Here is a 47,879-nt window from a genome sequence, read left to right as displayed (position 1 = left end):
ATAACTGAAACAAGAAATTATTCATCAAACTATAATGATATATCATATGATATCTATTTGAATGGAAGATATTCTCATAACATTGGAGATAATCTATTCTTAGAACCATATGGAACATTGTCATATACATATATCAAACAAGATGGAGCAGAAGAGGGAAATAAAACTCTGGCAATAGAAACAGATTCAAAATCATTTGACTATACATCAGCAAAAGTGGGAATAGACCTTAAAAAAGTAATACCACATGAAAAAGGAAAGAGTACACTGACAGCAGGAGTGAGCTTAGTATAGGACTGAATGCAAAATATACCCTTGAACTTGAAAGTGGAATGCTCTTTGATCTAAAGGGAACTTATGCAGTGGAAAGAGATTCACATAATGGAACAGATAAAAACAAAACAAAAGGTGAATGGATAGTAGGAGCAGGATTGGGATATAAGTTCTAAAGATTAAAAAGTGAAAGGCTGGCTGATGAATAAGAGGGAATTGGCAAAAATACACAGTAAAATTCAGAATATCTAAAAATATCTGGAATAAATAAAAATAATAAAATAATAGTACTCTCTTCATAAAAAAGCAGATAAATTACTTTTTATAAAGAGAGTATTTTCTATAATTGAAGAAAATATAAAAATTTAAATTGTTAAAATTTTGGGTATATTTTTTATGGGAAATAAATAATTTATTTATAAATATTAAAAAGAGAAGCTTTGGCAATTAAGAAGTGACAAAAAGCAAGAGTTCATTTCTTGTATGCAACTGGGAAGTATGCTAATATTTTCTTACAGAAATAAATATAGCTAGGAGGGATATAGAATGGCAGAGCTTACAAAAGAATGGCTTAAAAAGAAACTGAAACTAATATTAAAGGGGATTGATGAATCAGAACAAGATGATTATAATTGGTATTTAGATATCTTATGGGAAGATTTTGAAAATGAAGATGAAGACGATTCAATAGGAGTCATAGAAGAATATTTTGCAAAAGAAGCTGTGAAATATGAAGAATTACATCCATTTATGCGTAAAATAGTGAAAAAAATAACAGATTTAAATGAGCCAGAAGATGAAGTTTCATTGGATGGAGAATCTGCTGGAGGTTCATTTTTTGCAACAGAATTGGCTTTGGCAAATGAGGAGGATGTACTTCTTTATGCAGAACTTTTTCAAAGTACAGACCCAGATCATGAGGAACCAAGTTATTTTGAGGAGAGTTTTGCTCGCATAGTAGAAAAATATGGCTGGAATAAAGCAATATATCCATTGTTATTTGCACATAGTTTTGTACATGGACAACATAATCTTGAGATAATTACAATAGAAGATGCAGAAAAATTATCTGAATTTTTGAAAAAAGATGATAATTTAAATGAATTTTTAAAAGGATTGGCAGAATGGACAAATAAATATAAATATTATGATTATCAGCTTGAAAATGTATTTAGAATTTTATTAGATGAAGCATTAAACTTAGAAAATGATGAAGAAATAGAAAATGCAGTTGAAAAATTTACAGCTATAACAGCAGAAGGAAATATTCCAAAAGAGAGTGATTTAAGAAATAAATAAAAAATTATAAAATACTTTATAAAAAAGTCAAAAACCTTCTAAATTAATATTATTTAATCTAGAAGGTTTTATTATTTAAACTATTTAAATCTGGGTTTTATTCCAAGCTTTCTTAAAAGTTTTTCATCAATTTTTCCAGTTTGAGGCATATCATTATCTCTCTGGAATTCATAGATTGCCCTTTCTCCTCTATATCCTTTCCAAATAAGATTTGTGTAAACCTCATCTTCAGAATATATAAGCTTTTTAGGTTTAGAAGAGATAACCTCATTTATTTTTATATTTTCATTTTTTATTGTTTCTATTGGTTTTGGTTCTTCTTTTTTAGTAGTAGGAAGAACTGGAGTAACAGGAATAATTTCTTTAGGTATAGAAATTTCATTTTTTACTGTTTCTATTGGTTGTTTTTCCTCTTTTTCAGTAGTAGGAAGAGCTGGAATAACAGGAATAATTTCTTTAGGTATAGAAATTTCTGTTTTTATCATTTCTTCATCTTCTCTATTCTCATCTTGATCTATAAGAGCAACAGGAATACTTTCTTGTGAATTAACTTTTTCAATAACATCTTCAACAACATCTTCAACAACTTCTAATTTAGGTTCTGATAATTTAAAAAATATAGAAAGAAAAATTAAAAAAATAATAATAACAGAACAAATTATAAGTTGAAATCTTTTTTTACTAAGTTTCCTGTCTTTCTCTTCATTTTCTTCTTTGAGTTTTGATATAGAATTATTTTTTTCATTGATATCAAGTTTTAAGTTTTTGATATTCTTTTCATGAAGTGAAATAATTTTATTTTTCTCATCTATTTCTTTTTTATATTTTTGACTTATACTCTCATTAGATATATTTTCCATATAAGTATCTCCTCCCATATAATCAATCAGTTTCAGGATAATTATATCATAAAAATATGTTTCATTTGAAAGAATATTAAAGTAAAAATATAAATAACAGTAATAAATTTAAAAGATATCTAGTATAATAAACATAATAATAGTAAAAATATGAGGAGAAAGAGATGTTAAAAAAAGGAAAAATATATTTTTTTCATTATTTGAATACAGGTATAAAATTAATTATCAGTGAAAATTCTATATATTCGTATCCTTTGCATAATCATGTATCTGTTTTTATTGTTGGAATGATATTAAAAGGAGAAATAAAACTTAAAATATCAGAGAAGTCCTATAATTATAAATTAAAACAAATATTCATAATACCACCATATATTTCTCATGAAATAGAAGCATTAAGTCCATATTCTCTTTTAAGTATATGTATAAATAAAAACTTATTAAGGGAAGAAGGGATTACAGGAGTTCAGAAGATAATACAACCTATACTAGAAAATATATTAGAGAGTAAAAAAATAGATAAGGAAGAGATTGAGTTACTTTTAAAGGGATTAAAAGTTTTAGAAAAGTACAGGAATATTAATGAAAAAAGAGATAAACATTTAGAAAAGATAAAAGAATATTTAGAGATATCCCCAGAAAGTATTTTGAGTATAGATAAAATGGCAGAAATTGCATTTTCAAGTAAATTTAATTTTATAAGGAGATTTAAAAAGAGCATAGGGCTTACTCCACATCAATTTCAAATACAAAATCGTATAAGAAAAGCTCAGAAACTTTTGGAAAAATCTTTTTTGACATCTGAAGTGGCTTTGGCTACAGGTTTTTATGATCAAAGCCACTTTATAAAAAATTTTAAAAAAATAGTAAAAATGACTCCTTTAGAATATCAATTTTCTGTTAATAAAATTCATTTTTTTAAAGAAGAGCTGGAATAAATTTTGCAAATAGATATAACCCATCTTTATCTGCAATTATCTCATGAGGAATTTTCATTGGAAAAATAGATATAGTTCCTGACTTATATATAAATTTTTTTTCTGAATTTATACAAATACCACTTCCCGCTATTACTTCATGCGTTTCTAGTTGTATTTCATGAATATGAGTTCCAATTTTCTTATTTGGAGCTATTTTTACTAAATGGTAACTGAACTCTCCAACTGTTTCTTTTGATGTGAGTAAATGTTTTAACTCTACTCCTTCAAAGACAGGATGTTTAGACCATGGAATATCTTTGAAAGAGATTATTTTTTCTGGCAGTAAAAGTTTTCCATTAGTGTTGAAATTTTCAAATAAGTTTATAAAATCCATTAAAAGCCTCCTTCATTTAGGTTTTCTTTAAGTATTTTAATATTATCATAAATTGAAAAAGGAGTATTGTATAAAATTGCTAGATATTGATTTAGAAAAAAATAAATAAAAAGGGGAAAAATAATGAAACTAAAATCAAAAATACTTATATTTTTACTGCTGATAGTGATATGTGGAATGATTATACCTCAAAAATTTTCTATGCCTGTAGAGAATGGAACTAAAAGAGATTATAATCAAAAAAGTTTCTGGTATTATCCTTGGGGAAAATCTATAACTCATAAAGGAGTAGATATTTTTGCTAAATCTGGAACAAATGTACTAAGCTCTACAATAGGACTTGTCATATATGAGGGAAATTTAAAATCAGGAGGAAATGTCGTATTAGTCCTTGGACCTAAATGGAGATTACATTACTATGCCCATTTAAAAACCATAGATACAAAAAGATTTTCTTTTGTAAGAAGAGGAGAGAAGATAGGAAGTGTGGGAGATACTGGAAATGCAGCAGGAAAACCTCATCATCTTCACTATTCAATAGTGACATTGATTCCATATCCATGGCTGAAAGATGATTCAAGACAGGGGTGGAGGAAGATGCTGTATCTCAATCCAATAGAATATTTAAATAATGCAGAAAATATTTAATAAAAAAATATCCTCAGGAGTTATAAAACTTCTGAGGATACTTTTATATTTCAGTTGAGTATAAGCAAATTAGTTGTTTGAGTTATAGTGTTCAATAAGTTTTTTTACTATATCTTCAGCTTTTTTCACAGCATCTGCTATTTTAACTCTTACTATTTTTTTTCCTTTAAATCTTTCTTCATTTTTAATAGCAACTTCTTTAGTTAAAACTACATAATCTGTATTTGCTAAATCAGTTTCTGTAATAACATTTTCAATACCAATACCACCTTGAGTTTCTACTTTTATTTCCACCCCTAATTTTTCTCCAGCTTTTTTAAGAGCTTCAGCAGCCATATATGTATGAGCTACCCCTGATGGACAAGCTGTAACAGCAACTATTTTCATTATAATTCCCCCTTATCAAAAATTATTTACAAATTATTTATTTTCTATGATTTTAATTTACCCCATATAACCCTATTTATATTCTAATCAAAATCCAATTCTAATTCAAGTTCCTCTTCTTCTTTTTCAGCTTCAATAGCTTCTTTTAATTCAGATACAGGTTTTTTCATAGTATTTACCATAATAGCTGTGACAGCAGCTCCTGCAATAGTACCAATAATGTAACCTATTTTTCCTTCAACTACTGGAAGTACAATCCATCCACCCCAAGGAGCGTGGTTGATAACATTCATAATAAATCCAATGATATTTCCAACCATTCCACCAACAACAATAGATGGAAGAACTCTTAATGGATCTGATACAGCAAATGGAATAGCTCCTTCAGAAATTCCAATCATTCCCATAAGGATAGCAGCTTTACCAGCTTCTTTTTCATCCTGTGTATATTTTTTAGGTGCTAGGAATGTAGCAACTCCCATTCCGATAGGTGGTGTACAGATAGCTATACCAACTCCTCCCATAAGCCAAGGATGTTCTCCAACTTGAGTTTGGGCAAATAGAGTAGCAACTTTGTTAATAGGTCCTCCCATATCAAATGCAGTCATTCCTCCAAGGATAGCTCCAAGAACAGCTTTACTAGCATCCTGCATTCCAGTCAGCCACCCATTTAATCCAGCCATCATCAATGCGATAGGAGTTCCTATTACCCACATAACTATACCACAAGTTATTAAAGTCCCAAACAGTGGACAGATAAAAATTGTAGATACAGATTTCATACTTGCTGGAAGTTTAATTTTTTTCAGCTGGTTTACAATAAATCCAGCAAGGAATCCAACTATGATAGCTCCTAGGAATCCAGTACTGTATTGTTGAACAGCAATCCAAGAACCAATCATACCAGGAGCAAGTCCAGGTCTGTCAGCTATTGAGTAAGCAATATATCCACCAAGAACAGCAGGGAATATAGTAAGGCCAGCAATACCCATATCAGATATATTTTTTAGTAGTCCAGAATCAGGGACAGCTCCCTTTCCACCCATCATAACAGCTAGTGATAAAAGCACCCCTCCTGCTACGATAAATGGAAGCATGTGGCTAGTTCCAAATAAAAGATGTTTTCTAAGTTCAAGTAAAGTTTTTTTCATTGTTTGTTTCCTCCCCATATTTTTATTTAAATTAATTATTTATTGCATTCATTATTTCTTCTACATCATTAGATTTAGATAAAAGTTCTCTGAAATCATCATCCAGTATTTTTTTAGAAAGATTTACAAGAATATTAATATGTTCATTTCCAGCAGCAGCTGAAGGAATAGCAAGCATAAATATAAATTTTGCAGTTTCCTGTTCCTCTTCACTCCACATAATATTGTTGCTTAATCTAGCAAATGCTACAGCAGGATATTTTACAGCTGGACTTTTTCCATGAGGAAGCCCCACTTCATAACCTACAGCAGTTTCAGCAATAGCTTCTCTATCCATCAAAGATTTAAGATATTCATCATAATTGTCTACAATTCCATCTTCAACAAATAATTTTGCCATTTCCTTAATTGCTTCATTTTTGTTTTTCATACTTTTGTTTAATAAAATACGATTTGCATTTATTAATGCCATTTTGTTTCCCCCTAATTAAATAAATTTTTAAATGTTATGTAAATTTCACTAATAGTTTGGCAATTTTCTAAGGTATTCAGAAGATTTATTTCTCTCAATATATTAATAAATTCCATTAATCCGTTGAGATGTTCTCTCTTATCTTTACTGGCAAGAGTGATGAGAAGTTTTACTTTTTCATTTTCAGGAAATTCTACAGGTTCATCTAATAGAAGAATACTTATTCCTGTTTTAGATACATTTTCATTTCCTCTGGCATGAGAAAGGATTATTCCTTCTTGTATCACCATATAGCTCCCAAATTTATTGATAAGATCTATTATTTCATCAAGATAACTTTCTGATACAATGTTTTCCCCAATGAGTTTTATTCCACTCATTTTAATTGCATCTTCCCAGCTATTTGCTTTTTTTCTTTTTTCTATTCTAGACATACTGATCATGTCAGTAAATTTTAAGAAACTTGATTTTGAAATATCATCTAATATCTCATTTTTGAAGTGTCTTTTCATATCTTTTATAAAATTTTCTTCATTGTGTATAATACCATTTCTCTTTGCAAGTTCTAAAAGTTTGGATAATTTTATTTTATTTTTAGATTGCGAAAGATGAAGTGATTCCAATCTCCTTATATCTTCTTTGCTTAATATTGGAGATACTGTTACTACTGGAAGAAGAGTACTTTCCAGATTAGTAATAGTAGTTATAATTAAATCTATATTTTCAACATTTTTATAAGTATCCAGCAAATTATATGGAATAGTATCCACAATATTTACTGAAAATTTTTCTTGAATACTTTCTGCTAAAAATTTTGATGTGCTGTACCCTGAACCGCAAACTATGAGAATATCTTTGAATACTCTTTTTTTTACTCTTTTAATAGCAAGTTGAAAATGCATTGCTATATATGCAATTTCTTCATTTGACATATTTAAACCTTGAAAATCACATTTTTTCCACGCTTCCTCTACCTGAGTCAGTATCAGAGGATAACTTTCTTTGAAATCATTGTATATTTCTGAGCTCAGCTGTATTCCAGTTTTAGCTCTGTAAATAGCAGGCTTTATATGGTTGATAAGTCCTTCAAGAAGAGTTTCATCTTTATCCAGACCAGAATATCCAAATTTACTTACTTCTTTAATCAGCTGCATTATAAAAGTTTCTATCTGCACCCAGTTTCCATAAAATGAATGATCAAAATTGAAAGTGTTGCTTCCAAGAAAATATTCAGTCAGTGTTAAAAGTTCTCCTTCTGAAAATTCAGATTCAGTAAGAGATTTTTTTACTGCCAGATATTCAGGTGTATTTGAAAGAAAGTTCATATTTTTAATTGTAATTATTTCATGGTTTGGATATCTATTAAGCAGTATAAGAATATAGAAAAATAAAACCTTAAAAGCTTCATCACTTATATTTTTATTATTTTCTTTGAGTATATTTTTTAAAAGTTTATATGCTTTATTAGTAATAATTTTATCAAAAAAGTTATCCATCTCTTTCCAAGGAATAAAAAATCCATGGTAATATGTTTTTGTTATAATTATTTCATCATTTTTGAATGTGATATCATAATTCTTTAAAAGAATATCCAATAAAAGTTTTCGAATATTTCTCTCATCTCCTGTAATAGTGAGGCATTTATTATTTTCATTAGAAAGACTTAACATAAATGTCTTTAAATATTTTTTTATACGTTTGATATCATTTTTTAAAGTTACAGAACTAACTCCTAGAAATATGCTTATATCTTCTATAGTAGTAGGTTCATTTTTGAAAAGATAAAAGTTAATAATTATTTTTTCTCTTTCATCTTGTGAAAAGCTGTAAAGATATATATTTTCATTTATTTTCTCTACTACTGTATCCAGTGTAGAAGAAAAAGTTATTATACCTTTTTTGATATTTAATTCTGGAAGTTTCAGTATATTTAAATGATAATTGCAATCATCTATTTTATATCTGAGACTTCTTTCACTGAGATCCATAATTTTAGAATTTTCTTCCAATGTGTTGATTTTGTTCTGAGTTATGTTTTTTATGAGATTTAAAATATCTCTAGTCATGGCCATATAACTTCAACCTCCCTCAATATATTCTAAGTATACTTTTCTTTCATAAGATATTCAAGTAAAATGGTTTTCACTTTTTTTGTGAAAAGAAATATATTAATGAGAATATTTTGAATTTTTAAAAAACTATATGTATGTTTTTAGTATGAATAAAGTTAAAGAAAAGATAGAAAAATTATTTGAAAGAAACTATTAAAACAGCAAATCAATCAGTCAAGATGAGAGAATGTTGACTTTTTAAAGGAAAATATGTATAATTAAGTTGAAATATAGAAAAAATGGAGGTGAAAGAATGAAGAAAATTTCTTGCTAATATTTTAAATGGTGTATCAAAAAAATGACAAACGGTATCGCCGTTGATTTTGATGTGCCTTAGCAGGAAAGTAATTCATTTTTTCTCTCATTATATAAAGGCAGAAATCTTTTTTATCAGAGTTTTTTTCTGTGATTTTATAATATGAGCTGCAAGAATTAACTTTCTTGCGGCTTTTATTAATTTCACAGGAGGGATGTGTATGTCACTTATAAATATATCTAACTTAACATTTGCTTATGATGGGAGTATAGATAACATTTTTGAAAATGTGTCTTTTCAAATAGATACAGATTGGAAATTAGGATTTACAGGAAGAAATGGAAGAGGTAAAACTACTTTTTTAAATCTTTTATTAGGAAAATATGAATATAAAGGGAATATTTCAGGTGGAGTTATATTTGAATATTTTCCATTTGAAATAAAGGATAAAACTTTAAAAACAATAGATATAGTAAATAATCTAAATCATGATTATCAGATGTGGGAGCTTGAAAGAGAGATATCACTTTTAGATGTTTCAGAAGATGTATTGTATAGAGAATTTAATACTCTATCTAATGGTGAACAGACTAAAATACTTCTTGCAGTTCTCTTTTTGAGAGAGGATAGATTTCTCCTTATAGATGAACCTACAAATCATTTGGATGCAGAAGGAAGAGAAATAGTTGCTGAATACCTCAAATCTAAGAAAGGATTTATTCTGATTTCTCATGACAGAAGGTTTTTAGATAATTGTATAGATCATATTTTATCAATAAATAAGACAAATATAGAGATACAAAAAGGGAATTTTTCATCATGGCAGGTTAATAAGGAGATGCAGGATAATTTTGAAATTGTCAGAAATTATAAGTTAAAGAAGGATATTAAAAGATTGGAACAGGCAGCTAAACGAACTTCAGAATGGTCAGATAAAAAAGAAGAAAAGAAAAGTAAGAAAAGTTATGGTGGAAGAGCCCCAGCAATGATAGATAAAGGATTTGTAGGGACTAAGGCTGCTAAAATGATGAAAAAATCAAAAAATCTTGAAGCAAGGCAAAATTCTGCCTTAGAAGAAAAGACAAAACTTCTTAAAAATATAGAACTTTCAGAGTCTTTAAAAATAAAACCTGAAGAATACCATTCAAAGAGAATGATAACTTTAGATAAAGTTTCTATTTTTTATGGAGAAAAAGAAGTATGTAAAGATGTGAGTTTTACTATAGAAAAAGGTGACAGGATTGCTTTGAGAGGAAAAAATGGTTCAGGAAAATCAACTATATTAAAATTGATACTGGGAGAAGAAGTGACTTATACTGGGAATTTTTTTAAAGGAAGCAGAATAAAAATGTCTTATGTTTCACAGGAAACAAATTTTCTTAAAGGAAAACTTTCAGATTTTGCTAAAAATAGTGGTATAGATGAGAGTTTATTCAGAGCAATATTGAGAAAAATGGATTTTTCAAGGGAGCAGTTTGACAAAGATTTAAGTTCATACAGCGGCGGGCAGAAAAAGAAAGTTCTTATAGCAAAAAGTTTATGTGAGAGAGCACATCTCTATGTATGGGATGAACCATTAAACTTTATAGATGTTCTCTCAAGAATACAGATAGAGGAACTTATTTTAGAATTTCAGCCTACTATAATTTTTGTAGAACATGATATGGTATTTTCTGAAACTATTGCAAATAAAATAGTAAATTTATAATAAAGATAGAAAATTTCAATTTTTTTTGAAAAAAAATATACATAGAAAAAATTTAAAATAAATTGTACACTTATAATTGAAAAAATATAAGGCAGGAGGAATACAAATGTATCCATTAAAGTTTAAAAAGAATCTTGTAAAAAAAGTATGGGGTGGAAGAAAGTTTAAAGAGGTTTTAAATATGGAACTTCCAGATAATGATTTATATGGTGAATCTTGGGAAGTAAGTTCTCATAAGGGAGGACTTTCATATGTTGATAATGGAGAGTTTCAAGGAAAATCTTTGATAGAGCTTATAGAAAAATATGGAAAAGATATATTAGGAGAAGAGATAATGGAAAAATTTAAAGGTAAATTTCCTCTTCTTATAAAATATCTGGACATTAATGACAGACTTTCAGTTCAGGTGCATCCAAGTGATGAGTATGCTTTAAGAGTAGAGGGTGAATTTGGGAAAAGCGAAAGCTGGTATATTATGGAAGCAAGTGACAATGCTACTCTTATACTTGGAATCAAAGATGGAATTACAAAAGAGATATTTAAAGAAAAAGTAGAATCAAAGGAATTTGATGGACTTTTCAATACAGTAAAAGTAAAAAAAGGGGACTTTATAAACTTATCTCCAGGAGTTGTTCATGCAACTATGGAGGGATCTATACTGATATGTGAAATACAGCAGAATTCAGATACTACTTACAGAATATATGATTTTGATAGATTAGTAGATGGAAAACTTAGAGAGCTTCACATAGATAAGGCTCTTGATGTAATAGATTTTGAGGGAGATGTAGAAATAACTACTGATAAAAACAGAAAAAGGATATTTTTAGCAGGAGCAGAAAAAGAGGAACTAATAAGAGGAAAATATTTCAATATAGATAAATATCTTATTAATGGGGAATTTAAAGATGAAATAAATAAAAATTTTAAAGCTTACTCTATATTAGATGGTAAAGGCAAAATTATATGCGAAGGAAAGGAATATTACGTTGAAAAAGGAGATACATATTTTATTCCAGCAGGATTAGAATTAAAAATAACAGGCAAAGTGGAAATTCTTAAATCTTTTATATAAATTTAAGAACTAAGGATGATTCAATTATTTTATAAAATAATTGAATCATCCTTTTATTTTGAAGGAAATTTTAAAAGTGTATGGTATACAATTTCGTTATTAATATTTTACTAAAAATATATTGAATAAAAGTCTGCTTATGTTTATAATATAAGAAAAGTACAACAAGGAGTTACCTATGAAAACAACAAAATATATTATTGGCTTGGTAATAGTGGCAGCTTTAGGTGGATGTACTACTGTTGGAGTTTCTCCTGGAATAGGGATAGGCTGGGGAAGTGGAGGAAGAGTAGGAGCAGGGATATCTTTGAATACTTGGATGAAACCTGATGGAGATTGGGGTTCTGACAGTAAATATAGAGATTTTTATATTAAAAATTATAAATATCTTGTAAAAAGATATGATAAACTTAGCGCCCAAGAAAATCCAAATATTGAAGAAGTCAAGGAATTGAAAATAAAAATGTTGGCTTTAAGGCAGCAAGTGAACACACAATGGAATGAAATCGAGAAAAGAAAAGATTTTATCAGAAACTTTAATCAAGATATAGATTTTTATATTGATAGTGTAGAAAGCTATGAAATAAGAAAAATATGGTAATAATATTAAATGTAAAATAGAAAATTAAATTTGGGGTGAAGCAATGTTTGGTTTAATGGAAGGAATGGATTTATCAGGATTTATTTTTTTAGGAGTAGCTTGTTTTTTTGCAGCTTTCATTGATGCAATAGCAGGTGGAGGAGGACTTATAAGTCTGCCAGCCTTTCTGGCATCTGGGCTTCCAGCTCATGTGGCACTTGGGACAAATAAGGTTGCAGCATGCTGTTCTACAATAGCCAGCAGTGCTAAATTTGCTCAATCAGGAAAAATTAACTGGGAGCTGATGAAAAAATTAGCAGCATTTTCATTTATTGGGGCAGTACTTGGAGTAAAAACAGTAGTAATGATAGATTCAAAATATCTCTATCCAATAGCTATAGTTCTTCTTATTATGGTTTTGATATACACACTTCGTAATAAAAATCTTGGAGAAGAAAACAGATTTGAGGGATTAAATGGAGAAAATATTAAGTGGGGAATAATCATGGCTTTTGCTTTGGGATTCTATGATGGTTTTTTTGGACCAGGAACTGGATCTTTTCTTATATTTGCTATGATTAGAATATTTAAGATAGATTTTACCAATGCCAGTGGAAATGCAAAAATATTAAATCTGTCCAGTAATGTAGCAAGTGTTATAATGTTTGTATCTATGGGAAAAGTTGCATATATCTATTCTTTTTCTATGGCAGCTATAATGGTAGTTGGAGCAATAATTGGGGCTAAAATGGCAGTAACAAAGGGAACAAAATTTATAAAACCAATGTTTCTCATAGTAACAACAGTGGTACTTTCAAAAATGATTGCTGAATCTATATTTGGAATAGATGTAGGAGCAGGGATAAAAAATATAATGACAATGTTTATAAAATAGTTAGATAAATTAAAACATGGATTTACTTGCTTTTCAAGCAAATCCATGTTTTTTTATTAAAATATATATCCTATACTGAATTGAGAGATAACATCTCCTTTTTTATTATCTTTAGATATTGAAAAATCAATAGGTCCAAACAAAGTTTCATAAGTTAAAGAGAGAGCAAAACCTTGGTGATAATCTTCCCAAAGAAGAGTTTTATTTTTATCCATAGCATCACTTTTTTCTTTAGCTTCTCTGTAGGTACCAATATTCCAATTAGTACCTAAATAGAGATTTGGAGATATTTCATAGTCTAATCCCAGTTTTCCTATAAGAAACTGATCAACAAGTTTTTGATGCACTTCGTAACCATAAAATGCGAATTCCTTATTTTGGATATTATTTTTAGTACCACCAAGTTTTATATACTGATCAAGTAGGATATTATCTCCAGAAATAACCCCACCATATAATCCATAAGAAAAGTTAAATTTTTTATTTATTGGAACATAGCCATCAAATTGATAAAGAGGTCCATAAAAATTTGATTTAGAAGATCCAAATGTTCCGCCCCATACATAGTTTAATTCACCTTTTACTCCAGAAGTAGGACGTCTTCTTCCATCAAGCCTATCCAAAGACAGTTTAAAAAAGGCTTCACTGTAATTTTTAGAATATTCAAACTGCTCTGTCCAATTGAATCCAGTTTCCTGTTCAAGTTTTGAGTAATTTATAGCTATACCATAAGAAGCTAGAAGTTGATTATCATACTGGGTAAGGACTCCAGTTTCAAATCTTAAAGCTTTGTTGGTATAATCTGCTATTTTTTTGGTACCATCATATAAATAAAGTGGGGATTCTTTATAACTTGCATTAGCAAAAATTCCAATTTTATTGGAAACTCCATAATAGAAGAAATTGTGAGTTGATAATCCAAGATAATCTCCAAATTGTGCATCTATTGTACTGCTGCTTCCAAGTTTTTTTGCATTTGACAGTTCAGTTCCAATATTAAAAGTAGTTCCATAACCAGTAGCATAACTTGCACCTATTCCAAAAACATTTGCAGGATTTATATCAGCATCAAGAACTAAAGTTGTTCCTTCAAACTCATAATAAATTTTATTAATGAAATCTACACCATATAATTTTAACATTATATCTTCCATTTCTTCAGCAGTCAGTGGTTTATTTTTATATTTTTCTAAAAGATTATTTACTATCTCCTGCTTATCATATGAAAATTTATTTGAATAGAGAATGTTTTCAATAATGATATTATTAACAGCAGGAGGGTCTTTAACAATTTTTTCTTTTTTAGGAAGCTTTTTCAAATCTTCTATTTTTTCTTGTGCAGCCTTAAGTCCAAGACTTATAAATTCCTTTCCCCTCTTCATATCAGTAGCATTATATGATTGAATATCAGGTGAAATAAGAATAGTTGCCATTTCTCTCTGCTGCTGAGTAGAAGAGGCACTTTGAATTGTTACCAGCTGATTCATAACACTAAGAATATTATAGTCTTTATTGTCTTTTACTTCATTTCCAACATCACTGGCAATAACTATATCAGCTCCCATGGCAATAACATCTTCTACAGGAAGATTTCTTGTAATCAAACCATCTACATAAAGATTACCATCTATTTCTACAGGATCAAGAATAGTTGGAATAGCAACACTTGCAGTTATTGCTCTAGCTAAATCACCACGAGAAAGAGCTACAGCTTTACCAGAATTTAAATCAGTTGCTACAATTCTTAGAGGAATAGGTAATTTATCAAAATTATTTATATCCTCTACATTGGCAAGTAATCTTTTTAATCTTAAATATATCATTTCTGTACTTCCAAAACCTTTTGGAAGAGAAAGATTAAATTCCTTATCATATCTTACAGAAGCAGCATATTTATGACTGTTTAATTTTTTTTCAAGAGGAACTTTTTTACTGTCAAGTTCTCCATTTATATATCCATTCCAATTTATATCTATTAAAATATCTTCTATTTGTGAAGGAGTATATCCAGCAGAGTAAAGAGCAGCAACTACAGCTCCCATACTTGTACCTGTAATATAATCAATTTTAATATTTTGTTCTTCAAGTATTTTAAGAACTCCAACATGAGCAAGACCTTTTGCTCCACCACCACTTAATGCAAGTCCAATTTTAACTTCAGATTTATTCTTTTTTAGTTTAACTGCTTTTGTTTTTTCTAGAGTTTGTATCTTTTCTTCTAAAAGTTTTATTTGTGCTTTTAATTTATCTATTTCAATATCTTCTTCAAAAGTGATATTATTATTTATTGATTGTAAATTTGAAAAACTTTTAGAAGGTATTAATGTTATGAAAAGTATAGTAAAAATGAGAAGAAACTTTCTCTTCATGAAATCCTCCTAGTGTAATGTTTTAATATATAATCTATATTATATCAATTTTTCATAATAAATAAAATAAGAAATATCTTAAATTTGATTTTTAGTGGTAAAAATGTTATAATTACTAGAAAACTAAAACTTAAAAGATTGTAAGTAGTAAGAGGTAAAAGGTGAACAGCATTTCTGCTTTTACTCCTTATTATTTACTTTTTAAGTTTCAAAGATGATAAAAGAAAATAATAGGAGGAATTTATGTTTGATGAAAAAAAAGTTGAATTAGAACTAGCTGGGAGAACGCTAAGTTTTTCAACTGGAAAAATAGCAAGACAATCTTGTGGAGCTGTAATGGTTCAATATGGTGAAACTGTATTGCTAAGTACTGTAAACCGTAGTAAAGAACCAAGAAAAGGGGCTGATTTTTTTCCTTTAACAGTTGATTATATTGAAAAATTTTATGCTGCTGGAAAATTTCCAGGAGGATTTAATAAAAGAGAAGGAAGACCTTCAACAAATGCAACATTGACAGCAAGACTTGTAGATAGACCTATAAGACCAATGTTTCCAGAAGGATTTAATCATGATGTACACATTGTAAATACTGTATTTTCATATGATGAAAAAAATACACCTGATTATTTAGGAATAATAGGATCTTCAATGGCACTTATGCTTTCAGATCTTCCATTTTTAGGACCAGTAGCAGGTGTTGTAGTGGGATATAAAAATGGAGAATTTATTTTAAATCCAACTCCAGAAGAGCTAGAAACAAGTGAACTGGAATTGTCAGTAGCAGGATCAAAAGATGCTGTAAATATGGTTGAAGCAGGAGCTAAAGAGTTAGATGAAGAAACTATGCTTGCTGCAATAATGTTTGCTCATGAGAATATCAAAAAAATATGCGCTTTTCAGGAAGAATTTGCAAAAGCTATTGGGAAAGAAAAAATAGATTTTGTTAAAAAAGAAGTCTTACCATTGGTAAAAGATTTTATAGATGGAAAAGGAATGGAAAAACTAAAATCTGCTGTTCTTACTTTAGGTAAAAAAGCGAGAGAAGAAGCAGTTGATTCATTAGAGGAAGAATTAATGGAAGCATTTATTCTTGCAAATTATGAAGGTGTTGAAGAAGAGGAGATTCCAGAGGAAGTGATTGGAGAATTTAAAGGATACTATCACGATCTTATGAAAAAATTAGTGAGAGAGGCTATTCTTTATAATAAACATAGAGTAGATGGAAGAAAAACAACTGAAATAAGACCATTATTTGCTGAGACAGAAGTTCTTCCTATTCCCCATGGATCAGCAATGTTTACAAGAGGAGAAACTCAAGCTATTGTTGTAACAACTCTGGGAACTAAAGAAGATGAACAATTAGTTGATGACTTAGAAAAAGAATATTTTAAAAAGTTCTATCTTCATTATAACTTTCCTCCATATTCAGTAGGAGAAACTGGAAGAATGGGTTCACCTGGAAGAAGAGAATTAGGACATGGATCTCTTGCTGAAAGAGCTCTTAGTTATGTAATTCCATCTGAAGAAGATTTTCCTTATACTATAAGAGTAGTATCTGAAATAACTGAATCAAATGGGTCATCTTCTCAGGCGTCTATCTGTGGAGGGTCACTTTCACTTATGGCAGCAGGAGTACCTATTAAAGAACATGTAGCTGGTATAGCTATGGGACTTATTAAAGAAGGAGAAGAATTTACTGTATTAACAGATATAATGGGACTTGAAGACCATCTGGGAGATATGGATTTCAAAGTAGCAGGGACTAAAAAAGGTATAACTGCTCTTCAAATGGATATTAAAATAACAGGAATAACAGAGGAAATAATGAGAATAGCTTTAAAACAAGCTTTAGATGCTAGAAATGAAATATTAATTGTAATGAATAATGCTATTTCTAAACCAGCAGATCTTAGACCTAATGTACCTAGAATTCATCAAATGAAGATAGCTACAGATAAAATAGCTGCATTAATAGGACCTGGTGGAAAAAATATAAAGGGAATTATAGAAAAAACAGGGGCAACTATTGATATCAGTGATGATGGTAGCGTTTCTATCTTCTCTAAGGATGAAGAAGTATTAAAAGAAACTATTACTCTAGTAAATTCTTTTGTAAAAGATGTAGAAGTAGGAGAAATATATAATGGAAGGGTAGTTAATATTGCTAAATTTGGAGCATTTATGGAAATACTTCCTGGAAAAGAAGGACTTCTTCATGTTTCTGAAATTTCAAATGAAAGAGTAGCAAATGTAGAAGACGTATTGAAAGTTGGAGATAGATTTGATGTAAAAGTTATTTCAACTGAAAATGGAAAAATTAGTTTAAGTAAAAAGAAAATTTAGTTCTTTATACAAAGAGAACACAGATGTTTTTCTGTGTTTTCTTTAGTATGAGGTTATTTTATAGATGAGGTGAAGAATGAAATTTGCTTTAATTAGCTTGGGATGCAGCAAAAATCTTGTAGATAGTGAGAATTTTATTGGGATATTAGTAAACAAAAGAGGATTTGAAGTAACTAGTGAATTGGGGGAAGCAGATATTATAATAGTTAATACCTGTGGATTTATTGGAGATGCAAAAAAGGAATCAATTGAAACTATCCTAGAAGTTAGTGATTTAAAAATAAATGGAAATTTGAAAAAAATAATAGTAACTGGATGCCTGGCACAAAGATATGCAGGGGAAATACTAAAAGAGCTCCCAGAAGTTGATGCAGTAATTGGAACTGGTGAAATTGATAAGATAGAAAAAGTGATAGAAGAAGTACTGGCAGATAAAAGAGTTGTAGAAAGTTCAAAAATGGATTTTTTAGCAGATTCTGAGACTGACAGAGTTTTAACTACAGCTTCTCATACAGCTTATTTAAAAATAGCAGAAGGCTGTGATAGAAAATGCACTTACTGTATAATTCCGCAATTAAGAGGAAACTTGAGAAGCAGAACTATCGAAGATATACTTAAAGAAGCAAATAAACTTGTAGCTTCAGGAGTGAGAGAACTTAATCTTTTAGCTCAGGAAACTACTGAGTATGGAATAGATTTATATAAAGAGAAGTCTTTGGCAAGATTGATGAAAGAATTAGTAAAAATAGATGGTTTAAAATGGCTTAGAACTTATTATATGTTTCCAGATTCTCTTACTGATGAACTTATAGATGTTATGAAGACAGAGGAAAAAATATGTAAATATTTTGATATCCCTGTTCAGCATATATCGGATAATATACTTCAGCAGATGGGGAGAGCTAAATCTGGAGACCATATTAAAGGAATACTTAATAGAATAAGAAAAGAAATACCAGATGCAGTGATAAGAACAGCAGTTATAGTTGGTTTTCCAGGTGAAACTGAGGAAAATTTTGAAGAACTTAAAGCTTTTATTGAAGAATATAAATTTGATTATGTTGGAGTTTTTAAATATTCAAGAGAAGAAGATACAAAGGCTTATGATATGGAAAATCAAGTTCCAGAGGAAATAAAAGAAAAAAGATGGGTAGAAATAACAAATCTTCAAAGCAAAATTGCTGAAAATAAAAACAGGAATATGTTAGGAAAGGTTGTAGAAGTAATGATAGATGGAGTTTCTTCTGAAAGTGAATATTTATTGGAAGGAAGAACAAAAGGTCAAGCTCTTGAGATAGATGGCAAAGTGCTTACAAATGATGGAACAGCAAAACCTGGAGAAATAGTCAAAGTTAAGTTAGAACAAAATTTTGATTATGATTTTATAGGACCAATAGTTGAAAATGAGCAGTAAATAATAAATTCTATGGAGGATATCAAATTATGAACTTACCTAATAAGTTAACTTTTATAAGATTAGTATTGGCTGTGCCTTTCATATATTTTCTTCAGGAATCAAACGCTGAAGGTTTTGTATATAGAATGATAGCTTTTGCGTTGTTTGTAGTAGCTTCATTGACAGATTTTTTTGATGGGTATTTAGCTAGAAAGTATAATTTAGTAACTGACTTTGGTAAACTTATGGATCCATTGGCAGATAAGATACTAGTCATCTCCGCTCTGGTGCTTTTTGTTGAACTGAGATACATTCCAGCTTGGATGTCAATAATAGTAATAGCAAGAGAATTTCTTATAAGTGGAATAAGAATGCTTGCTGCTGCTAAAGGTGAGGTTATTCCAGCAGGAAAACTTGGAAAATATAAGACAACAAGTCAGATGATAGTTATTCTAATAATGATTGTAGTAGGAAATCAATGGTATAATTTTTATCTTATGCTTATACCAATAATTTTGACTTTATGGTCTGGATGGGAATATACATCAAAAGCTAAACATTATTTTATGAATTCAAAATAAAATAATTTTTAATAACTTAAGAAAAGGAGCGTTTATTTATGTATATGTTCATTAGAATTTTTGATTTATTAATAACAGTTATAAATACCCTTATATTAATAAGAGTAATACTTTCGTGGATTTCTCCTAATTCGTCAAATGGATTTACAGAACTGGTTTATAATCTGACTGAACCTATTTTAAAACCATTTAGAGTATTGCTGCCAATGGGAAATTTTAGACTGGATATAGCACCTATAATAGCATATATCTTTTTTGGAATAGTGAGAAAAGTAGTTTTTATGATACTGCTTTAATTAAATAGGGAAGCTGGCAGAGCTTCTCTATTTTTATAATTTTAAAAATAGTAAAACAGGAGTTGATTATAGAGTGGAAGAAATTATAAGTGAATATCATATACCTGTATTATATAGAGAAAGTATTGATAATCTTGTTGTAAATAAAAATGGTATTTATCTTGATTGTACTTTGGGAGGAGGAGGTCACTCTGAAGGAATATTGAAAGAGCTTTCTGAAAAAGGAAGACTAATCTCTATAGATCAAGATCAGCAGGCAATAGATTTTGCTAAAAAAAGACTAGAAAAATATGGAAATAAATGGCAGGTTTTTAAAAATAACTTTGAAAATCTGGATACAGTTATATATATGGCAGGGTATGATAAAATAGATGGAATACTCATGGATATAGGTGTTTCCTCTACACAGCTAGATGATCCAGAAAGAGGCTTCTCTTATAGATATGATACAAAACTGGATATGAGAATGAATCAGAATAATTCTTTATCTGCCTATGAAGTAGTTAATGAATACAGTGAAGAAGCTCTTATGAAAATATTATTTGAATATGGAGAAGAGAGAAATTCAAGAAGAATAGCAAAATTTATCTGTGAAGCAAGAGAGATAAAGAAAATAGAAACTACAGGAGAACTTGTAGCTATAATAAAAAGAGCTTATCCAGAAAGAGCAGCAAAGCACCCTGCTAAAAAAACATTTCAAGCTATCAGAATAGAGGTAAACAGAGAACTTGAAGTATTAGAAAAAGCTATAGATAAGGCTGTAGATTCTTTAAAAATAGGAGGAAGATTAGGAATAATAACTTTCCATTCCCTTGAAGACAGACTTGTAAAAACTAAATTTAAAGATTTAGCAACTGCTTGTAAATGTCCACCAGGACTTCCTATATGTGTCTGTGGAGGCAAAGCTAAAGTCAAATTAATAACTAAGAAACCTATTATTCCAGAGGGAAATGAAGTAGAATTTAATAATAGGGCTCACTCTTCAAAATTGAGAGTAGTTGAAAGGATAGGATAAAAGTGAGAAAGACTTTTTTTAGTGTACTTATTATTATAGTCATAGTATGGCTTATACATGGAATGTTTCTGATAAAAATATCAAAACTAGAAATGGCTATAAATACTGATAGAAAAATCTTGGAAACAGTAGAGAAAGATCTGGACAAAAAAATTATAGAGTATGATTCTAAAGTGGACTTGGAAAAGATAGGAAAAGAAATGAGAACTAAGAACAAGATGGAAATATCTAACAGCATAAAATTTTTCCAAATTGAAGAATAAAAATGTTGTTTTGGAGGAAAAATGGTAAAAAAGTTTGAAATAATTGAACTTAAAGTAGATAAAATAGTTAATGGAGGAGAAGGATTAGGATACTATAATGATTTTGCAGTATTTGTTCCTATGTCTGTTCCTGGAGATATATTAAATGTAAAAATAATTTCTGTGAAAAAAACTTATGCTAGAGGGTTAATCGAAGAAATAATTACAGCAGGAGAAGAAAGAATAAAAGATACAAATAAAATATCTTTTGAGGATTTTCAAGGCTGTGATTTTGGAATGCTAAAATATGATGCCCAATTGAAATATAAAAAACTCATGGTTGAAGATGTTCTTAAAAAAATAGGTAAAATAGAAAATATATCAGTAGCAGATGTAATTGGAAGTGAAGATCCATATCATTATAGAAATAAAATAATAGAACCATTCAGAATATCAAAAGGAGAAATCATAAGTGGATTTTTTAAGAGAAAATCTCATGATATTTTTGAAGTAGAGGAAAATATACTTAATTCAAAGCTTGGAAATAAAATAATAAAAGAGCTGAAAAGTATATTAAACAGAGAAAAAGTTTCCGTATATGATGAGAATGAACATAAAGGAATACTAAGAAATGTAATGGTAAGAACAAACTCTAAAAATGAAGCTATGTTAGTACTTATTATAAATACAGTAAAGATTGAAAAAAGATACAAAGATATACTTATGGAACTTAAAAATAAAATAGATGAAATAAAGTCTATTTATATTTCTTTAAATCCAAAAAGAACTAATGTTGCTTTAGGTGAAAAAAATATATTTATATGGGGAGAAAAAACTATAACAGAAGAGATTGATGGAATAAGTTTTAACATCTCACCACTTTCTTTTTTCCAAATAAATCTCCCTCAAACTAGGAAATTATATAATACAGCAGTAAATTATTTTAAAGATATTGAAAATAAAAATATAGTAGATGCTTATTCTGGAACTGGAACTCTTGCAATGATACTTTCTAAAAAAGCTAAAAAAGTATTTGCAATAGAATTAGTTCAGTCAGCAACTAATGATGGAATAAAAACAGCTAAAGAAAATGGGATAAGTAATATAGAATTTATAAATGGAGCTGTAGAAGATAAACTGCCTGAACTCATAAAAAAAGGAGAAAAGATAGATGCAATTATCTTTGACCCACCTAGAAAGGGAATAGAAGAAAGCAGTTTGCTGAAAGTAGCAGAGAGCAATATAAAAGAGATAGTATATATTTCCTGTAATCCATCTACTTTTGCCAGAGATGCTGAGATACTAAGCAGACAGGGGTATACTCTTGAAAAAGTACAGCCTGTGGATATGTTTCCAGGGACAGCCCATACAGAGATAGTGGGGAGATTTATTAAATAAAATACAAAAAGTTTAAGAGAACGAAGGTAGATAAAAAGAATAAAAACTGCCTTCTTTTTTTATTTCAAAAATTATGTATTAAAAATAAAAAAGCATTGAAAAAATTGGGGTTAAATAGTATTATTATAGTAAGAAGAATATATTTCAAAATTAAAGAGGGTTATTTTAAAATGTCATTAATAAAATAAGGGGTAAAGATGGTAAAAAATAAAAAATTTATGAGATCTATTTTTTTCATTTTATTAGGAGCAGTATGTCTGGTATCAATAAACTCTATTATGCAAATTCAAAAATATGGACATTGGATTAATTACCTTGGAATAGTAAGAGGAGCATCTCAAAGAATATTTAAATTAGAGAGTAATCATAAAGGAAATGATGAACTGTTAAAATATATTGATGATATTTTATATGATCTTTCAACAGGAAAAGGAAAATATGGACTTCCTTATATAGAGAAAGACAGTGTTTATACAGAAAACTTGAAAAATTTAAATATAAAATGGGAATTAATAAAAAATGATATCTATGATGTAAGAAAAGGAAGAGATACTTCAAAACTTTTAAAAGCAAGTGAAGATTTTTTTGAACTTGCAAATAATACAGTTTTTTCTGGAGAAAAATATACAAGAAAGCAAACAACTTATCTCACATTATTGATAATACTTCTATCTGTATCTTCTTTAATTACATGGCTGAGTATTTTTATAATGCATACTAAAAATCAGGCTTTTTTAGAAAAAGTGAATGAAAAACTTAAGGATATTGTGTATAAAGATGAATTGACAGGAGATGGAAATTTAAAAAAATTTAAGTTAGATGCAGAAGTTTTAATAAAAGAAAATCCAGAAATTAAATTTGCAATTTTTTATCTAGATTTTGAAAATTTTAAATATTGTAATGATGTTTTGGGATATAAATTTGGGGATTATATATTGAAAGAGTACAATGGTCTATTAAAAGAAGATATGGGAAAAAAAGAAACATTTGGAAGAGTTTCTGCTGATAGATTTGTTGTTTTAAGAAGATACAATGATAAAGCTGAACTTATAGAACGTCAAAAATATATAGATGAAAAACTTAAAAAAATTGTTGAAAAAAGTAATGAACGTTATAATGCGGCTATATATTATGGTATATGCTGTCTTGAAGATATAAATGAAGAAATGAAAATAGCTGAATTAATAGATAAAGCTAACTTTGCTCAAAAAACAATAAAAGGACAAGTGGTTAATTATGCTTTTTATAATGAAAGCATAAGAAACAAAATGAGAGAAGAAAATTATATAAGAGATAATGTTTTGAAAGCAATAGAAAATGAAGAATTTATAGTGTATTTTCAACCTAAAGTAGAATTGAAAGAAAATAAAATAAGAAATGTAGAAGCCTTGGTAAGATGGAAAGATTCTTTTGGAAAATTAATATCACCAGGACTTTTTATTCCGATTCTTGAAAAAGATTTACTAATAAGTGTTTTAGATCAATATGTCTTTGAAAAAACATGTCAATGGCTGGAAAAACAAATGAAGGAACATAAAAGAGTACTTTCAGTTTCAGTTAATGTATCTAAGATGCAGTTTTATAGTTTGGATTTTATAGAAGTATACAGTAAAATAAAAAAGAAATATACAATTCCAGATAATATAGTAATAATTGAGTTTACTGAATCAGCTATCTTTAATGATATAAAAAGAGTGAAAGAAACAATAGATAAACTCCATATGAATGGTTTCTTATGTTCAATAGATGATTTTGGAAATGGATATTCTTCTTTGAACGCATTGAAAGATATGAAAGTAGATAGCCTTAAAATAGATTCTTTATTTTTCAATGAAAGTGAAAATAATAAAAGAGAAAAAATCATTATAAAAGGAATAATAAATTTAGCTAAAGACCTTAACATGAAAACAGTAGCTGAAGGAATAGAAAAACAGGAACAGGTAGATTTTTTGAGAGAAATAGAATGTGATTTGATACAGGGATATATATTTTATAAGCCTATGCCTATTGAAGAATTTGAAGAGTTAGAAAATATAAACTGGATAGCATATAAAGAATAGTAAAAGAGAATAAGTAGAATGATTTTTTACCTATCCTCTTTTTTATAGATTATTTATTTCTTAAAAGAGACTCTATTTTGATAGGAAGTCCAAAAAGATTGATAAATCCTTCAGCATCCTTTTGATTATATACAGTATCTTCATCAAATGTAGAGAATTCTTCAGAGTATAGAGAATATTTAGAATCCATACCATTTAACAGGATATTTCCTTTATAAAGCTTAAGATTTACAGTTCCTGTTATGAATTCCTGAGTTTCCTCTACAAAAGCTGATAAAGCTTTTCTATATCTAGTGAACCATTGACCATTATATATCAATTTAGCCATATCATTAGAGAGTTTCAATTTTGCCTGAAGTGATTCTCTGTCCATACATAATCTTTCAAGCTCTTCATGGGCAAAATAAAGTATAGTTCCACCAGGAGTTTCATATACTCCACGAGATTTCATTCCAACAAGACGATTTTCAACAAGATCTATTACCCCTACTCCATGTTTTGCTCCTATTTCATTTAGAGTATTGATAATTTCAAGAGCAGATAGAGTTTTTCCATTAAGTTTAATAGGAACACCTTTCTCAAAATCTATTGATATATATTCAGGGGAGTCACTTGTTTTCTCTAAAGGGAGAACCCATTGTAATACATGATTATAGTCAGGGGCATTGTGAGGACTTTCAAGTTCAAGGCCTTCATGGCTTATATGAAATAGATTTTCATCTCTGCTGTAAGAAGTATTTTCTTTAAATGGAAGTTCTATTCCATGAGATTTCAAATATTCAATTTCCTGTTTACGAGATTTGATATCCCAGATACGCCAAGGAGCAATAACTTTCATATTTGGAGCAAGAGCTTTAATCCCCAACTCAAATCTCACTTGATCATTACCTTTTCCAGTAGCTCCATGAACTATATAAGAAGCACCTTCCTGCTGAGCAATTTCCACAAGAGCTTTAGCTATTACAGGTCTGGCTATAGATGTTCCCAATAGATATGTTCCTTCATATTTAGCACCTGATTTAAGCATAGGAATTATGAAGTCATTAACTAATTCCTCTTTTTTATCAGCAGCATAGAATTTTGAAGCCCCTATCTGTAAAGCTTTTTTTTCAACAGCTGCAAAGTCATCCTTTTGTCCTACATCTACTGCTACAGCTATTACATCAAAATCATAATTTTCTTTTAACCATGGAATGATAACAGAAGTATCTAATCCTCCTGAATACGCTAAAACAACCTTTTCTTTCATTTTAATGCCTCCCTTAAGTTTTAAATAATCTATTTTTGAATCTTTTTATTTATCTCCAAAATATTTTTGAATAAGTTTGTTATAAGTACCATTTTCATTAAGAACTTTAAGAGCCTTATCTATTTCCTCAGCAAGAGCTTTGTTATCTTTTCCAACAGCTATTGCATATTCCTCTTTAGCTACATCTGTATTGATAAGTCCAAGTTCAGTATTTTGTTTAGCATAATTTTTAGCTGGTTCAGAATCTAAAACTACTGCATCTACTTTTTTTGCTTTAAGAGCCATTATAGCTTCAGCTGCTCCATTATATCTTTGAACTTTAACTCCTTCTATTGCACTTACAGCAATATCTCCAGTATATCCAAGGATAACTCCTACATTGTATCCAGCAAGCTTATCAAAAGATTCAACAACAGGATTTTCTTTATTGATTAAAATCATTTGATTAGATGTATAATAAGTTTCTGAGAAGTTAACGAATTTTTTTCTTTCTTCAGTAGCTGTCATTCCAGCTATAATAACATCTAGTTTTTTAGCTTGGAGAGCTGGCAGCAGTCCATCAAAAGCAATGTTTTTCCATTCAATCTTCTTTCCTGTTAACTTTGCAATTTCCTCCATAAGCTCTACATCAAACCCTACAATTTTTCCATTTTCAAGATACTCAAATGGCTGAAATTCAGCATTAGTACCTACATAAAGAACTTTACCTTCCTTAGCAAAACTTACACTTCCAACAACTCCCATAAATAATAACATAACTGCACAAAATAATTTTTTCATAAATTTTTCCTCCTTTAATTTTTAATATATTTATAATAGTTAATATATTTTTGTATAAAAAAAAACAGACCAGCAAATTTTTTAATGCTGATCTGTTAATATCTTATAAATATAAAATACACAGTGATATGGCTGATGTTTCATTGAATAGAAATATAGCCCATACCTTTAGTTATAAGTTGAATTTTATTAATCTTCAAAATATTTTCAGGAAATAAACCATTACCTATGCTTCAAAAAAACATCTTTTTTAGAATAAGCCATAATGTTATCAGATTCATTAAAAAAGATAGAATATGCACTTGTAGTATATTTCCTGTTCCTCAATTTTAATACCTTTAACATGATGACCCTCCTTTTTATTTTTAATAAGCTAATGATATCACAACATATTTTTGAAGTCAATCTTTTTTTTAAAATATTTTTGAAAATTTATTTTTATTTAATTACTTTATCTTTTTTCATTTCAGTTTGAAGCTTTTCTGCAAGTTTCAAGTAGTTGTCCCATGCAGTATTACGAGTAGTAAATCCAGATTTTTTATAATCTCCAGTTTCTTCAGTAGCAGGAAGTCCTGTAAGATCAAGCATATTTTGAGTAGCTACAACTTTATCATTAAGTTCATCCATTTGAATATTAAATCCAATACGAGAATCTTCATCAAAATCTACACTTTCATATTTTGATTGTCTGTAATATTGTTTTTGTCTAGGAAGCTTGATATCTTCTTGAGAATCTGCAAATATTTCATCATATCTGCAAGAGATAATTTTTCCATCTTCAACAACAACCTTTAATCTTCCAGTAATACCTTTTCCAAGATCTTCAGCTATGCTGTAAAATTTAGCTTTAGAAGGCTTTTCTGTTTGTGGTGCAAGTTCAGCAGCTAATGGAACCATAGATTGCTGAATACTGTTAGAAGCCCCAGCTACTGTATCAAAATCCCCTGTTAATCTTTGTTCATCTACCATTTGTTTTTCAGTTTTTAAAACCCCTTGTATCCAAGCAGCTCCTTTAGCTTCTCCCATTTTGAAGTTATATGAAGACATACGCTTTGATACATTTTGAAAGTAACGATTGTAATAATTAGGTCTAGTCATTTCATTAAATTCAACTAAAACAATCTTTCCATCTTTTTTTACAACTTCTAAAGTTCCAAGATGTCCTTGACGGAATCTTTTTTCATTTTTGTAATAATCTCCTTTAATGATACCCAGTTGAGGCTGAACACTCCACTCTAAAACTGGTTTTTCTTTTTTTGCTGTTTCTGCAAAACTGACACAACTGATTATAAGAGCAGCAGCAATAATAATTTTTTTCATAAATATCCCCCTTGTTAAAGTTTTGATATTCTAAAATTATACTATATTTTAGAAAGATTTTAAATCTTTTTTATTGTATAATTAAAATTTAATTTTTTAACCAAGAGTCTATCATAGCTCTAACTGAACGATTCATTTCAGACATGAAATCTGATGTAATTTTTCTTTTATACATATGAATAGCCTGATTATGGCATCCTGGAAGGAAAACAAGCGAATCTTTTTCAGCAATTTCTTTATCCATAATACCAAATTCTTCAATAGAAGGTTTCTGATAGATATTTTTATGAACTATCATATTTTTAGTAAAATATCTTCTTCTCATCGTTCTATTTTTCTGCTGTTCAGTAGGATATCCAATACATAACATGGTAATAGGAAGAACATATTTAGGAAGATTAAAAAGTTTCTTGTGAATTTCAAAGTTTTCCATTATATCACCAATATAACAGCTCCCAAGTCCAAGAGCTTCAGCAGCAAGAACAGCTGTTTGAGCAGCTATAAGGGCATCATTAATAGCAAGAAACATATCTCCTTCTTTAGGAATATATTTTTCAAAATTATTTTCTTTGTTGAATTTTTCTACTCCAGAAGCTTCTATATAATCCATCCATCTTTGAAAATCAGCAAGGAATAAAAGGAGAAGTGGAGCTTTTCCAATCATTGTTTGATTATCACAAGTTTTCACAAGTTTATCTTTTATAGATTGATCATCTATCTCAATAATGGAATACATCATCATATTACCAGCTGTTGGAGCTTGAAAAGCAGCTGATATTATTTTATCTTTTATTTCTTCAGAAACTTCTTTATCTTCATATACCCTTACTGATTTTCTTTTCATAATAAGATCTAAGCAATTCATAAAATACCTCCTAAGATAAAAATATTCTTAAAAATAGTATACTATATATTTGTGATAATTAGAATGTTTTCTTATTTAATTTTTTATCCAATAACGCTGTTCAACAATTCCATTAACAACAATTTCATTTTCTAAAATTCCGCCATTATTGATAATACTTTTTGCTGAACCTATATTTTTCTTATCACAAACCATCAGCACCTCATGTATTCCAAGTTTTTTACATTCTTCAAGTGCAAGTTTGATCATTTGAGTAGCTATTCCTTTTCTTCTTTCTGAAGGGCGAACACCATCTCCAATATGTCCTCCATTGAGTAAAAGATTTTGATTTAAATAGTGTCTGATATTTACTGCTCCAACAAGTATATTACGATCAATATCCAAACAGAAAAAAGTGGAGTTTGGAACAAACCCATTAATATCAGATGTTGACTCTAAATTAATTACATAATTTACAAAATCATGATAGTCTGTTTTAACAATTGCGTATGGAACGATTTTTTCCTCTGCTGCATACCATTCTTCCATCATATTGTTTAGGTGTGTTTTATATAATTCATTCATTTTTACTAATTTCAGATTCATTTGTATCTCTCCCCATAAATATATCATTCAAGAAATATAAAGCTTTTATAACTACCAATAGATTTAGATACTGCAGATAAAATAACTTACTTCATAAGTCAAATAACAGGAATTAAAAGAACGTATTTTACTTATATTTGTTTTTTGAAATCCTGTAACACCAGTATTTTTTAAATGCCTTAATGCCTCTAAAGGAGTATTGAATTCAATAGTTATTGTCTCTTTTTTTAAAGCTATATTTTTAAATTTTTTTCTTAATATTTGGTAAATATCTTCATTTTCTAAATAATTTAATGAAATATTAAAATGTTCATATATTTCTTTCAGATTCCCTTTTGTATAAATGGAAAAAGCTAAATTATTGGTTGAAGCTGAAATGTTATCTATTAGCTTTTCAAAGGAATTTACCCATTGAAAAGCAGAACTAGAAATTATAATATCAGCTTTTGGAAAAGGAGTAATTTCAATATCTCCTTGAATAAATTCATTATAATTCAAATTTTTCAAATATTCTTTTACATCAAAAAAATCATTAAGAATGAAGTAATTTGGAGTAAATTTAGAAAGAAACTCTTTTGTAAATATACCTGTACCACATCCAAGCTCAATAACTTTATTCAGATCTTTAAATAAAGAAGAATCAGTTTTTATGTATTCTGCTAAAGTAGCAGCAACTTTTTTTTGAACTACTGCATTATTGTCATAAGTAGTAAAATTTTTATCAAAAGTCATGTTATTCTCCAATCAAAGTACTCCAGCTTTTTATTACAGAAAAAGGATAATGTCCACAAGCAAGTTCAGTAATATTAACTTTGTTAGATTCAAAATACTTTTTTTGTCTTAAAGCAGGAATTATTTTATCTTTTTTCCCAATAAAAGCATGTGTAAATATATTTTTTTGCGGGATATAATTATCTTTAAAATATTGTAGTTCATCTCTTATATCTTTAAATTTTTTTTCACCTGCAGTAAAAGTGCTATCAATTTCCATATTTTCATAAAATTTTTGTAGAGTGTCAGGAGTAAGATTATCAAGAGTAAGGTTAAAAACTCCTTCAGAAATTCCATTTTTTCCAATAGTCTCAGGAACACCATTTAATGATATTATTTTTTTAGACTTTATATTATTTACTGTTAAGTATTTAGTAAGATAATAACTTCCAAAAGACCACCCAATAAAAATGACATCATCATATTGAGATAAGATAGTGTTATTAAAATTATAAGGAAAATTTATTATTTTTAAAGTATAATTAATAGGGATTTCTAAGTGAGAAACAATATTTTTGTCCATTCCCCATCCATTAAAAAACAGTATTAATTTCATATTTTAACTCCTTTACAAATCTAAAAATATCTTCTTTTGAAAGATAAGGATTTAGACCTATTCTAAATCTGGCTGTTCCTTTAGGAACTGTAGGTTCCTTTACCCCATAAAGGAGAAATCCTTTTTTCTTCATATTTTCAGATATTTCTATAATTTTTGAATTATTGCCTATTATTATACTTATGATGTGAGTTGATGATAAAGTCTCTATACAATTTTCTTTTAAAAGATTATGAGTATATTTTTTAATTTCCTGAAGTTTTTCCATTTTATTTTTAAAATATGGCATTTTTTTTAATATAAAAAAATTCCACATGTTATTTACAGGAGGCAGTGCAGTAGTATAGATAAACTTTCTGCTTTTATTGATTATATAATCCTTAATCAATTGAGAACAAATAACATATGCTCCAATTGAGCCACCACCCTTTCCTAATGGAATGATTAGGAAGTCAATATCTTTTACAACATTAAGTTCTTTAGCTATTCCATAACCATAAACACCATAAGAATGAGCCTCATCTATCATAAGGTCAAAATTATATTTTTTCTTTAAGTTGACAAGTTCTTTTAAGTTGGCTACATCTCCATCCATACTGTAGATAGTTTCAGAGACTACAAGAATATCATCATAAACATCTTTATATTTTATAAGAAGACTTTCTAGATTATTCATATCCAGATGTTTATATCTCATAAAAACTGCTTCACTGTTAAGAATACCATCATAAATACTGGCATGATTCAGTCTGTCAGTAAGAATCAGAGATTTCTTATTATAAAAAGTTTCTATTATAGAAGAATTAGCATCAAATCCAGAATTAAATAATATAGCTGAGTTTTCATAAATAATTTCAAGTTCTTTTTCTAATTCCATAACTTCATGGTATGAACCATCTATGAGTCTAGAAGAGCTTGAAGAAAGTTTTGGAGCATATTCAGAATAAAATTCACTTAGTAATTCTTCATCATTTGCAAGTCCTAAATAATCATTAGATGACAGATTTATAAGAGAATTATTACATTCTTTTAGTTGTCTAAAATTATAAGCAGATTTAAGAGCATTAAGTTCTTTTATTAAAATTTTTTTATCCATTAAAATTCTCCATTTTCATTTAAAGTATATATAATAATAGCACTAAAAAGGGAATATTTCAATTCACAAAATATAATGAATTAAATTTCATTATAGATAAATTTTCTTAAATAGTATAGAATAGTAAAAGGAAATACGTGAAATTTTTTGGAGGGATTTAAGTGAAACATAAAAGAACAAAGCAGCAAGTATGGTTTATCAGAAAGGTATTATTTTCTATATTTTGTTATATAGTATTTCTGGTTGCAACAGTGGATGTAACTAAAGGTATGTCTTTAGGAGACATTGTAATATCAGATAATAAAATAGTAGTGAAAGAAGTAGCAAAAGGAAATGAAACAGATGAAAAAAAATTGGCAGAAGAAAGTGGTGAAAAACCAAAAGATGAAAAAATAACAGAAGAAGCTGAAAATCCATCAACAGCAAAAGAAGTTGAAAATACAGAGAAATCTTCTGAAATAATAAATGAAAAATATAAATATACTAAAGGAAATATTAGAATTTTTAAAGATGTAAAAATAACTCCTAAAGCAGAAGACAATATTAAAATTGGAACAAGAGTAGAAATACTTGAAGAAAAAAAAGTAGAAAAAATAAAAGAAAAAACTGTAAAAAAACCAGATGGAAAGAGAGAAGTTCAAAAAATTACTATTGTAGAAAATTGGGAAAAAATATCATATTATAAAAATAGAGAAAAGAGAACTGGATGGATAAAAAATAATCAGTTAACAGACAGCTTAAAGGCAACTCTTCCTAAAGAATGGAAAAATCTTAATTTTTCTCCAATTGAGAAAAAGAATTATACTGAAAATAAAAGAAGAGAAGTAAGAGGAATATACGTAACAAGTAATTCAGCAGCTTTGACAAAAAGAGTGGATGATTTTATAGCTCTATCTAAAAGAACAAAAATCAATGCATTTGTAATAGATGTGAAAGAAGATGATGGAACACTTTTATTTAAAATGGAAGCAGGAGAAAAATACAATCCAAATGCTAATAGAAGGTCTCCAATAAAAGATATAAATAAATTTATGAAAAAATTAAAAGATAATAATATATATACTATAGCAAGAATAGTATCTTTTAAAGATCCTACTTATGCAAAAGCTAATCCAGATAGGGCTATTATAACTAAAGCTACAGGGAAACCTTTTACTAACAGTGATGGAGTTATATGGGTATCTCCTCATGACAGATATCTTTGGGAATATAATATAGCAGTAGCTAAAGAAGCAGCTCTTGCAGGATTTGACGAAATACAATTTGACTATGTGAGATTTCCAGCTTCTAATGGAGGAAAATTAGATAAGGAACTTGATTATAGAAATTCTAAAAAAGAGTCAAAACCTGAAACTATACAAAAATATCTTCAATATGCAAGACAAGAATTAGAACCTTTAGGGGTATATATTGCTGCTGATGTATATGGACAAGTAGGAAGCCTTCCAGATGATATGGCTTTGGGTCAACATTGGGAGTCAGTAAGTAATGTAGTGGATTATATATGTCCAATGATATATCCAAGTCACTATGGAAAAGGAGTCTATGGGCTTTCAGTTCCAGATGCTGAACCATATAAAACAGTATATCGTTCAACACAGGACTCTATGAATAGAAATGCCAATATTGATACTCCTGCTATGATAAGACCATGGATACAGGCTTTTACAGCTAGATGGGTAAAAGGACATATAACTTATGGACCTGAACAGATAGAATTACAGGTAAAAGCTTTGAAAGATCTGGGAATAAATGAGTATATTTTGTGGAGCCCTACAAATAAATATAGAATAGAAAAAAACTCATCTTCTGATAAGAAAACAGAAGCTGTAAAAACAACAGAAACAACTAAAAAAACAGATGGAGCAAAGAAAACAGAAGAAATAAAAAAGCCATAATATAGAAAAAGTAATAAAAGTGTTTGAAGATTGAATAAGATATGTTATAATAAGGGATAGTTCTGTGTAGGAGTTGATATTTTGGAAGGTATAATTAATGTGAATAAACCTAGCGGAATAACTTCTTTTGATGTTATAAGAAAATTGAGAAGGATTCTGCATGAAAGAAAAATAGGACATACAGGAACTCTAGATCCTCTTGCAGAAGGTGTTTTAGTTATATGTATAGGTAAAGCAACAAAATTGGTTCAGGATATAGAGGGATATGAAAAAACTTATACTGCAGGATTTGAACTTGGATATAAAACAGATACTTATGATACAGAAGGAGAAATAATAGAGAAAAGAGAAGTAAATGATATTACTATTAGTAAGCTTGAAAATGTGTTGAAAAATTTCATTGGGGAAATAGAACAGATACCTCCTATGTATTCAGCTTTGAAGGTAGATGGAAAAAAACTTTATGAACTTGCAAGACAAGGGATTGAAATTGAAAGAAAAGCTAGATTAATAGAAATAAAGTTTATAGATATCATTGAATTTGATGGATTAAAAGGAAAAATAAGATGTGATGTTTCAAAAGGAACATATATTCGTTCATTGATAGATGATATGGGAAAAGCTTTAGGAACTCTTGCTACAATGACATCTTTAGTGAGAGAAAAAGTAGGAAATTCAAATATTAAAGATTCTTATACACTAGAAGAGATAGAAACTATGTATAGTGAGAAAAAAACAGATTTTTTATACAGTGTAGAAGATTTCTTTAAGTATCCTAAAATAACATTAGAAGGAGAAAAGAATATGATTCTTTTTCTTAATGGGAACACAGTAAGATTTACAGCTCCTGATGACAGATATAGGATATATAATAATGCTGGAAAATTTTTAGGATTATGTAATGTAAGTAATAATTTATTAAAGGGATATAAATATTTTTAATTCCCATAAGGAAGGTTGAAAAATGAAAATTAAAAACATAGCAATAATTGCCCATGTTGACCACGGAAAAACAACATTAGTAGACTGTCTTTTAAGACAAGCTGGAGTATTTGGGAGCCATGAACTTGAAAAAGTAGAAGAGAGAGTAATGGACTCAAATGACATTGAAAGAGAAAGAGGAATAACTATCTTTTCTAAAAATGCATCTGTACAGTATAAAGACTATAAAATCAATATAGTTGATACTCCTGGACATGCTGACTTTGGCGGAGAAGTACAAAGAATTATGAAAATGGTAGAATCTGTTGTACTATTAGTTGATGCTTTTGAAGGACCTATGCCTCAAACTAAATATGTTTTGAAAAAAGCTTTAGAACAAGGGCACAGACCTATAGTTGTAGTTAATAAAGTAGACAAACCAAATGCAAGACCAGAAGAAGTATTGTACATGGTTTATGATCTTTTCATAGAATTAAATGCAAATGATCTTCAATTAGATTTTCCAGTGGTATATGCTTCTGGAAAAAGTGGTTTTGCTAAAAAAGAACTTACTGATGTGAGTGATGATATGACTCCATTATTTGAAACTATTCTTGATCATGTAGATGATCCAGAAGGAGATCCTGAAAAACCAATGCAGTTCCTTATTACAAATATAGCTTATGATAATTATGTTGGAAAATTAGCTGTAGGAAGAATACACAATGGAGTTGTAAAAAGAAATCAGGAAATTATGCTTATAAAAAGAGATGGAAAAATGATGAAGGGAAAAATTTCAGTTCTTTATGGATATGAAGGATTGAAAAGAGTTGAAGTCCAAGAAGCTCAAGCAGGAGATATAGTTTGTATAGCAGGTATAGATAACATAGATATAGGAGAAACATTTGCAGATGTAAATGATCCAGTTGCTTTACCACTTATAGATATAGATGAGCCTACTCTTGCAATGACATTTATGGTAAATGATTCACCATTTGCTGGAAAAGAAGGAAAATTTGTAACTTCTAGACATATATGGGAAAGATTACAAAAAGAACTTCAGACAAATGTGAGTATGAGAGTAGAAGCAACAGATGCTCCAGATGCATTTGTTGTAAAAGGAAGAGGAGAACTTCAACTTTCTATACTTCTTGAAAATATGAGAAGAGAAGGATTTGAAATACAAGTTTCAAAACCAAGAGTTCTTATGAAAGAAGAAAATGGACAGAAAATGGAACCAATTGAAATGGCTCTTATTGATGTTGATGAATGTTACACAGGTGTAGTTATAGAAAAATTAGGAAGCAGAAAAGGAGAAATGGTTTCTATGGTTCCTGGTACAGATGGATATACTCGTTTAGAGTTTAAAGTGCCTGCAAGAGGACTTATAGGATTTAGAAATGAATTTCTTACAGATACTAAAGGAACAGGGATAATAAATCATTCATTCTTTAGTTATGAACCTCATAAAGGAGAAATTCCTACAAGAACTAAAGGTGTTCTTATAGCAACTGAACCAGGAGTAACAGTACCTTATGCTCTAAATAATATTCAAGACAGAGGAATACTTTTCCTTGATCCAGGTGTTCCAGTATATGAAGGAATGATAGTTGGAGAACATAATAGAGAAAATGATCTTGTAGTAAATGTATGTAAAACTAAAAAACTTACTAATATGAGAGCAGCTGGAAGTGATGATGCAGTTAAATTAGCTACTCCTAGAAGATTCAGTCTAGAGCAGGCTCTTGATTATATAGCAGAAGATGAATTAGTTGAGGTAACTCCTTCAAACATTAGACTAAGAAAGAAAGTTCTTAAAGAGGGAGAAAGAAGAAAATTTGAAAAGAGAAATGAAGACTAATTTTGAGAGGTAAAAGATGAAAAAACTACTGATACTTTTCACAATATCTATTACAATCATTAGTTGCAGCAGTTTTGGAGGCAGAGGAGAGCATATTCCATTACCAGAAGAGGTATTAAATGCAGTAGAAACTGATAACACAATGCTTTTGAATAACTTTTTTGCATCAGATTTCCCCACTGGATATATAAATAAAGATGGAAAAAATCTTTTAATAATAGCATTGGAAAATGACAGTCAAGAGGTTTTAAATATGCTTCTTGAAAGAGGAATGTATTTAGAGGAAACTTTTGAAGGTGGAAAGACACCTATATTTTATGTAAGAAGTTTAAATGCTTTAGAGCAGATGGTAAAAGCAGGAGCAGATATAAATAAAAAGGATAGTAGCGAAAAAACTTTGTTGAGTTACTTCATTGAGACTAAGCCTTTAAGTTACAGTAAATATCTAACTGAGCAAGGGGCAGATGTAAATGCTACAGAAGAAAATGGATGGACTCCAGTATTTAGGGCAGCAGCAGGAATGGATATTTCTCTTATAGATGCTATGAAAAACAGTGGAGGAGATTTTACGAAACAGGATTCAGCAGGAAATTTTCCAATGTATTATGCACAAAATATGGAAACTTTACTAAAATTATTAAATAGTGCAAAGTATGATTTAAATATGGAAAATAAAAAAGGGGAAAATATTTTAGGTGAAATTTATTTAAGAGCAGTATCTAATAACTATATATCAGTTATAGAAAAACTTTTAGAAATAGGAGTCAATCCTAATTATATGTCTTATGGAGATAGTGCTTTATCAATAGCCAAAGATAATAAAAATGAGCCTATGATAAAATATCTAAACTCAAAAGGAATAAAATAAACAATAAAACACTGTCACTTATTTGACAGTGTTTTTTGTATGTGCATAAAAATAAAGTTTATTATAAAAAATCAGAATAAAAGAATAATTATGAAATTAATTTTTTCTTGAAATAATTTAGCTGTTATATAACAATAGCTACATAACGATCTACCATGCATTATATTGAAAAATATATAAAACCTGGTGATTGTGTACTTGAAATTGGTGCAGGAACTGGCAGGTACTCTCATACATTAGCACGTCAGTAGATGCAGTGGAGTTAGTAGAACATAATATAGAGATTTTTCGTCAGAATACTCAATCTAATGAAAAGATAACAATTATTCAAGGAAATGCTATGAATTTATCTGAATTTTCAGACAATCAATATGATATTACTCTATTGCTGGAACCTATGTATCATCTTTATACTATAGAAGATAAACATCAAGCTTTAAAAGAAGCAATTCGAGTAACAAAGCCAGGAGGAGTTATTTTTGTTGCATATGTTATATCTGATATTTGTATTCTTGATGAAGGATTTAATCGTAATAATATTAATATTACTAAATATATTGAAGAAAGTTTGATTGATGCTCAAACATTTGCAACTAAATCACAGCCAAAAGATTTATTTGAACTTGTTCGCAAAGAAAATATTGATGAGTTGATGTCTAGATTTTCTGTATCAAGATTACACTATGTTGCATCAAATGGTTGTACTTTATTTATGTGTGAAAAGGTGGATGCTATGGATGGTAAAACATTTGAGCTATATTTAAAATATCATCTTGCTACTTGTGAACGCGAAGATTTAATAGGATTTACCAATAATTCGCTTGATATATTCAGAAAATAAGTGTTTGTTTTGGCTTTTTAGAATATTTCAAAATTTGTCAAAAAAAAGTGGAAATTATTTAAAGAAAATAGTAAAATATAAATTGACAAGTAATGTTTACACAAAGGGAGGTGGTATTTAAAATGAAGATAAAAACAGGGATAGTGTATTATTTTATAGCATTTATTTTTTTATTTTTTACTTCAACTTTAAATATAAAAGCTACTAGACCTCCTTTGATAGTAAGGAGTACACAGGAAAATCTAATTCTTTTACATGAGAAACAACCAATTCAAAATTATGTCTCTGCAAATTTAACAAATAACAATAATACAGATGTAGCTGTGTGGAAAGATTTCTTACCAGAAATTTTAATAGAAAACAGCTTTCAAGAAGAAAAAATAATTATTCATGAGAAAATTGAAAATAAACAGTATAAAAAGCCATTATACACCATACTTTCACGCTATCAAGAACGGGTATTACGGATCTGATATGTTCTTTCATTTTTAAATAATAAATACAAAAATGGAGGAATAAAAATGTTAAGTGTAAAAGAGAAAATCGAATTGGAAGAATTAGAATTAATGAATAGTAAAATTGAAGATGATATAAATAAGGAAATTGAAGAGGAATATGAGTATGATAATAGATTTGGAGCTACTTTACTGCTAATTTCATACTGTGCTATTGCTTTATTTATAATCTATAAGGTGGCAGAACTTTTAGTAAAAAGATTTAGTTGATAAGGAGTAAAGGGGATGGATTTAAGAAAAAAGCTATCAGCAGTATTTATAGGATTATTTTTATCAATAACAGTTTGTGCTAATGGAACTGTTTTTCAAGCAAAAGAGCTGTATAATGAAATGAAGTTAAATGGACTCATTAAATATGATGTTTTTGTGCAAGGGGTAGAAGGATTTAATAAAATTGGTAAGAAAGAAAAAAATATTCTTACAATAGTTGATTTTTCATTACCTTCAACAGAAGAAAGAATGTATGTTTTAGATTTGGAAAAGAAGGAGGTTCTTTTTAAATCTTATGTGTCTCATGGAAAAAATACTGGTGATTTATATGCAGAAAGTTTTTCTAATGTAGCTGAGTCTAATAAAAGTTCTTTGGGATTTTTTATGACAGAAGCACCATATAAAGGAAGTAATGGATATTCTTTAAGACTTGCTGGATTGGAAAAAGGAATAAATGATAATGCAATGAAAAGAAATATAGTAGTACATGGAGCAGATTATGCTAATCCTGAAATGATAAAGACATCTGGAAGATTAGGAAGGAGCTTTGGATGTTTTGCAGTTCCAGAAGATGTGAATGATGAGATAATTGATACTATAAAAGGCAGAAGCATCATATATGTTTATGCAGATAAGTTAAAATTAACAGAAGAAAGATATGTAAGTTTAAATCTTTAAAGAATCAAACCTCTAAACTAATATTTGGTTTAGAGGTTTTCTGTTTTCATATAAAAATTTCAGATTTAACCTTTCTAGTAAATTTTTTACAAAAAAGATAATTGTTATTACTGAATAAAACTGCTGGAATAGTAGGAATATCATAGCTACTTAATCTTCTAAGTTTTCAATTGTGGTTTCTTTTAAAAAATTAAAAAGTTTTATAAAATTTTCTTTATTAAATATAATAAATTCTCCAAGGGATTTTTTCATTGGAAAAATACCAAGAATTTTATCAATGATGAAAAAAGAAACATATCTGATATTTTCATCTTCAGAATCCACATATATATTTATAAAGAAGTTACTTTTATTTTTTTCTTCCACAGCCAAAAGATATTTTAGAGCATCATATTTTTTATTAAGTATTTCATTTTTTAACCATGAGGTGTTTCCAACATATTGATAATAAAGTTTCATAGTCAATTTTGGCTTCATAATTATTTCACCTTTAAATTCCATTCCCATGCAGTTCTTATTATATCCTTTACATCAGTGTAATAAGGTTTCCATCCAAGTTCAGTTATAGCTTTTTTACTTGAAGCTATAACACAAGGAGGATCCCCAGGTCTTCTTGATGTAATTTCTGCTGGAATATCTATTTTAGTTACTTCTTTTGCAGCATTAAGCATTTCAAGAACTGTAAAACCATTTCCATTTCCAAGATTATAGATACCACTTATATTTTTTTCTAATGTTTTAAGAGAAAGAATATGGGCTCTTACTAAATCTACAACATGGATGTAGTCTCTCACTCCAGTTCCATCTTTAGTGTCAAAATCATTCCCATAAATAGAAAGTTTTGGGATAGTTCCTTTTGCAGCTTTTAGTATAAGAGGAATAAGTGCAGTGATACCTTCACCCATTTGACCAATATCATGCTTCTCATGAGCTCCACCAACATTAAAATATCTGAATATAGAATAATTAAATCCATAAGTCTTTGCACAATCCATAATAATTTTTTCAGACATAAGTTTACTCATTCCATAAGGATTTATAGGATTTTTTGAATGTTTTTCATCTACTGGTTCAGTTTCTTTTACATCTCCATAAACAGCAGCAGTGGAAGAAAAAACTATATTTTTAATATTATTTTTTCTCATTGATTCCAATAAGCACATAACAGTATATGTGTTATTTATATAATATTTATTAGGTTCTACAACACTTTCAGGAACTTTTATATATCCAGCAAAGTGCATTACAGCATCTATTTTGTTTTCAGTAAATATTTTATCCATCATATTACTATCCTGAACATTTCCGTGATAGAATTTTGCTCTTTTATCTACAAGTTGTATAAAACCATTTTCTAAACTATCTATAACAACTACAGAATAACCTGAATCAAGAAGTTCAGCAGCAGCATGACTTCCAATATATCCAGCTCCTCCTGTAACTAAAATATTTTTCATAAAGACCTCCTAAAAAGTAGTATCAACATATTATAACATTAAAAAAAGCAAGTTTGAATGATAAATTTAGATATATTTTCTTGGAGTCAAAATATTATCAGGTATAGATACTTTTTTATTGAATAATTTTATAAAACTTCCATTAAAAAAAAGCATAATTAATGTACCTATTCCAATACCTTGAAGAGATCTATTATATATTCCAAAAAGGAGAGCTATAATAAAAGGAACACCTAGATACACATAATTTGCTTTTTTCATATCTGGGATCAAATAATCATTAACAGTTTTTAAAAACTGATCAAAAGGATTCATAGCTATATTTAATCTAAGATAGATAGAGATTCCGCAGCTGAGTATAAGATTTCCAATTATAAAGAAAAGTATTTTGGAGATAATATGTTCAGGATGTACCCATGAAAATATATTCAAAAAGAAATCAAGAAATTTTCCAAAGATATATGCTACAAAAAAAGAACCAGCAAGTTTGAAAACTTCAAATTTTTTACTGATGAAGATAATTGGTATAAAAACTAAAAAATTGAGAATAATGGTGCATATACCTATTTGAAGAAGAAAAATTTTTGACATTCCTATACTTGCAGCAACCCAAGGGCCACTTCCAATATCTCCCTTGATTAATAAAAAATTCCCAAAAGCATTTACTAAAATTGAAAAAATCCAAAGAGCATACTTTTTGATCATATTCAAATTCATTTTTTCCCTCACTTATAAAAATAAACTATATTCCATAATTTTTGATTATACCATGGTTCTTTTAAAATTTAAATAGAAATTAGAAAACTTAGTGTTTTTCAGGGTTTGTTAAAAAACCATAGGTATATAAAAGCTTATAAAATTTTATCAGATAATTAGTGTAAATATTATTAAAAAAGTTGGATATAAGGAATATTATATTTTTAATTTAATATACATGAAAGAGAAAATTATAAATTTAGAATTAATTGAAGAAAATGGAAAAAAATGGAAAAATAAGTTTACATGTTCCCTTTAATAATTTTTCAAAAGAAATGTATAATATTATTTTAAAATTTCAAACAAGTGAGATAGATCAGATTATCACTAGATCAAATAAAATTGACTTGGATTTTTTGTAAAGAGTATAGAGACTTAATATAGTATACATCTACAGAGATGGGAGAAATTTTTGAAGATGAATTTTGTACTAAAAGAGATTCCTATTCTTTAGGTACTGTTAGAGTCTTTATGCAGTCTATTATAAAGAATTTTCTCATTGATGAAAGGTATTAAGGGTTAAAAATATTAAAGGGATTATAGCAGATATGGGAAAATATACGACATAGACCTTCATATTCACATCTATTTACCCTATAAGTAAAATGAAAAACTCCTAAATAAGGATTATAAGTAAATAGAAAAGCTTAAATAAAAAAATGAGAGAGAATTTTATAAAAAAAATCTCTCTCCACACATTTCTTCCCCAAGAATGTATTTTGTATACAACTTATTATATCATAAATAAAACGTATGTCAAGAAATATTAATATTTTAGGCTATTTAAAAACGAAAAGTCTCTATCAAGACAAAAAATAAAATATAAGTTTTTATTTTACATCTGGTTACCATAGCAAAGTCTATTAACTTAGTTATGGTAGATAGTTACAAAATAAAAATAAGAAAATTAATAGGCAATAATCTTTAAAAGAAAGAATATACAGAAAGAGATTTTAAAGAAATATAGTTATCAAAAGAACTTATAATACAAAAAAACTTCCTTTCAATTGAAAGTGATAGTTTGGATAATGAAAAGGGTTGTTACGCTGGAAATAACATCTTGTAGACTTTTTTGGATTATCTAAAAATAGATGTAAAGAAAAATAAAAGCTTAAAAAAAATGAAATTGAAATAAAAACTAAGATTCATCAAGGGAATATAACAAGTAATTTTAAAAATAAATTACCATAATTCATAGAGTATAAAAAAGAATCTTAATTAAAAATAACTAGTATATTGACAAGTAAATAATTTGAAAAGTAATAACTTTCATAGTAGCTATTTTATGTTATAATAAAAGCAATAATATCAGTGGAGGATTGATTTATGAAAAAGATTATATTAATATTAGTTATGTTTTTATTAGTATTAACAACTTATGCAAAGAAAATAACAGAAAATAATTCAAAAATAGAAAAAGAAGAAGAAAAAGTTTATATAATAGGTAAAGATGATTATACATGGATATATACTGGGATATTTATTAAAAAATATGAAAATGGAAATATAAAAGAGGAAATAAGATATAAAGATGGACTTTTTCATGGAGAATTAAAAGATTATTATAAAACTGGTCAATTAGCTGTAATAAGTACTTATAATAATGGAGTAAAAGAAGGACCTTATAAAGTTTACTATGAAAATGGGAAATTAAAAAAAGAGCAAATATTCTTAAATGATAAATTAGAGGGTATTTCTAAGTATTATACTGAAGATGGAAAATTATCCCATGAGATCATTTGGGAAGATGGCAAAAAAATAGAAACAACATATCATAAATAATAGTGATACAAATTTAGAAAAGAAATTCTTGAATTAAAAGAAAAATAGTTATTCTATGTATTTGGAGGATTGATTTATGAAAAAAGTTATATTAGTATTAGTTATGTTTTTATTTATATTAATAAGTCACAGTGAAGAAAGAATAGAGGATATATCAAAACGAGAAAAGAGAGAAGGAATAGTTTATGTTATAGGAGAAGAAAAAGCATATACTGGAACTTTTATAGGAAAATATGAAGAAGATAAACTTCACATAATAGAAGAAAAAGATAGAAAAGAAGTAATTTATTATAAAGGAGGAAAACTTAGAAGAGAAATACCATATAAAAATGGAATAAAAGATGGAATAAAAAAATTATATTATCCAAATGGCAATTTAGAGATGGAAATACCATATAAAAATGGGGTAAAAGAAGGAATAGAAAAATTATACTATCCAAGCGGAGAACTACGTAGAGAAACTACAGATAGTGATAAAGATGTAGTAAAAGAAGTTTACTATGATAAAAATGGAGATATCATACAATATTTTGAGAAGTAAAATTTTTACAATTTTTATTTTATGTTATAATAAAATAAAAAAGGGAGATTGAAAATGATATTAATGACAGCTGAAAATCTTGTAGGAATGAAGGAATATGAGATCAAAGAGTATAAAGGCTTTATTTCTGAGGCAGTAGTTTTTGGAATTAATAATTTAATTGAAGGTTTTTTCACAGCTCATAAAGTAGGTGGGGAATCACCTATTTAATCAAGAGACCTTAAAAAATGCTAAAACTGTTTTAATGAAAAAAGTGGAAGCAGAAGCAGAATTGCTTGGAGCAAATGTAGTGTTAGCCTTGAGGGTAAATTATTCAGAAATATCTGGGAATAGAAAAAGTATGGTGCTTGTTTCTGCTACAGGAACTACTGTAAGTGTAGGCAAAATTAAAGAATTAAAATAAATAAAAAAATATTAAAAAAGAAATAGAATTATTTTTAAATAAAAATTTTGAAAAGCTATATAGTGAATTTAAAAAGGAGTCTGGCAGAGAAAAAGTTAAAATAAGAAAGTCAATATAGAAAGTTATAATACTGATCAGATTTTGTATCTCTAAAAGCTGTGTATATAGAAATTGAAATAACTAGTTAACTAGAATAAATAATATAATCTCTAACATGTGATATTATATAAAATATAAAGAGTAATTATTGAGATGAATTTAAGTTTTATAAAATTTTCTCTTAAAAATTGTAGTAAAAAAGTCAGTTTTAAAAGCTGATTTTTTTAAATTTGTTTTATTTTTTCTTTATTGATATAATAAAAATACTATAATAATAAATTAAGGAGGGGAAATGGCCAATTCAGTAAATTTTTATACAATAGCTTTTGAATCACAAAATAGACCTACTAATTATTCTATTATTGAATTTTTTAGAAAATTAGAGAAATTATTAAATATAAATGAAGAATTTATAATTAAAGAAGTTAGAGATGAAATAGTAAGATGTTTTGATTTCAGATATGATAATACTGGCAATAAAGTTGTTATTCCAATTGGAAAAATAAAATCTAAAAATAAACCTCATTGGTTGAATGAAGAAAGAAGATTAGAGGAAATTCCAAGAGAAATATATGATATCAATACTTTAACATATGATGCAACAGAAAGAGTTATGATTTTTACAACTAATATAAGTGGTCCTAAAGCTTTTTTAGTTGAAGAATATTTCAATTCATTTCTTCCAAGAGGTATACCTATTGAAATAAAAATAAATCCCATTACTATAAATAAAGGTTTACAAGAAGTAAGAAATGCTAGTTATGTACGTTCAGTAAATTTAAATTTAGATTTAGGAAGATCACTTAATAATTTCTATATAGAAGAACTTGAAAGTAATGCTGATGAAAGCTTAATACAAAAAATAAAACAATTAGCTATAGCAGCAAGGGATATTGGAGCAAGTAAAACGTTAACATTAAATTTAGGTGTTGGTCATTCAGGGAAAGATGGAACATTAGATTTAGAAAGTATTTTAGCCCTTTTACAGCAAATAAATTTGAATGGAGAATTTGTAAAGGAAATTTCAGTGACATATAAAAATGGTATGGAAGAAAGAATAGATAAAACAAAATTGAAAAATGCGACAAGTCTGTTAACATATCAATTTCCAATTGTAAGTAGCAATCTTTCTTCAGAATATTTACAAAATAATTTTCAGCTTGCAATAAATGAAAGCAGAAAAGAATATAGAGTGGCTTGTAAACAATACTTTGATAATTCTTTTCAAATAAATCAATTGGATTATATACTTATTGAGGAAAAAAGATCTATTCAAAGAGAATAGGAGGGATATTTTTGAATATAATAAAAAAGATATATGAGAGAACTAAATTAATAATTATAGATTTAAAATTAGAAGTTATAGTCTTTATTTTAGTGTTTATTTTAAATATAGCATTTAAAGATGGACTAATTTTAACTCAATATTTTACTAATGATAGGCTTTCTAGTATAACAGAGTTTTTTTCAATAGTTATTGCTGTGTATATAGCTGTTATAACAATACTTGGAACATCTATGATTGGGATAACTAAAAAAATTTTAGAAAAAAAATTAGATTCGAGATTAATAAATATAATCATGTTTGGAATAATAGAAGCATTATTATCTATATTAATTATAACTTTTATTGAAAATAGTTGGTTTAATTATTATTATGATGTGCTACTCTGTTTAAGTATCACTACATTAATAACATTTGCTAAATTTATTTATTTATTATCTTTAATTTTCAAAGCAAATCTAAATTCTTTAGCTGAAAAAATAGATGAAGATACAAAAGAAGATAAAGAAAATAAGGAATTTAAAATTAAAATTTATGAGCTTTTAGAAAAAATAGAAGGAAATTTTAAAAGAAATAGTAAATAGTTCTATCCTAAGAATAATAGATCAAAAATTTTGAGAGAATCAATAAAATGTTTCTCTTTTTTATCACCTAAAACTGAAGGTTAGTTCATAATAAAATCAAAATGGGGAAACATATGTGAAAGATAAATTAATACTTGTTGAAGATTTAGACTAGAGATGGGGCTTGCTGATGAACAGATAGAGAAAAGAGTTTGAAAAAATAGTTATAAATTAAAGTGTCATGTATTTGAAGTAGATTATTATGCTTCAAATGATGAACTAAAAATAAAAACTTTAGGAATGTAACATAATTAAAAGAGAAAGGAGTTTGTAAAGTGGAAACTCCTTTTTATTTAGTAGGAGTACCACTATATTTTCTTTTCAAAGCTAGTGAAATTAGAATATATTCGTTTAATCTAAAATTAAATGAGGGATACTTTTTGCAATTGCAATTTGAGTAGATATTTCCTTTGGTAAGGGGGTAATTTTAGCTTTATTACTGATATTTTTATTAATATAATTTTTAATCGTTATGAGCATATTTTCAGGAGATTCATAAGAAAATGCTTTTACAGAGGTATATCCACAATCAAAATATAATTCAGAACGAGTAATTTTTACTCCAGGTAAACGCATTAAATCACATAAACACCAAATTTTTTTAATAATTTCAAGAGAAATGTTGTATTTCTTCTGAAAAGATAGGAGGCCTAATTCTTTGATTGTTTTAAAATACTCACTAGAATTTTTAATATTATCATTTTTTAAGTTTTGAATGAATGGTGAATCAATATGTTTTAGATCAGATAATTTTCTATCAATAAAATTATATGTATGAAAAAACATGTATAGATTATAAAAAGTTTGTATATCAACATTTAGAAGTTTGAAAATTTCATCTTTATCAGCATTCAAAAACTCATATTTATCATAAATATTTATAGAATGTAATGAATTTATTATTGTAGTTTTTATTGGGATTAAATTATAAAATTTTTGTAAAGTTGTTTTTTCATTTAATAAAATATCAAGTGCCTCAATTTTTATGTTATCATATTCTTTTATCATCAATTTTAACTCCTGTTTTTATAAAAATTATATATTTGTTATTAATAAAAGTCAAATTTTAGCTAGAAAAACTTATTAATTTTTAGAATCTGTTAATTTAAAATGAAAACTAGCTCTGAAAAGTTGAAAAGGTATAAAAAGTGCTTTTAGAAAATTTCTATCCTAAAAAAGAGTATCACAAA

At 28.0% G+C, this 47,879-nt stretch carries 48 protein-coding genes and 1 pseudogene; 30 read left to right on the top strand and 19 right to left on the bottom strand.

Translation table 11 applies throughout. The features are described 5' to 3' along the window. Window positions 1-449 (top strand): annotated as a pseudogene (locus E6771_RS10095) (autotransporter outer membrane beta-barrel domain-containing protein); the annotation flags it as partial. A gap of 370 nt (window positions 450-819) precedes the next feature. Next, complete coding sequence (locus E6771_RS10090) at window positions 820-1,572, top strand: hypothetical protein (protein ID WP_316091195.1); 753 nt, start codon at window positions 820-822, stop codon at window positions 1,570-1,572. An 80-nt stretch (window positions 1,573-1,652) separates the two neighbouring features. Here the strand turns inward: E6771_RS10090 and E6771_RS10085 are convergent, their stop codons facing one another. Further along, complete coding sequence (locus E6771_RS10085; RefSeq protein ID WP_316091193.1) at window positions 1,653-2,432, bottom strand: peptidoglycan-binding domain-containing protein; 780 nt, start codon at window positions 2,430-2,432, stop codon at window positions 1,653-1,655. Between the two features lie 164 nt (window positions 2,433-2,596). Here E6771_RS10085 and E6771_RS10080 point away from each other — a divergent pair, with 164 nt between their 5' ends. Continuing rightward, window positions 2,597-3,370 (top strand): helix-turn-helix domain-containing protein, encoded by a 774-nt coding sequence (locus E6771_RS10080; protein ID WP_316091192.1) that lies wholly within the window; start codon window positions 2,597-2,599, stop codon window positions 3,368-3,370. On the opposite strand, the gene E6771_RS10075 is transcribed toward E6771_RS10080, so the two are convergent. After that, on the bottom strand, window positions 3,351-3,746 hold the full coding sequence (locus E6771_RS10075) for a cupin domain-containing protein (protein WP_316091191.1): 396 nt from the start codon (window positions 3,744-3,746) through the stop codon (window positions 3,351-3,353). The genes E6771_RS10080 and E6771_RS10075 overlap by 20 nt on opposite strands. 123 nt (window positions 3,747-3,869) lie before the next feature. Between E6771_RS10075 and E6771_RS10070 the strand changes: the two genes are divergently transcribed. Further along, window positions 3,870-4,394: a M23 family metallopeptidase gene (locus E6771_RS10070; protein ID WP_316091190.1), complete on the top strand. Its 525-nt coding sequence runs from the start codon at window positions 3,870-3,872 to the stop codon at window positions 4,392-4,394. Between the two features lie 69 nt (window positions 4,395-4,463). Here E6771_RS10070 and E6771_RS10065 read toward each other — a convergent pair whose 3' ends face one another. The 4 genes from E6771_RS10065 to E6771_RS10050 all read right to left on the bottom strand — a co-directional run bounded on the left by E6771_RS10065 (window position 4,464) and on the right by E6771_RS10050 (window position 8,476). Next, window positions 4,464-4,781: a PTS fructose-like transporter subunit IIB gene (locus E6771_RS10065; protein WP_316091189.1), complete on the bottom strand. Its 318-nt coding sequence runs from the start codon at window positions 4,779-4,781 to the stop codon at window positions 4,464-4,466. 83 nt (window positions 4,782-4,864) lie between these two features. After that, window positions 4,865-5,932, bottom strand: a complete 1,068-nt coding sequence (locus E6771_RS10060) for a PTS fructose transporter subunit EIIC (protein WP_316091188.1) — start codon at window positions 5,930-5,932, stop codon at window positions 4,865-4,867. A 31-nt stretch (window positions 5,933-5,963) separates the two neighbouring features. Further along, window positions 5,964-6,404 (bottom strand): fructose PTS transporter subunit IIA, encoded by a 441-nt coding sequence (locus E6771_RS10055; RefSeq protein ID WP_316091186.1) that lies wholly within the window; start codon window positions 6,402-6,404, stop codon window positions 5,964-5,966. An 11-nt stretch (window positions 6,405-6,415) separates the two neighbouring features. Further along, on the bottom strand, window positions 6,416-8,476 hold the full coding sequence (locus E6771_RS10050; protein ID WP_316091185.1) for a BglG family transcription antiterminator: 2,061 nt from the start codon (window positions 8,474-8,476) through the stop codon (window positions 6,416-6,418). Between the two features lie 515 nt (window positions 8,477-8,991). On the opposite strand from E6771_RS10050, the gene abc-f reads away from it, so the two are divergent. The 4 genes from abc-f to E6771_RS10030 all read left to right on the top strand — a co-directional run bounded on the left by abc-f (window position 8,992) and on the right by E6771_RS10030 (window position 13,029). Next, complete coding sequence (abc-f, locus tag E6771_RS10045; protein WP_316091184.1) at window positions 8,992-10,479, top strand: ribosomal protection-like ABC-F family protein; 1,488 nt, start codon at window positions 8,992-8,994, stop codon at window positions 10,477-10,479. A gap of 106 nt (window positions 10,480-10,585) precedes the next feature. After that, entirely contained in the window at window positions 10,586-11,554 is a 969-nt protein-coding gene (locus E6771_RS10040; protein ID WP_316091183.1) for a type I phosphomannose isomerase catalytic subunit, read from the top strand. Between the two features lie 178 nt (window positions 11,555-11,732). Further along, the gene (locus E6771_RS10035) at window positions 11,733-12,155 is read left to right on the top strand and encodes a hypothetical protein (protein ID WP_316091182.1); all 423 of its coding nucleotides are present in this window, start codon (window positions 11,733-11,735) and stop codon (window positions 12,153-12,155) included. Window positions 12,156-12,198: 43 nt separating this feature from the next. Beyond that, entirely contained in the window at window positions 12,199-13,029 is an 831-nt protein-coding gene (locus E6771_RS10030; protein ID WP_316091180.1) for a TSUP family transporter, read from the top strand. A gap of 56 nt (window positions 13,030-13,085) precedes the next feature. Here the strand turns inward: E6771_RS10030 and E6771_RS10025 are convergent, their stop codons facing one another. Continuing rightward, on the bottom strand, window positions 13,086-15,398 hold the full coding sequence (locus E6771_RS10025; RefSeq protein ID WP_316091179.1) for a patatin-like phospholipase family protein: 2,313 nt from the start codon (window positions 15,396-15,398) through the stop codon (window positions 13,086-13,088). Window positions 15,399-15,641: 243 nt separating this feature from the next. Between E6771_RS10025 and pnp the strand changes: the two genes are divergently transcribed. The 8 genes from pnp to E6771_RS09985 all read left to right on the top strand — a co-directional run bounded on the left by pnp (window position 15,642) and on the right by E6771_RS09985 (window position 24,729). Further along, window positions 15,642-17,741, top strand: a complete 2,100-nt coding sequence (gene pnp / locus E6771_RS10020) for a polyribonucleotide nucleotidyltransferase (protein WP_316091178.1) — start codon at window positions 15,642-15,644, stop codon at window positions 17,739-17,741. Between the two features lie 76 nt (window positions 17,742-17,817). Then, a complete protein-coding gene (gene rimO / locus E6771_RS10015) occupies window positions 17,818-19,155 on the top strand; it encodes a 30S ribosomal protein S12 methylthiotransferase RimO (protein ID WP_316091177.1) in 1,338 nt (445 codons plus the stop codon). Between the two features lie 29 nt (window positions 19,156-19,184). Next, window positions 19,185-19,718 (top strand): CDP-diacylglycerol--glycerol-3-phosphate 3-phosphatidyltransferase, encoded by a 534-nt coding sequence (pgsA, locus tag E6771_RS10010; protein WP_005981520.1) that lies wholly within the window; start codon window positions 19,185-19,187, stop codon window positions 19,716-19,718. A 38-nt stretch (window positions 19,719-19,756) separates the two neighbouring features. Beyond that, on the top strand, window positions 19,757-20,014 hold the full coding sequence (locus E6771_RS10005; protein WP_316091176.1) for a YggT family protein: 258 nt from the start codon (window positions 19,757-19,759) through the stop codon (window positions 20,012-20,014). A 73-nt stretch (window positions 20,015-20,087) separates the two neighbouring features. Continuing rightward, complete coding sequence (gene rsmH, locus E6771_RS10000) at window positions 20,088-21,029, top strand: 16S rRNA (cytosine(1402)-N(4))-methyltransferase RsmH (protein ID WP_316091174.1); 942 nt, start codon at window positions 20,088-20,090, stop codon at window positions 21,027-21,029. Between the two features lie 2 nt (window positions 21,030-21,031). Further along, entirely contained in the window at window positions 21,032-21,292 is a 261-nt protein-coding gene (locus tag E6771_RS09995; protein WP_316091173.1) for a hypothetical protein, read from the top strand. Window positions 21,293-21,313: 21 nt separating this feature from the next. Continuing rightward, window positions 21,314-22,669 (top strand): 23S rRNA (uracil(1939)-C(5))-methyltransferase RlmD, encoded by a 1,356-nt coding sequence (gene rlmD, locus E6771_RS09990; protein WP_316091172.1) that lies wholly within the window; start codon window positions 21,314-21,316, stop codon window positions 22,667-22,669. Between the two features lie 218 nt (window positions 22,670-22,887). Next, entirely contained in the window at window positions 22,888-24,729 is a 1,842-nt protein-coding gene (locus E6771_RS09985; RefSeq protein ID WP_316091171.1) for a GGDEF domain-containing protein, read from the top strand. 49 nt (window positions 24,730-24,778) lie between these two features. On the opposite strand, the gene E6771_RS09980 is transcribed toward E6771_RS09985, so the two are convergent. The 8 genes from E6771_RS09980 to E6771_RS09945 form a co-directional block, all read right to left on the bottom strand. After that, window positions 24,779-25,978, bottom strand: a complete 1,200-nt coding sequence (locus E6771_RS09980; protein ID WP_316091169.1) for an argininosuccinate synthase — start codon at window positions 25,976-25,978, stop codon at window positions 24,779-24,781. 45 nt (window positions 25,979-26,023) lie between these two features. Next, entirely contained in the window at window positions 26,024-26,758 is a 735-nt protein-coding gene (locus E6771_RS09975) for a basic amino acid ABC transporter substrate-binding protein (RefSeq protein ID WP_316091168.1), read from the bottom strand. 438 nt (window positions 26,759-27,196) lie between these two features. After that, window positions 27,197-28,078 carry an FMN-binding protein gene (locus tag E6771_RS09970; protein ID WP_316091167.1) on the bottom strand — a complete coding sequence of 294 codons (882 nt, stop codon included), beginning with the start codon at window positions 28,076-28,078 and terminating at the stop codon, window positions 27,197-27,199. 88 nt (window positions 28,079-28,166) lie between these two features. Beyond that, a complete protein-coding gene (locus E6771_RS09965) occupies window positions 28,167-28,943 on the bottom strand; it encodes a nitroreductase family protein (protein ID WP_316091166.1) in 777 nt (258 codons plus the stop codon). A 75-nt stretch (window positions 28,944-29,018) separates the two neighbouring features. Continuing rightward, window positions 29,019-29,528 (bottom strand): GNAT family N-acetyltransferase, encoded by a 510-nt coding sequence (locus E6771_RS09960; protein WP_316091165.1) that lies wholly within the window; start codon window positions 29,526-29,528, stop codon window positions 29,019-29,021. 63 nt (window positions 29,529-29,591) lie between these two features. Beyond that, window positions 29,592-30,260, bottom strand: a complete 669-nt coding sequence (locus tag E6771_RS09955; RefSeq protein WP_316091164.1) for a methyltransferase domain-containing protein — start codon at window positions 30,258-30,260, stop codon at window positions 29,592-29,594. A 1-nt stretch (window position 30,261) separates the two neighbouring features. Further along, window positions 30,262-30,855, bottom strand: a complete 594-nt coding sequence (locus tag E6771_RS09950) for a pimeloyl-ACP methyl esterase BioG family protein (RefSeq protein WP_316091163.1) — start codon at window positions 30,853-30,855, stop codon at window positions 30,262-30,264. After that, a complete protein-coding gene (locus tag E6771_RS09945) occupies window positions 30,833-31,951 on the bottom strand; it encodes an aminotransferase class I/II-fold pyridoxal phosphate-dependent enzyme (protein WP_316091162.1) in 1,119 nt (372 codons plus the stop codon). The genes E6771_RS09950 and E6771_RS09945 overlap by 23 nt, the downstream gene beginning before the upstream one ends. A gap of 161 nt (window positions 31,952-32,112) precedes the next feature. On the opposite strand from E6771_RS09945, the gene E6771_RS09940 reads away from it, so the two are divergent. The 8 genes from E6771_RS09940 to E6771_RS09905 all read left to right on the top strand — a co-directional run bounded on the left by E6771_RS09940 (window position 32,113) and on the right by E6771_RS09905 (window position 39,743). Next, window positions 32,113-33,849, top strand: coding sequence for a putative glycoside hydrolase (locus E6771_RS09940; RefSeq protein ID WP_316091161.1), 1,737 nt, complete (start codon window positions 32,113-32,115; stop codon window positions 33,847-33,849). An 81-nt stretch (window positions 33,850-33,930) separates the two neighbouring features. After that, window positions 33,931-34,791 (top strand): tRNA pseudouridine(55) synthase TruB, encoded by an 861-nt coding sequence (gene truB / locus E6771_RS09935; RefSeq protein ID WP_316091160.1) that lies wholly within the window; start codon window positions 33,931-33,933, stop codon window positions 34,789-34,791. A gap of 22 nt (window positions 34,792-34,813) precedes the next feature. Next, window positions 34,814-36,631 (top strand): translational GTPase TypA, encoded by a 1,818-nt coding sequence (gene typA / locus E6771_RS09930; RefSeq protein WP_316091159.1) that lies wholly within the window; start codon window positions 34,814-34,816, stop codon window positions 36,629-36,631. Window positions 36,632-36,647: 16 nt separating this feature from the next. Next, window positions 36,648-37,499, top strand: coding sequence for an ankyrin repeat domain-containing protein (locus tag E6771_RS09925; RefSeq protein WP_316091158.1), 852 nt, complete (start codon window positions 36,648-36,650; stop codon window positions 37,497-37,499). 235 nt (window positions 37,500-37,734) lie between these two features. Next, window positions 37,735-38,340, top strand: a complete 606-nt coding sequence (locus E6771_RS09920) for a class I SAM-dependent methyltransferase (RefSeq protein WP_316091197.1) — start codon at window positions 37,735-37,737, stop codon at window positions 38,338-38,340. Window positions 38,341-38,462: 122 nt separating this feature from the next. Beyond that, entirely contained in the window at window positions 38,463-38,813 is a 351-nt protein-coding gene (locus E6771_RS09915; RefSeq protein ID WP_316091157.1) for a hypothetical protein, read from the top strand. Between the two features lie 48 nt (window positions 38,814-38,861). Beyond that, complete coding sequence (locus tag E6771_RS09910; protein ID WP_096402103.1) at window positions 38,862-39,065, top strand: hypothetical protein; 204 nt, start codon at window positions 38,862-38,864, stop codon at window positions 39,063-39,065. Window positions 39,066-39,080: 15 nt separating this feature from the next. Beyond that, the gene (locus E6771_RS09905; protein WP_316091156.1) at window positions 39,081-39,743 is read left to right on the top strand and encodes a murein L,D-transpeptidase catalytic domain family protein; all 663 of its coding nucleotides are present in this window, start codon (window positions 39,081-39,083) and stop codon (window positions 39,741-39,743) included. A 150-nt stretch (window positions 39,744-39,893) separates the two neighbouring features. Here the strand turns inward: E6771_RS09905 and E6771_RS09900 are convergent, their stop codons facing one another. The 3 genes from E6771_RS09900 to E6771_RS09890 all read right to left on the bottom strand — a co-directional run bounded on the left by E6771_RS09900 (window position 39,894) and on the right by E6771_RS09890 (window position 41,917). Continuing rightward, window positions 39,894-40,220, bottom strand: a complete 327-nt coding sequence (locus E6771_RS09900) for a hypothetical protein (RefSeq protein ID WP_316091155.1) — start codon at window positions 40,218-40,220, stop codon at window positions 39,894-39,896. A 2-nt stretch (window positions 40,221-40,222) separates the two neighbouring features. Further along, window positions 40,223-41,200, bottom strand: a complete 978-nt coding sequence (gene galE / locus E6771_RS09895) for a UDP-glucose 4-epimerase GalE (RefSeq protein ID WP_316091154.1) — start codon at window positions 41,198-41,200, stop codon at window positions 40,223-40,225. A gap of 66 nt (window positions 41,201-41,266) precedes the next feature. Then, entirely contained in the window at window positions 41,267-41,917 is a 651-nt protein-coding gene (locus E6771_RS09890; RefSeq protein WP_316091153.1) for a YczE/YyaS/YitT family protein, read from the bottom strand. A gap of 1,365 nt (window positions 41,918-43,282) precedes the next feature. Between E6771_RS09890 and E6771_RS09885 the strand changes: the two genes are divergently transcribed. The 6 genes from E6771_RS09885 to E6771_RS09860 all read left to right on the top strand — a co-directional run bounded on the left by E6771_RS09885 (window position 43,283) and on the right by E6771_RS09860 (window position 46,650). Then, window positions 43,283-43,738 (top strand): toxin-antitoxin system YwqK family antitoxin, encoded by a 456-nt coding sequence (locus tag E6771_RS09885; protein WP_316091152.1) that lies wholly within the window; start codon window positions 43,283-43,285, stop codon window positions 43,736-43,738. Window positions 43,739-43,814: 76 nt separating this feature from the next. Then, a complete protein-coding gene (locus E6771_RS09880) occupies window positions 43,815-44,279 on the top strand; it encodes a toxin-antitoxin system YwqK family antitoxin (protein WP_316091151.1) in 465 nt (154 codons plus the stop codon). Window positions 44,280-44,333: 54 nt separating this feature from the next. After that, window positions 44,334-44,489 (top strand): hypothetical protein, encoded by a 156-nt coding sequence (locus E6771_RS09875; RefSeq protein WP_316091150.1) that lies wholly within the window; start codon window positions 44,334-44,336, stop codon window positions 44,487-44,489. Further along, complete coding sequence (locus E6771_RS09870; protein WP_316091149.1) at window positions 44,470-44,682, top strand: heavy metal-binding domain-containing protein; 213 nt, start codon at window positions 44,470-44,472, stop codon at window positions 44,680-44,682. Before E6771_RS09875 ends, E6771_RS09870 begins: the two co-directional genes overlap by 20 nt. Before the next feature lie 391 nt (window positions 44,683-45,073). Further along, complete coding sequence (locus tag E6771_RS09865; protein WP_316091148.1) at window positions 45,074-46,066, top strand: DUF6731 family protein; 993 nt, start codon at window positions 45,074-45,076, stop codon at window positions 46,064-46,066. An 11-nt stretch (window positions 46,067-46,077) separates the two neighbouring features. Continuing rightward, window positions 46,078-46,650 (top strand): hypothetical protein, encoded by a 573-nt coding sequence (locus E6771_RS09860; protein WP_316091147.1) that lies wholly within the window; start codon window positions 46,078-46,080, stop codon window positions 46,648-46,650. Window positions 46,651-47,040: 390 nt separating this feature from the next. Here E6771_RS09860 and E6771_RS09855 read toward each other — a convergent pair whose 3' ends face one another. After that, window positions 47,041-47,697 (bottom strand): DUF4332 domain-containing protein, encoded by a 657-nt coding sequence (locus E6771_RS09855; protein WP_316091146.1) that lies wholly within the window; start codon window positions 47,695-47,697, stop codon window positions 47,041-47,043. Window positions 47,698-47,879 lie beyond the last annotated feature (182 nt).

This window comes from Fusobacterium sp. (genome assembly GCF_032477075.1).
Taxonomy (GTDB): Bacteria; Fusobacteriota; Fusobacteriia; order Fusobacteriales; family Fusobacteriaceae; genus Fusobacterium_A.
Note: the sequence above shows the minus strand (reverse complement) of the source record. Positions and strands in the feature narration are given on the sequence as shown.

Coding starts and splice junctions, on each gene's coding strand:
- E6771_RS09965 (WP_316091166.1), bottom strand. CDS start 28,943: ATGAATTGCTTAGATCTTATTATGAAAAGAAAATCAGTAAGGGTATAT.
- E6771_RS10050 (WP_316091185.1), bottom strand. CDS start 8,476: ATGGCCATGACTAGAGATATTTTAAATCTCATAAAAAACATAACTCAG.
- pgsA (WP_005981520.1), top strand. CDS start 19,185: ATGAACTTACCTAATAAGTTAACTTTTATAAGATTAGTATTGGCTGTG.
- E6771_RS09890 (WP_316091153.1), bottom strand. CDS start 41,917: ATGAATTTGAATATGATCAAAAAGTATGCTCTTTGGATTTTTTCAATT.
- rimO (WP_316091177.1), top strand. CDS start 17,818: ATGAAATTTGCTTTAATTAGCTTGGGATGCAGCAAAAATCTTGTAGAT.
- E6771_RS10090 (WP_316091195.1), top strand. CDS start 820: ATGGCAGAGCTTACAAAAGAATGGCTTAAAAAGAAACTGAAACTAATA.
- E6771_RS09875 (WP_316091150.1), top strand. CDS start 44,334: ATGATATTAATGACAGCTGAAAATCTTGTAGGAATGAAGGAATATGAG.
- E6771_RS09925 (WP_316091158.1), top strand. CDS start 36,648: ATGAAAAAACTACTGATACTTTTCACAATATCTATTACAATCATTAGT.
- E6771_RS09880 (WP_316091151.1), top strand. CDS start 43,815: ATGAAAAAAGTTATATTAGTATTAGTTATGTTTTTATTTATATTAATA.
- E6771_RS09885 (WP_316091152.1), top strand. CDS start 43,283: ATGAAAAAGATTATATTAATATTAGTTATGTTTTTATTAGTATTAACA.
- E6771_RS09970 (WP_316091167.1), bottom strand. CDS start 28,078: ATGAAAAAAATTATTATTGCTGCTGCTCTTATAATCAGTTGTGTCAGT.
- E6771_RS09975 (WP_316091168.1), bottom strand. CDS start 26,758: ATGAAAAAATTATTTTGTGCAGTTATGTTATTATTTATGGGAGTTGTT.
- E6771_RS09955 (WP_316091164.1), bottom strand. CDS start 30,260: ATGACTTTTGATAAAAATTTTACTACTTATGACAATAATGCAGTAGTT.
- E6771_RS09960 (WP_316091165.1), bottom strand. CDS start 29,528: ATGAATCTGAAATTAGTAAAAATGAATGAATTATATAAAACACACCTA.
- E6771_RS09865 (WP_316091148.1), top strand. CDS start 45,074: ATGGCCAATTCAGTAAATTTTTATACAATAGCTTTTGAATCACAAAAT.
- E6771_RS10070 (WP_316091190.1), top strand. CDS start 3,870: ATGAAACTAAAATCAAAAATACTTATATTTTTACTGCTGATAGTGATA.
- E6771_RS10085 (WP_316091193.1), bottom strand. CDS start 2,432: ATGGAAAATATATCTAATGAGAGTATAAGTCAAAAATATAAAAAAGAA.
- E6771_RS09910 (WP_096402103.1), top strand. CDS start 38,862: ATGTTAAGTGTAAAAGAGAAAATCGAATTGGAAGAATTAGAATTAATG.
- E6771_RS10025 (WP_316091179.1), bottom strand. CDS start 15,398: ATGAAGAGAAAGTTTCTTCTCATTTTTACTATACTTTTCATAACATTA.
- E6771_RS10080 (WP_316091192.1), top strand. CDS start 2,597: ATGTTAAAAAAAGGAAAAATATATTTTTTTCATTATTTGAATACAGGT.
- E6771_RS10065 (WP_316091189.1), bottom strand. CDS start 4,781: ATGAAAATAGTTGCTGTTACAGCTTGTCCATCAGGGGTAGCTCATACA.
- E6771_RS09915 (WP_316091157.1), top strand. CDS start 38,463: ATGAAGATAAAAACAGGGATAGTGTATTATTTTATAGCATTTATTTTT.
- E6771_RS10075 (WP_316091191.1), bottom strand. CDS start 3,746: ATGGATTTTATAAACTTATTTGAAAATTTCAACACTAATGGAAAACTT.
- abc-f (WP_316091184.1), top strand. CDS start 8,992: ATGTCACTTATAAATATATCTAACTTAACATTTGCTTATGATGGGAGT.
- E6771_RS10005 (WP_316091176.1), top strand. CDS start 19,757: ATGTATATGTTCATTAGAATTTTTGATTTATTAATAACAGTTATAAAT.
- typA (WP_316091159.1), top strand. CDS start 34,814: ATGAAAATTAAAAACATAGCAATAATTGCCCATGTTGACCACGGAAAA.
- E6771_RS10035 (WP_316091182.1), top strand. CDS start 11,733: ATGAAAACAACAAAATATATTATTGGCTTGGTAATAGTGGCAGCTTTA.
- galE (WP_316091154.1), bottom strand. CDS start 41,200: ATGAAAAATATTTTAGTTACAGGAGGAGCTGGATATATTGGAAGTCAT.
- E6771_RS09985 (WP_316091171.1), top strand. CDS start 22,888: ATGAGATCTATTTTTTTCATTTTATTAGGAGCAGTATGTCTGGTATCA.
- E6771_RS10030 (WP_316091180.1), top strand. CDS start 12,199: ATGTTTGGTTTAATGGAAGGAATGGATTTATCAGGATTTATTTTTTTA.
- E6771_RS09900 (WP_316091155.1), bottom strand. CDS start 40,220: ATGAAGCCAAAATTGACTATGAAACTTTATTATCAATATGTTGGAAAC.
- E6771_RS09905 (WP_316091156.1), top strand. CDS start 39,081: ATGGATTTAAGAAAAAAGCTATCAGCAGTATTTATAGGATTATTTTTA.
- E6771_RS09855 (WP_316091146.1), bottom strand. CDS start 47,697: ATGATAAAAGAATATGATAACATAAAAATTGAGGCACTTGATATTTTA.
- E6771_RS10055 (WP_316091186.1), bottom strand. CDS start 6,404: ATGGCATTAATAAATGCAAATCGTATTTTATTAAACAAAAGTATGAAA.
- E6771_RS09980 (WP_316091169.1), bottom strand. CDS start 25,978: ATGAAAGAAAAGGTTGTTTTAGCGTATTCAGGAGGATTAGATACTTCT.
- E6771_RS10040 (WP_316091183.1), top strand. CDS start 10,586: ATGTATCCATTAAAGTTTAAAAAGAATCTTGTAAAAAAAGTATGGGGT.
- E6771_RS09945 (WP_316091162.1), bottom strand. CDS start 31,951: ATGGATAAAAAAATTTTAATAAAAGAACTTAATGCTCTTAAATCTGCT.
- pnp (WP_316091178.1), top strand. CDS start 15,642: ATGTTTGATGAAAAAAAAGTTGAATTAGAACTAGCTGGGAGAACGCTA.
- rlmD (WP_316091172.1), top strand. CDS start 21,314: ATGGTAAAAAAGTTTGAAATAATTGAACTTAAAGTAGATAAAATAGTT.
- E6771_RS10060 (WP_316091188.1), bottom strand. CDS start 5,932: ATGAAAAAAACTTTACTTGAACTTAGAAAACATCTTTTATTTGGAACT.
- E6771_RS09950 (WP_316091163.1), bottom strand. CDS start 30,855: ATGAAATTAATACTGTTTTTTAATGGATGGGGAATGGACAAAAATATT.